The following is a 57671-nucleotide window of genomic DNA, read 5'->3' on the forward strand; positions in this document are numbered from 1 at the left end:
TGTGGGGGGGGGGGGGCAAGCATCACATATCCGCCATCGTTATTATCACCCACGCGGGTAAGCTTCAAAGATGCCGACACCATAGGGCGCACGAGTGAAAGGTAGCGTTTGGCGTTTTGGCGGGATTTGGCATCGGTAAGTGGCACGATACTATTCCACAAACTCGATAAAAACATAAGCGCCATGCCCTGCTTGCTTTTTTGCGAGATATCGAGGTATTCTAGAGCCAAAAGCGCATTTGAAAATCACATATCCGATGAAATCAAACCAGTGCCAATAAAATTCCTAAAATCTCTAATCATTTTTCTTCTTCCCATTGCCTTCTCCTTGGGTGTTTTGCAAATTTATCGCGCATTGTAGCAAGATTGATATAAGTTTGCAAATAGGCTTTTGTAGGCTTTTGGCTTGGCGCAAGTTTGGCGTAAAGGCATACATAGTGAGGGCATACATGCGGCATTTGATAAAAAACAAGGTGCGTAATGTGTGGCAAATGGGGCATTTTGCAATAAAGCGCAAGGCGCGGGAAGTATTTGTGGTATTTTAAAAATCTTGCGGATAAAAAGTCGAAATGGTGGAGTGTAGGGGGGTCGAACCCCTGACCTCGACGCTGCCAGCATCGCGCTCTACCAACTGAGCTAACACCCCAGAATCCAAAATCAAACAAAGCAAAACCAAAAACTTTGGCAAAATTGCGACTCTGTAAATCAATCTTTCGCATCGCTTAGAATCTAGCGCTAGTTTTGCTGCTTGTGATTGAAAGCGTGCATTATAGCCAAAATCCTTGAAACCACGCTGAAGCGCGCGCAAGATTCTAAGATTCTAAGATTCTAAGATTCTAAGATTCTAAGATTCTAAGATTCTAAGATTCTAAGATTCTAAGATTCTAAGATTCTAAGATTCTAAGATTCTAAGATTCTAAGATTCTAAGATTCTCGGCTGGCAGATTTTGGTAAATCCTGACAAAATAGCGGAATCCAAAAGCGCAGAATGCAAAACAAAAGCAAAAGCTGGCAAAGAAGCACAAAGCTAAGCGCGCGCAAATAAAATCAACAAAAAACAAAATCTATCCGAAGCCCGCCAAAACATATACTAGAATCCAGCAAAAGCTTATACCAGCCAAAGCTCGCAACTCTAACTAAAATCCAAATAAAGCCCACCAAAGCCCATGCAATTCTGCCAAAACCCAAAGCAAAACTAGCCAAGCCCCAAAACAAAATCCAGCCAAAGCTTATGTAGCCCCGCTAAAACCTATACGAGAATCCTATTTTGTAAATATTTTGATACGCGCTAGATTCTCCAGAGCCTATCGCGCCAGGAGCAAAAAGATTTGCCGCAGAAGGATGCGCCAGAGGCAGGCTCGCAGCGATAGGCGCGCTGCCGATGTTGATATCTAGCACGATATTATCAAGCCGCCTAGCAAAAAGATAGCTCACGCCATAGCCCAGCAGCGCCCCAGCGATGACTTGCACGCTCGTATGCCACTCGCTCACCACGCGCGACACGCCCACGCTCGTAGCCAAAATCGTCGCCGGCACGCCGAGCTTCCAGCCATAGCGCTTCTGCAAAAACCCCGCCGCGCTAAACGCCGATGAAGTATGCCCGCTCGGGAATCCATCAAACCGCGCGCTGTTGTTGGGGCGGCGGCTGATGCCAGCGGCGTTTTCGCTGGCTTGCGAGATGCCTACGAAGGTGTATTTGCTAGCATAGGTGATAGCCAGCGTCGTCCCAGCGCCAAGCGCGAGCTGCACCACGCCCTCATAATCCTGCCGCGCGAGGCTATACGCGCCCGCCATCAGCGGCAGGAAGGAAAACACATCGCCCCAAGTCTCAAACCACTCCGGTCCGCGCGCATGGCTAGGCGACAGCGCCGCCGCACTTAGCGCAAATGCTAGCAATGCCTTGCAGATGCCGCGCTTTAGCAAGCTGCGCGCGCTGGTGGGAGGCTTTGGCAACTTTTTAGATTCTGGTAATTTTCTAGATTCTAGTGGCTTTTTGGATTCTGGCGATTGTTTAGATTCTAGCGACTTTTGCCTGTCCAAAGGCGCGCGCAATCCGCCACTCGCGCCAGAATCTAAACTTCTCAAATCACAAAAACCCACCAAGCTTGAAGTGCCTAGAGCGCCTAAAAAACCGCGCAAGCCTCGCAAATCGCAGAATCCGCGCAAACCGCCAGCGCCACCAACGCCACCCCCGCCAAACCGCCAAATATTATTTCTCATCAAAAATAGCCTTTAGATTCTCTATCCGCTCTGTTGCGCGCAGCAGCAGCATATCAGCAATGATGAGTGCCAGCATACTCTCACACACCACGCTGCCGCGCACAGCAATACATGGATCATGCCGCCCCTTTAGCAAAAGCTCGCGCTCATTGCCACTCGCATCGATCGTCTCTTGCGCGACAAACACGCTAGGCGTGGGCTTGAAATACACGCGCACCACGATATCTTCACCCGTGCCTATCCCGCCCAGCATGCCCCCGCTGTGGTTACTCAAAAAGCCGCGAGAATCCATTTTGTCGTTATTCTGACTGCCGCGCCGCCTGCTAGATTCTACGCCATCGCCTATTTCTACCGCTTTGACGCCATTTAGCCCCATCATCATAGCACCTATCGCAGCATCGAGTTTATAATACAGCGGCTCGCCAAGTCCGCGCAGTATTTTCGCTTCGCCCCTAGCTCTTATGAGCGCGCATCCGCCGATACTATCGCCTGCTTTTTTGGCTTGAAGTATCGCTTGCTTTTGCGCTTCTTCTTGGTGTCTATCAAGCGCAAATATCTCGCTTTCACGCGCATGTGCGAAATCTATCTCGCTCCCTAGACACTCGCCGATATGCAAAATCCCGCTTTCACACACCACGCCAAACTCATTTAAAAGCATTTTGGCAAACGCTCCACTAGCCACTCTAGCCGCGCTTTCGCGCGCCGAGCTGCGCCCTCCGCCGCGATAGTCGCGCACACCATATTTGTGATGATAGGTAAAATCCGCATGCCCCGGGCGAAACACGCTTTGTATGTCGCTGTAATCTTTTGATTTGGTGTTGTTGTTAGCGATAAATAGCGCTATGGGTGCGCCGGTGCTTTTGCCTTCAAACACGCCGCTTAGGATTTGCACGGCATCATCTTCTTTGCGCGGGGTGGCGTATGCGGTGCGCCCTCCCCTGCGCCGCTGCATTTCAGAATCTAGGAATGCTAGGTCGATAGCCACGCCCGCGGGGAAGCCATCTATCACGCAGCCTATGCCCTCCCCATGCGACTCGCCAAAAGTGCTTACGCGCAACAATCTGCCAAAAGTATTCATCTATCGCCCTTTTTGTGTGGTGTGGTTTGTGTGCGCGTGTTTGGTGTTTTTGGTGTGCTTGGTTTTTGACGCGCTGGTTTGTATGGTGCGCGCTGGGGGCGTGGTGTTTTTGACGCGTTTGGCTCGTGCGATGCGCTTGGTGCGGGTTTTTGCGATGTGGATTTTTGCACCTCTCTTGGTTTTTGTGGCATAGATTTTTGCTTTTGTGTAAAATCACCAGAATCTATACGATGTATTTTTGGTGCGCGTTTAGGTGTGTTTGGCTTATCGGCTGGATTTTCATTTTTTAGATTCTCATTTTTTAAATTCCCATTTTTTAGATTCTCTTTTTTTAAATTCTCGCGTGTAATATTTTTACCCCTTAGATTCTCGCGCGCAGTATTCTTGGTAGCAGAATCTACTTTTGCCAGCTTAGCATTTTGCGCCTTTAGATTCTCGCCTTTTAGATTCTCGCGCGCGACATTTTCGTTTTGTGGATTCTCGCTTTTTTGCGCCTTTTGCACGCTTGGGGCTTTTAGCTTTTCATAGGCGATTTTGGCGCATGCTTGTTGCGCGGATTTTTTGGAGTTGCCCTGCCCTACCGCATACACCTCGCCATTTATGGATATTTGCATGGTAAATTGCTTTTGATGATCGGGGCCGCTTTGAGAGAGCAGCTCATATATCGGGAGCTTAGCGAAGCGCTCTTGCGTGATTTCTTGCAGCGCGGTTTTGTAGTCTATCGTGAGGTCTTGCATCTGCATATTTGGGTAGTGCTCGGCTAGAATCCTATACACGATCTCGCGCGCGCGCTCAAGGCCTGATTCTCGATATATCGCGCCTATCACAGCCTCAAAAGCGTTTGATAAAAGCGAGTCTTTTTGCCTGCCATGATTGTGCTCCTCGCTGCTTGAAAGCCGAAGCATCTCGCCTATCCCCACATCCCGCGCAAAATCGGCAAAACTTTTTTCATTCACAAGGCTTGAGCGCATTTTTGAAAGCTTGCCCTCATCATATTTGGGAAAGCGCTCAAACAAATACTCGCCCACCAGCAGATCCAGCACCGCATCGCCCAAAAACTCTAGGCGCTCGTTGTTGTAGGGTTTGATACAGCTGCGATGCGTGAGCGCCTCTACTAGCAAGGAATGGTTGGCAAATCGATATCCCAAGCGAGATTCTAGCGCTGAAAAATCAGAAAAATTCATTGTTGTCCTTTTTATTTTTTAAGTTGTTATATAAAATTTTCGTCTGCAAAATCAAGCCTCTATTCTAAGTTACCTAGACTATTTAAACCGCCAGAGGCGTTGCGCGTTTAGCACTACGCTTACACTACTTAGGCTCATCGCAAGTGCCGCAAGCATCGGGTTTAGCAGGATTCCAGCTCCATACAGCGCGCCGCACGCCAGCGGAATGCAGATGATATTATACCCAAACGCCCAAAATAGATTCTCTTTTATATTACGCAAAATCGCCCTGGAGAGCCGCAGCACATAATCGATACGCATCAAGTCATGGTTGTAAATCACCACACCCGCGCTTTTCTCGCTCACATCGCTCGCATCAGAGAAGCTCACCGAGATGTCCGCCGCCTCGAGCGCGCCTACATCATTGATGCCATCGCCCACCATCATCACCACTTCGCCGCGCTTTTGCAGCTCGCGCACAAAGGCTAACTTATCGCTCGGTTTTGCCTCGGCGCGGAAGTCATCTACACCTAGGATTTTGGCGATTTTGGCGGTATTTTTGGCGTTGTCGCCGCTTAGGATGTAGGTTTTGATATGGCGGGATTTTAGGGCTTGGATGATGTGCGTGGCGGTTGGCTTTATCGTGTCTTCTAGGGCGATGACGCCTAGAACCTCGATGTTTTTGGTGTTTTTTGGCGCTTTAGCACTTGCGCCAGCTTCATTTTCGCTCGCTTGATTTTCACCCACTTGTTTTTTGCCCGCTTGTTTTTTGTCTGCCTCAAGCCCGCCCGCCTCAATCTCGCGTCCAAGATACACGCGAAGCAATGCTTCATCGCTAGAATCTAGCGCGGACATATCCATATCACCAAACATTTCTTGATTGCCTAGCATGTAGATTTTGCTTTGATTTGCGGGCGCAGTTTGCGCTTGCGAAGCGCCAGAATCCACACACAAAGCCTCCATGCCAAACCCAGCCCGCGCTTTGAAATCGCTAAACTCGCGCGCTTTCACGCCTAGATTCTCCGCATGCTTTATGATAGCGCGCGCGATAAGATGCTCGCTGCCTTTTTCTATCCCTGCGCTAAGCGCTAATATCTCGCGCTCATCAAGCGCGCCAAAGCTTTTGATATGCGCCACTTTAAGCGAGGCTTGCGTGAGCGTGCCGGTTTTGTCAAACACTACGCTAGTGCATTTGCTAGCGCGCTCAAAATCCTGCGCCTGCTTGAAAAACACGCCTTCTTTATTGGCAAGCGCATTGCCAATCATCACCGCCATGGGCGTGGCAAGCCCCAGCGCGCAAGGGCAAGAGATGACAAGCACGCTGATAAAAATCTCAAATCCAAACGAAAAATCCTTTGCCACGCACCACGCCGCACCCGCCAAAAGCGCGATAAAAATCACGCTAGGCACGAAAAACGCCGAAACCCTATCTGCCAGCGAGGCGAGCGCTGGTTTGGAGGATATTGCCTCTTGGATTAGCGAGGCGAGCGCGCTTAGCGTGCTTTTTTCTGCGGTGCTTTGCGCGCGGATAAATAGCGCTCTATCGGTATTCACACTGCCGGCAAACACGCGCGCGCCGCTGCTTTTATACACAGGGATCACCTCGCCGCTAAGCATGGACTCATCCACGCCGCCTTCCCCGCTAGACACGACGCCATCGACTGGTATGGTGCTTCCGGGCAGGATTTTGATGATGTCGCCTATGCGTATGGATTTGACAGGGATTTGCGACTCTGCGCCACTAGAATCCACTCGCACCGCTTGCTTGTCTGTGCGTGAAAGCAGCGCGTTTATCACTTCGTTGGCGTGGTCTTTGGCGCTGTTTTCGATGAGTTTGCCAAAAAGCACAAATGTCAAAATCACGCAAATGCTTTCAAAATACCAATGCCCCAAATCTCCATGCAAGCCCCCAAAATACGCGCTATAGAGGCTATAAATAAGTGCTGCGCTCGTGCTAATAGCGATTAGCGTATCCATCGTGGGCGTGCGCGCGAGCAGGGTTTTGAAGCCTTTGAAATAAAAATCGCGCCCCATATGCATGACGATGAGCGCCAAACAAAGCTGCGTGGCGAAGTTTATCGCGTGATTATCAAAGGGATAGATGAGTGTGTGCGTGCTAGAAAACATTGGAAGTGTGGGGAGCATGGGAAACATCGCTAGATACATGATAAATACACTGCAAAAAGCGCTAATGATAAGCCTAAGCTTTGGCGGGAAAATCCATTTATCAAGTGCCGAGAATCCGCCTTTGGCATAGATCGCGCGGGCGGATTGCAAGAGGGTTTTGGGGGTTTTGGCGTTTTGTTTGTTTGGCGCGGGGGTGGTGGCAGATTCTGTGGCGGTGCTTTTTGTGCTAGTGGATTCTGCGCTTGTAGAATCCATTTTTGGCGCGTCGCAAGCAGAATCTACTTTTTTAGAATCCAAATCGTGCGTGCTAGAATCCATATTTTTATAATCCGCGTTTTCAAAATCCCCAGAATCCGCGCTTGCAGAATCCGCAGCATCCGCCGGATTTTCTAGGCTTGGCTCATAGCCCATTTTTTTGATAAACGCGCAAATCGCCTCGAGGCTGCTAGATTCTGGGTCGTATTCCACGAGCGCGACTTTGGCGATGAGCTGCACTTGGATATTTTCCACCAAGCCCTTGCACTTTAGGCTTCGCTCGATGCCAGATGAGCAAGCCGAGCAAGTGATACCATCGATGTAGATTCTGGCTTTTTGCATTTGTTTGTCCTTGAAAAGTTGCGCGATTTTGGCGGATTTATAGCATTGAGTGGCTAATAAAAGTTTAACGCTTGGCGCGCGGATTCTAGCTATTGCGCTCGATAAGGCTTGGTGGCAGGCCAAGCGCGGTTATGATTTCGCGCTCTTTGGTGCGGTGCTCGCCACTATCGCACTCATGATCAAAGCCCAGCAAATGCAGCAGGGCATGCACGAAAAGTATGCCAATCTCGGATTCTATGCTATGCCCTAGATTCTCGCTCATCTCTCTTGCAAGATCGAGATTTATGATGATGCTTCCAAGCGGTGTCGTTGGCGCGCTGGCGAGTTTGGCAGAATCTAAAAAGCTAGAATCTAAATTTGCAGATTCTGCCTCGCCAAGCATATCCTCCAGCGGAAAGCTAAGCACATCTGTGGCATAATCTTTCCCCATATACTCCGCATTTAGTGCGCGCATATCAGCGCTATCTACCAGCACCACCTCCACGACACGCGCGCCAATATTTGATTTTGCCAAAACCTCCGCACTCTTTTCTAGCGCATGATTTAGCATAGATTCTAGCGCTTGCGTATCGATTGGCGCGCTTGCTTGTGTGGTTGCTTGATTATCTGTTTGATTTATGATTTCTATCATCTTTTGCCTTTTTGCATTTTTCGCATTTTTTGCCTTTTTGCATTTTTGCCAAATTTGCGCCACACAAAAGCGCGCAAAACTTAAGCCTAAACTTAAGCCAAAAGTATATCTAAAAGCACAATATTTATGTATAATAGCGCGCGATTTACATTTTCCAAGTTCGCAATCCCAAATTCGCATTCTTCAAAAGGAACGATTATGCGAAAAATGACTATACACTACACTATACAAGGAGCGATTATGCAAGTTTCATCTTTTTTGTCTAGGGCGCTGCCAGCCCTTATGCTTTGTGGCGCGATAGCGAGTGCTGATACCAAGTCCGCTTCACTAAAAGATGCGATGGTATCAAGCATGAATGCGGTGATATCAGTATTTTCGCCAGAATCTGATATGGCAGACCCTGTATGCAGCGGCGATGATGATGATTTCACATGCAAGATAGAGCAAATAAATATCGATCGCGGGCTAGACATCAAAGATGTGGAATACAAAGTCAAAGCATCTAGCAGGGCTGTCAAGACGAAGTTTGAAGGCGGCGTGCAAATAGACTGCAAAAATATAGAGCTAGATGAGCAGACCTGCCGCGCCCTGCCAAAAAAGATAGAGGGCGAAGAAGTCGATGAAAAGCAAAAAGATAAAGATATGGCAGAATCCAAAGGCGAGTTTAACGCGAAAGCGCCAGATGGCACAGAGATTAGCATCAAATACGACATCGCCTACGCGCACAATAGCCTAAAAGGCAAGGATATAAAGCAAGTGGTGATAGATATGATGGCTTTTAACCAAGATATGAGCGAAGAGGAGCTCATGCAGATCCTGCAAGAAACGCGCCTGCATATCAAGAAGCTAGAAATCGTGCTAGAATCCAAAACGCTAAGCGATGTATTCTACAAAAATGCCAGCAAATACCAACCAATGAGTAAAAAAGAGTATGACGCGCAAACAAGGCGCGCCGCACAAGATGCCAAAGACAACCTAGCGCAAATGAATGGAATGCTGCCTAGCGAGATGATAGAGACACTCACGCGCTTTGTCAATAGCGCGCAAAATTTTGCCATAGATAGCAAAAAGCATAAGCGCATAGGGCTTGAGTTTCAAGGAAACAACGAGCAGGGAATCCAGCCAGCACTCATAATGTCAAACCCACTTTTGCTCCTAGCGATAATCTCTAATGGCAAGCTGAAGGTGATTGACTAGTAAGTAATTTTTGGTGGATTCTGCCAGTACCAAAATCCACCAAATTAAAACTATAAGTTTTCTTTAGACTTTCAAAATTTTTAAATTCTTTAGATTTTATCTCAAAAAACAAATCGCAAATGAAAAACGGGTTCAATGTGTTGCTGAAGGCCGAAATTGGCAATTAGCAAATATAGGCCGAGCTTGGGCATCAGCCCCCGAGGCTGCTGCCACTGCTTCGATTGGTGCTTGAAGTGCCAGCACTGCCGGCTTTTTGATTCCCGCCGAAAAATCCGCCTTTGGCATTGCTTGGCGTGCCACCGCGCGTGGCAGAGGAAGTGCCTGATTTGTTGAAGTTATTTGCGCTTCTTTCATAGGCTTGTGGCGATTTGTAGCTTCTTTGCTGGTTTTTTTGGAAGTTTGGATTGTTGAAAAGTTTATTTCCGATGTAGCTTCCTATCAGCGCACCCGCAGCGCTCGCTAGTATCGCGCCGCCTAGGCTCATCCCGCCACTACTCATGCTAGCGCCACTGCCTTGTTCTGCGGTGAGCTCGCTTGTGCCATTGTCGATTTTGCGCTCCTCTTCTTTTAGCAGCTCTTGCACCTCCTCATCGCTCAATATGCGCTCTTGCCCATCCAGCCCGCGCACCACGATGCGCGTTTTGTCGCTTGGGTATTCCTCTAGCACTTTGTAGCCGCCTTGCGCTTGCTCTTCTAGGATGACAAATGCGCCATTTTTCACCGCCTGCGCTGTTGCTTGCGCGTTTTGCTGCTCTTGCGTGTTGGTATCGCCACAGCCTGCTAGCACGCCCACGACTATCGCGGAGAGCCCGCCTATCATAGCATAGTCAGAGATTTTGCGAAAATGTTTATTCATTGTTTGCTCCTTTTTTGAGATTGCCTTGTCTTGATTAAACTCGCTTGAGGCGAGAATCTAATTTTAGATTCTATTTTGGATTCTGCTAGATTCCACCAGAATCTACTTCACCGCCTCATAGATAAAAGGCACCGCTTCTATGAGATTTGAGGATTGTATTTTGTTGGTGACATTGATAACTTTTGCGCTGTATTCTTGGCTTTGCGCGCTTGGGCTGTGCGTCCTAGCATAGATTTCGCGCAGGACTTGGATTTGCTCTTTTGGAGTTTTGGCACCTTTTATCTTGGCTTGTATTTCAGCGGCTTTATCCATAGATGCCTGCCCTAGAAGCCCTACTGGTATCATCACTATCGTGCTTTTTTCAAGCCTAGATTCTATATTTGCCAGCTCATCTTGGCAATGCGGGCACATGGGGTCAGAGACGATGTAGGTGATTTTGTCGCTCGCGCCTTGTATGGTTATCGCGTAGTCTTTGGGTATGGAGGCGAAAAGCTCGTTTAGCTTGGCGGAGTTTTGCACGCGGAAATTGTAGGATTCTATGTCGGCGATTTCTTTGTTGATGCGCTCTGCATTTGTTTTGTCGCTACTAAAAAACATCGGCACGACAGCGACATTTTTCTGCTTATCATCAGTCAGCAAAAGCGTGCGATAGCCATTTGACTTATCTTGCACGACTGCTAGAAACATTTTGGTATCATTTAGCTGCTCAAACTTCACAAGCGAAAATGTGCGGTTTAGCTTGGATTCTAGCAGTTTGATGACATCATCGCCAGCAGCGGCGCTAAGGCTTGTCGCGCCAAAAAATAGCGCAAAAATGCTTGATGATAAAAATGCTCCAAAGAGTTTTTGCAATGAGGGCTTTTTCGATGAAAGTTTTTGCCATGAAAACTTTTTTAATGAAGGCTTTTTTGCTAAAAGCTTTTGTGGTAGAAACTTTTTCATGGATTCTCCTTTTGCTGATGTTTGGTGCTGGTGTTTGGCTTTTTGCGTGATTTTGCCCGCGCCAAAATGCCTTAAATTTTGGCATCTGGTTTTAGACAAATCCAAAAGCCTAAAATAATCCGCGAAATATACCAAAAATCTACAAACTTCGCATAAATTCACACAAAAATAATGTAGATTCTAGTGTTTTTGTATCTTATTTCAGCTCTTTGCGCTTTTGCTCTGATGCAAGTTTGGATTCATCACGCTCCATCCCCAAAATCTTGCATGATTGTAAATTGCCTCTATAGCATGCCAAAAAACAGATTCTAGCTAAAATCATTTAAGCGGGTGGAGTTTGCTCTATCTATACTGCTGGCTTGCGTGTCATCTTGCGCGCTGTTTTCTGTATCATCCGCTGTGTCATTTTGCGCGCCGCCTTCTATGTTATCTTGCCCGGGGGTTTTGGGCTTTGGTGCTGCTTTTTTCTCGCTTTTGTATGGCGGACCTTTGGCGATGATTTTGGTAAGCTCCGCGGCGCGTTTGGCATCCATTTTGGCTAGAATCTTAGCCATTTCAGAAGATGAAAGCGAGGAGAGAATCTCGGCAGCCTCCGCGTCATCTAGCTCAGCGATGATAGGTGCTGCTTTGGAGTCTTTCATACCAGCAAATGTTTTGGCGACTTTGGAGTTTGATGCTATTTGTATCTCATCTAGCAGGGCTTGATTTTTGGCGATGAGCTCTTTTATCTCGTTTTTTTCTTGCTCGATTCTAGCGAGTTCTTTTTTCTGCGCTTCTTGGGCTTGGGCGATTTTTTCTTTGAGCGAGGCTTCTTGCTCGTTTAGCTTGGCTTCGCGCGCAGAGAGGAGATTTTGCGTGGCGTTTTTGTAGGCTTCTAGGCTTTGGGTGCGCTCATTTAGCGCGCGCAGTGATTGTGTGATTTCATCTTTGCGCGCTTCAAAGATAGCGTTGCATTGGATGATTTGATCGGTGTTTGGCTCTTTTTTATCGACATTTGCGGCGTGTAGCATTTGCGCTAGGCTAAGCGCGATGAGTGCGAAAAGCGCTTTTGTATTTTTCATGCTCGCTCCTTTTTGTGTAGCAAGATAGCGATTTCATCAAGTTCTTTGCTTTCGCGTTTTTTAAAGGCTTTGATGATGTTTTCTCGCTCTTTTTCTTGGATATGTTTTAGCTTCTCATACTCAAGATACAGCGTCCTATACAGCGCTTCGAGCTTAGAAATTTCGGCTTTATGCGCGGATATGCGTGCTTGATGAGAATCTATATCAGATACCAGCACCCTTTTTCTAGCATTTGCTTGCAAAAATACATCAAACGAGCCACCCTTTGGAATCTGCATTTTTGAGATTTGATCGATGAGTGCGCTTATTTGGCTTTGCAATGCGGCTATTTCGTTGTTATGCCGCACGATTTGCATCTCACACATATCAAGCTTGCGCTTTTGGGCGTTGATGAGCTGGTCAAACTTCGTTTTCATTGCCCGCGCTTAGCTCATATATATCGTATCTTCTCTATCAGCGCCTGTGGAGATGATAGCGATTTTGGTGTGTGTGTAGTCTTGGAGGGCTTGGATGTAGAGTTTGGCGTTTTGTGGCAGATTCTCATATTTTCGCACGCCTGCACTTCCTTCAAAGCCAGCTAGATTCTCATATATCGGCGCTACACTCTCTAAATCTGCTGGGATGAAATCTATCTCTTCGCCATTATATTCATAGGCTTTGCAGATTTTTATGCACTCAAATCCATCGAGCACATCTAGCTTCATAAGCGCGATTTTATCACAACCATTTAGGCGGCTAGCATATCTTGCAGCTACTGCGTCAAACCACCCACAGCGGCGCGCGCGCCCCGTCGTCGTGCCAAACTCATGCCCATTTTGCTGCAATATCTTGCCCTCATCGCCAAAGTCTTCAGTAGGAAAAGGACCATTTCCCACGCGCGTGCAATACGCCTTCATAATGCCTAGCACGCCTTTAATATCTCTAGGCGAGATACCACTGCCACTGCTCGCCCCTGAAGCTATGGTAGTAGAGCTAGTGACAAAAGGATAAGTGCCATGATCGATATCTAGCATGCTTCCCTGCGCGCCTTCTAGCAGAATCTTCTCGCCCCTATCCATCGCCTGCCACAAAAGCTGCGTGGTGTTGGTGGCATATCGCAGAATCTTTGGCGCGATAGCAGCGATGTCGCTTATAATCTTTTCAGCCATAATTTTTTCAGTGATGTTTTTTTCAGAATCCATCTCGCTAGTCTCGCTATTTGGCAAAGCCTGCTTGATGCGCGCTAGATTCTCCTCTATCCTAGCATTTAGCTTTTCTAGGTCATAGAGATCGCACACGCGGATTCCGCGCCTAGCGATTTTATCACTATAGCTTGGGCCGATGCCTTTGCCTGTCGTGCCTATGGCGTTTTTGGCAGCTTTTTCATTGAGTCTATCTAGCAGGCTATGATAAGGCAGAATCAAATGCGCCCTATCACTCACAAAAAGCCTGCCTTCCAAATCCCCGCTAGCGCTTTCAAACTGCTTTATCTCTTCAAGCAGCGCGTGCGGCTCGATGACTACGCCATTTCCGATGATGTTTTTGCAATGCGGATACAAAATGCCAGAAGGGATGAGATGCAGCGCGTATTTTTTGCCATCCACCACTATGGTATGCCCGGCGTTGTGCCCGCCCTGATAGCGCACGATATAGGTATAATCCTTTGCCAGCGCATCTACGATTTTGCCTTTGCCCTCATCGCCCCATTGGATTCCCACTATCAAATCCGCCATTTGCTTCCTTTTTGTTGGTTTATTGGTTTGTGTTTGCTTGCTAGTTTGGCGCGCAATTTAGATTCTAGTAAGCCTAGAAGATTCTAGTGAGCCCAGATTCTAAGCAAGCCCAGAATCTAATGCCAAAAAGCCCAGCGCCTTTTAGCTTTTAGATTCTAGCAGCAAATTTATAACGCTATCTGTATATATGCCAAAGCCGCAGCATAGGCATTCTTGGATTTGGTATTTGCCACCTAGCATTAGAATCTGATTGCCGCTAAAAACCTTAAACACCATATCATCATAATAATCCACTAGCGCTGATTCTAGCGGCGAAATGAGGATATTTTTGTGATTGCAAGATTTTGCCTTTTGTGCGAGCCGCTCTAGCTCAAATCGCAAAAACATAGGCGCACTAGGCAAATACGCATCCAAATCATCTATGGTATTTAAGCGTAATATATCTTGCATAAAGCTTGCTTTTTTGGTGATTTGCTCGATTGAAAGCGAGCTATAAGCCTCTTTGCTAATGCCTAGCTCATCTATGCAAAGATCCAAAATCTTTAGATTCCCAAGCTGCAAAAACGACTCCATCTCGCCACAATAATCCAAAATCTCTAGCCCCATGGTGATGAGCTCATCAAGATTTTGCGCGCGCAAGGATTCTGCGCCGATTTGATAAATCTCATTGGTGGGATAGCTAAAAACAGGCTGGATATAAAACCACTTTTGATGGCTCGTCGTGCGCTCTAGACGCTTTTTTATCGTGCGTATGGTATCTGTCGTAGAATCATAGCGCAGGGATATTTGATGATTGTTCTGACTGCTTAGGCGGATAAGGTGGCGATTGGAGAAGTTTTGCTGATGCTCAAGATATGAAAAATAAGGCGTGACAATCTCTTCAAAGCCATATTTATAAAACACATTGCAGGCGTGATTTTCCAGCTCGCGCTTGATTTTTGCGCTTTTGCCAAAATAAAGCTTCGTCCCTTCTGGTGTCTCATGCTCAAAAATCATTTATATCCTTCGTTTGTCGCGCTTTTGCATCCGCTTAGATTTCTAGGTAAATAGCGAATTTACGCTTTCATTGCGATAGATTCTGCGCACCACTTCTGCAAAAAGCGGGACGACATTTAGCGTGGTGATTTTAGCGCATTCTTTGCGCGTGGGGATGGAGTTACTCACCACCACTTCATCTAGCACAGATTCTTCTATGCGCGAGATTGCTGGTCCGCTTAGTATCGCATGTGTGCCTAGCGCCATCACAGACACCGCGCCGCGCTCTTTTAGCGCGCTGGCGGCTTTACACATCGTGCCTGCGGTGTCTATCATATCATCTACCAAAATCACATTTTTACCATCGACATCGCCGATGATATTCATCACCTCGCTTTCATTTGCTCTCTCGCGCCTTTTATCTACGATGACTAGATCAAGTCCCAGCTGCTTGGCAAAATACCGCGCGCGCGACACGCCGCCGATATCGGGGCTTGCGATGATTGGGTCTTTGAATTTTTTTGATCGTATATAGTCGCGGAAAATGATAGAACCATAAAGATTATCCACCGGAATGTCAAAAAAGCCTTGAATCTGTCCGGCGTGCAAATCCATAGTGATGACGCGATCAATCCCGGCGTATTGTATGAGATTGGCTACTAGTTTGGCAGTGATTGGCACTCGCGGCGCTGCTTTGCGATCTTGCCTAGCGTAGCCAAAATAGGGGATGATAGCCGTGATTGAGTTTGCCGAGCTTCTTTTGAAAGCATCAGTCATCACGAGTAATTCCATGAGATTGTCATTGGTAGGCGCGCAGGTGGGCTGGACGATGAAAACATCTTTGCCGCGCACAGATTCGTTTATCTGCACGCCGATTTCGCCATCGCTGAAGCGATTTACAGTGATGTGAGAAAGCATCACATCAAGGTGCTTTGCTAGCTCTTTGCCAAACTCTAAATGCGCGTTGCCGCTAAAGATTTTAAAACCTCTCATATATCGCCTTCATCGCCTTATTTTCGCTACTTTTGCTTAAGCGCGCGTTAAAGCGCAATTATAGATAAAAATGCTTAAAGTAAATCTTAGAGACTGATATTTTCTAAATAAGTGATGTGGCAGGAATCTAGTGGGGATTTTGGTGGCGCGGTGGGTGCGGGTGGATTCTCGTTTGGATTCTGCGATTTTGTGCGAGGTGGATTTTGGTGTGGATTCTGGGACAGAATCTGATTTGGATTCTGGGGCGTGGATTTTGTGCTGGTTTTGGGCTGTATCAAAAGCGCATCGATACAATAAGGCATATCACTATGCGCTTTGGCAATGCGCGCGATTTGTGAAGTTGGTGAAGTTTGTGCGCTTTGTGGATTTGGCAAATTTTTGGCGTTTTGCAGATTCTCGCCAAAATCTTGCGTATAAGCAGAATCTAGCGCATAGGAGAAAAACACCTCGATGCTTTTTTGGATTTTGCTAAGCTTTGCTGGCGTGATGTTGTAGGCTGGATTTGTGTTTTTCGCACTTTTTACTTCGATGAAATGCAGCACGCCCGCGCGCGTGGCGATGATGTCTATCTCGCCCATTTTGGCATAGAAATTTCGCAAAAGGATAGTAAAGCCATTGTTTTCTAGCCACTTGCAAGCGAGATCCTCCGCTTCTAAGCCTTTTTGGCGCGCACGACGCCTAGAATCCGCAAATTTAGATTCTGCATTTTTGGTTGCTCGCAAATTAGATTCTGCTTTTTTGGCTGCTTTCAAATTAGATTCCATGTTTTTAGATTCCACTTTTTTAGATTCTAGCGTAGAATCCAGCGCGGCTTTTTGCTCCATGCTCTTAAGCTTATTCATCATCGATGCGGATGATGATAGGCGCTTGCTTGATGATAGGCAGGGTTTTTAGCTCATTTATGGCTTTTTGTATGGATTGTTCGCTTGTGGTGTGCGTTGTCAAAAACATTCGCGCAGTGGCTTCTGTAGTCGCGCCAGCCACACGAGAATTTGCGCCAGCCACACGAGAATCCGCGCACGCCGCGCTAGAATCCACACCAGAATCTAGATTCTCGCTCGTCTTGCTATTTGCCTTGCTATTATTTACCTTGTCATTTTCTTGCGTGCGCTGCAAAAATGTATCCACAGAGATATTATTTTGGCTAAGCACTTTGGCAATTTGCTCCAAGACTCCGGGCTTATCGCACACGAGAATCCTCATATAATACCGACTTTTGATAAGCTCTTTTGGCGCGAGTTTGCGCTCTTGCGAAGTCTCAAAGCCTAGCATCGACTCGCTCGCCTTGCCGCGCGCTATCTCGATAAGATCGCTTATCACAGAGCTTGCCGTGGCATTGCCCCCAGCGCCCGCGCCATAATACACGCTTTCCCCCACGCAGTCGCCTATCACGCTCACCGCATTCATCACGCCATCTACTTTTGCGATGAGTTTGTGTGTGGGGATCATTGTTGGGTGGATTCTAAGCTCGATAGAGCCCTCAATCGTGATTTTTGCGATGCCAAGCAGTTTGATACAGAAATCAAACTCGCTGGCAAAAGCGATATCATCAGCGCTAATATGCTCTATCCCTTCTATCAAAATCTCCTCTGGCAGCGCATTGATACCATACGCCAAAGAAGCAAGTATCAAAAGTTTGTGCGCGGCGTCCTTGCCATTTATATCAAGGCTTGGATTTGCTTCGGCATATCCAAGGGCTTGCGCGCTTTTTAGCGCCTCATCAAATTCCCGGCCCTCTTGTGTCATCTTGCTTAAAATATAATTGCTAGTGCCGTTCAATATCGCGCGAAGCTCTAGGATGTGATTGGCACTTAGCCCATCTTTCAATGCCTTTATGATAGGTATGCCACCACATACGCTTGCTTCAAACCCTATAGGCGTGCTCGCTAGCTTTTCTAGCTCATAGCGATGATAGGCAAGCATCGCTTTATTTGCTGTCACAAAGGCTTTGTGCTGATTTAGCGCGATAGTGGCTATTTTGTAGGCCTCATCGATGCCGCCCATAAGCTCGACTATCACATCGATTTCATTATCATAGAGCACTTCATCCGCGTTTGTCGTGAGTGGTATATTGACATTGCGCGCTTTGCTTATATTGCGCACTACGCCCTTTTTTACGATGATTTCAACCCCTGTGCGCGCGGTGATGATCTCTCTATTTTTTTCCAAAATCTGCGCTACACTGCTGCCTACTACGCCTACGCCTATGAGCGCTACTTTTAGTTGTTTATGCATGTTGCTCCCTTGATTCTAGTTGATTCTAGCGCAAAGTTTGATTCTAATATAAAGTATTCCATGACAGCCATTCTCACCGCCACGCCATTACGCACTTGCTGCAACACTTTGCATCTTTTATCTTTCAATAGCTCATCTTCTATGTCTATGTTGTGATGCACGGGTCCGGGGTGCATAATGATGATATCTCTATCGCCGATTATTGATTTTGTGAGGCAAAAATTATGCGCGTAATCTTTCAAAGAGCCATAGATTTGCTGTGAATGCCGCTCGGTCTGTGTGCGTAGCGAGATGAGCGCATCTAGATTGCCTATCGCTTCTTTGATGCTGTGCGCGCATTTTAGCTTCGTGTCTGCTGGCAGAAAATGCGGCGGGGCGATGAGCGTGATATCCACACCATAGCGCGATAAAAGCTCGATATTGCTATTTGCCACGCGCGAAGATTTGATATCGCCGATGATTCCTATGCGCTTGCCTTTTAGATTCTGCCCTAGGCATTGTTTGAGTGTCAAAAGATCAAGCAATGCTTGCGTGGGATGTGCGTGCGCGCCATCACCGCCATTTATGATAGGGCATGATACGGATTTGGTGAGATGCACGGGCGCGCCGCTGCTTTGGTGGCGGATGATGATGGCATGCGGATTCATAGCGTTTAGATTCGCAGCGGTGTCGCTTATCGTCTCGCCTTTGGAAGTGGAGGAGCGCGAAACATCTAGGCGCGTGACACTTGCGCCTAAGTTTTTTAGCGCGCATTCAAAGCTACTTAGCGTGCGCGTGGAGTTTTCAAAAAATATGGTGATGACATTTTTGCCAGCCAAGCTTTGCGGGAAAGTTTGGGGAAAGCTTTGGGGCGTGTTTTGCGGAAAATTTTGTGGTGTGTTTGGCGTGCTAGATTCTGCATTTATCGCACCAGAATCCAAAACAAAATCCGCGCCACGACTAGAATCTAGTGCTGGCAAAAACCCCGATGCTTTTTGTAAAATATACTCTACTTCTTCAATGCTAAGGTCGCTTGTCTGTATGAGGTGGCGCATTTGTTTGCCTTGTTTGATAAAGTGAAGTTATAATAATATCATTTTTTGTCGCCAAATCATCAATAAGGATTTTCTTGCGTATTTTTTGTGTGTCTGTGGCAAGTGTATTTGCAAGCGTGTTGGCGTGTGCTTTTGTAGGCGGTATAGCGGGCTGCACGAGCTATTTTGAAAAAGGCTATCACCCAGCTGTTTTGGAGGAGAAAAAAATCCAATCCACGCGCAAAGTCCAAATAATCAAAGATGACAAAATCGATTTGGTGATTTTTGCAACCTATCTAAACGACATTGAAAAAAGCTTTTATAAAAATCAAGAATACTTTTTTGTCGAGTTTTACGCGCCTTCTCAAGAGCCACTAAACTTGAAGCGCATCCAGCTAGAAATCGCCGCGCAAGATAATAGCTGGCACACTCCGCTTTATATGCGAAAAATCCCTCCAAGCGAGTATGACAATATTTTTATGCCGCTCAATAAATGGTCTAGCTGCTATCTCGTGGCGTTTGAGAAGTCTGAAAATATCGATGATGAAAAGGTGCGGCTGCGCGTCAGGGTCGATGAGAAGGCGGATATTTTTGATTTTAGCTTCCAAGTTATACCATTTCAGGTTATTTGAGAGCGCGATGCGGCTGGATAGGTATCTGGTAGAGTGTGGGTATTTCGACTCGCGCCAAAAAGCCAAAGAAGCCCTGCAAGCAGGCAGTGTGCTCATAAATGGCAAAAAGATTTGTAAGGCGTCGTTTGAAGTGGATTCTCATGCGGCGGTGGCTGGTGATTTGGGCGCTGACGCAGAATCTAGTTTTGTGGATTCTAGCGATTTGGATTCTCGTATTTTGGATTCTAAGGGGTTGGATTCTGGCGCAGAATCTATACGCGTAGAGATACTATCTAGCGGCTATGTGTCGCGCGCGGGGCTTAAGCTTGAGGCATTTTTGCAAGCGCATGGAAATATTTTTGATGAAGCCGCGTTTGCTAGGTGGAAACGCGTCGTTGATGTGGGTGCGGCGCGTGGCGGGTTTAGCGAGGTGCTGCTAGCGCGAGGTGTGGAGCATGTGAGCTGCGTGGATGTGGGAAGCGCGCAACTGCATCCAAAAATCGCCAATGATGTGCGCGTAGTGGTGCATGAAAAATGTGATATCCGCGACTTTGCGCGTTTGTATGTGGATTTTGGCGCAGAATCTAAAAACCCAGAATCCAAATATGCCGCCCAAGTCCAAGCCGCCCAAACCAAAACCCAAGCTATAGCCACAGCCCAGCGCCCCTTTGACCTGCTTGTGTGCGATGTGAGCTTTATCCCGCTAGAGAAGGTGTTTGATGCGCTAGAGATTTTGAGCGATGAGATGATTTTGCTTTTTAAGCCACAATTTGAAGTCGGCAAAAGCGCTAAGCGCAATAAAAAAGGCGTGGTGCAAGACAAGGCTATCATCAGCCAAAAATTAGATGAATTTAGCGCGTTTGTGGGCGCGCGAGGCTATGGCGTGCGCGTGCTGGCAGAATCTAGCGTAAAAGGAAAAGAAGGAAATGCAGAATATTTTATCTACATTGGGCGCGCAGTGCGATAGTATCGCGATAGGCAAGTTTGATGGCTTGCATATCGGGCATCAAAAGCTGCTTTCACATCTCACGCCAAATGGCGCGGTGCTTATTATCGATATGCCAAATGGCGAGTTTCTGACCTCGCTAGAGGAGCGCGCGCGGCGGCTGCCAAATGCGCGCATGATAGAGTTTGAGATGATAAAGGATATCGAGGGGGAAGCTTTTATCGCGCTTTTGAAGCAGGCGCTGCCAAATCTTAGGCGCATCGTCGTGGGATATGATTTTCGCTTCGGGCGCGATAGAGGCTGTGGCGCGGAGGATATTGGCGGGATGTTTGATAGAGAAGTCATAGTCGTGCCGCAAGTGCGCTACAATGGTATCCCACTGCACTCAAGCGCGATAAAGGATTTTGTGCGGCATGGCGATATCGGCGTGGCAAATGCGATGCTGGGCTGGCGCTATCGTATCGCTGGCAAGGTGGTGCGCGGGCAGGGGATCGCTAGCAAGGAGCTATTCCCTACGATAAATGCGCGCGCTAGCGGCTTCGTTCTGCCCTCAAATGGCGTGTATGCCACGATGGTGGAGGGCATGTGGGTGGTGAGCTTCCTAGGGCAGCGCATAAGCACGGATGGCAAATACGCGATAGAGAGTCATATCATAGGCGGGGATTTTGGCGCGGGGGATTTTGGAGTGGCGGATTCTGGCGCAGAATCTAAAAATCTAGAATCCAAACTGCGCGCGCTTGGCGAAGTGGATGCTGACATAAACATAGAGTTTTGCCAAAAAATCCGAGAAAACAGGCGCTTTGAGAATCTGCAAGATTTAAAAGCGCAAATCGCCCTAGATATACAACAAGCGCGCCAAATCCTAGCGCGAGAATCCAATGCAAGAATCTAGCGCACGCTAGCGCAAATCAAGCATCAAAAGCTAGCAAATAAGCAGAATCTAAAAATTGTAAATAGCGCGATTGGCGCGAAACAACGCCAAAAATCAAAGTAGAGAAAAAAATCAAAGAAAGAAATTGCAAAAATTGTTTATGGGCGTGATGCATATTTAAGTGGCAGAATCCAAAAGGACTCGCGATTTTGCGCCAAAACAAAGCAAAAATCAAGACTAAAACAAAACCAAAGCGCGCTAAATCAGCGCATTTACTTCCTGCGCGCCATTATAGAGGGCTTTATATCGCTCTATGAAGTCTTTTTGTGCTATAAAGTAGGGATTTTTGGGATTTATTACAGGCTTATTTGTGCGGCCTGTATAATTTGCGCTGGGTGATATTTCATCGTTTTGCGCGCTATTGTTTTGCATATTATTATTTGGTGCGCTATCATTTGGCGCGTCACCATTTTGCTGGCTTTTATCTTGCGCGCTGGCAGCTTTTGCCTGATAGGATTCTGTGAAAACATAAAGCGTCTGCGCGGCCGCCATTTTCTCCACTTCGCTCATCCCAGCACTCGCGCGCTCGAAAATCTCATATTCCTCATCGCTCATCTGCTCCAAAATCCCAAGCCCAAAGGTTTGGCGCGTTTTAGGCGCTAGCGTGGCGGATTCTGTGCTTTCTTGTGATTTTTTGGTGCTGGTGATTTGCTCTATTTTGGCTGCTTTTTTGGTGCTTTTGGATTCTAGATTTTGGCTGGCATTAGTGCTAGAATTTTTGGCACTAGAATCTTTAGCATCTTGCGCTTCATCCTCGCTAGTTGCGCGCTTGGTGGATTCTTGTTTGATATCTAAAATAGATGAAAGAGAAGTAGTAGAAAGACCATAATCAATACGCAACGCACACGCTCCCACAGGATTCTAAAGACCAGAGATTTTAAAGACCAGAATTCTAAAGCCAAGACATAAGCAAAAACCACTCCAAAGCGTTTGGAGTTTAAGACGCATAAAGGCTGGGTTTGTTACAATCGCCTTATGAAAAGTTTAGAATCTATGTTTTCAAAACAACGATTGGATAGCTATGCGAGCGCGCAAGAGCATTTTGCAAATCTAGAGCTCATTGGCAGAATCGCACCGATGCTATTGATGATAGAGATATGTCTAAGAAATAGCATTGATAATAGGCTTGGCGGAGTGGCTAGCAATTGGCTTTATGATTCACAAGAGGATTTCATACAAGAAGCCATAAAAAAAGAAAACGATAATTTGCCAAAACATCTAAGAGGGCACGCAACACTAAGCCATCATCAGCTTATATCAAAATTTAGCTTTGGGTTTTGGCTAAAGGTGCTAGATAGAGTGCAAAATATTGGTGTATTTGTTGATGTGAGCGCGATTGATTTGCAAAAATACTATGCCAAAAATAATGAGATTGTGAATAATCGCAAAATAAGCGACTACGCAAAAATCAAGGCTATTTTCTCTTTGGTTTGCAAAATAAGAAATCGCGCCTTTCATGCAGAAAATCTAAAAAAGCTCGATGATAGGGATATGCCTGTGATTCGGGCTAAGTTTGGTAAAAATGTTTTTAGGGTAGAGGGTTCAAAGATTGAGGAATTTTTGCAGGATGTATTTAAGCTATTTGAAATGCAAGATTCAAGAGTGGGGAACTCAAAAATCCCCACGACCAATGCGATTATAAAATCTATAGACTTATAATGTGCTTAAGATTCTGCAAGTCTGCTTTTACTTCTTATTGGCAGAATCTTCGCTGGTAAAATCTCCGCTACCAGAATCTCCGCCAGCGGAATATTCACCAGAACGACCACCACCAGAATCCCAGCCACCAGAATCCCAGCCACCAGAATACCCACCAGCAGAATCTTGCGGATTTGCGAGGCGCTCGATGTTTGATTGGATGCTTATTATATTGTAGCGCGCTTGGTTGATGTTGGTTTGCATGGTGGTAAGCAGCAGCTGCGCGTTGATGAGCTCGGTGTAGGTGGAGAGATTTTGCAAGTAGCGGTTGTTTATGATAGTGTAGTTTTCTTTGGCTTGATTGAGCGAGATTTGTGAGATGTTGAGCTGGGATTTGGCGTTTTCATAGTCGCGCAGGAGCGCATCGATCTGTAGCGCGGCGTTGCGCTCGTATTGCGCTAGATTGTGTTTGAGCGCGAAAACATCATAGCGCTTCGTCTGATACGCAAAGCCATCTTTCAAGCCATTGAAAAGATTTAGCGTGACATTGAGGCGCACCTGACTTTGCAAGCCATAGTAGGTGTTTGCCGCGCCCGCGCCATCGATATACCAATACTTCGTCCCCACCAAATCCACCTGTGGCAAAAACTGCCCCTTAGTCGTTTTAAACGCGATTTGCGCGGATTCTAGCTGGGATTTTAGCAGGAGATAATCCGGGTTGTTTGCCAAAATCTGCCTCACAAGCTCAAGCCTATCATACGCATAAAGCTTCACATCTTCTATCTCTTCGATGCTTTTTTCATCGACTTCTTCGCCGATAAGATTGCTTAGCTCATTTAGCGCGTATTTGAGATTCATCTGCGCGTTTTCTAGCGAGATTTTGGCGGTGGAGAGCTGTAGCTGCATCGTTAGCACTTCGTTTTTGGCGCGCAGTCCTTGCTGATAAAAAGAGTTTGCCTTTTTTAGCTGTTCGTTTAGCAGTTTGGCGGATTCTTGCGCGGTGATAAGCAGCGCTTTGCTTTGCAGGATTCTGATGAAAGCTAGCTTTGTGCTAAGCACGACATTTGCCTTGTTGCTGTGAAGTGTCAGCTTTTGGCGCGCTAGATTCTGGTTTGATTCGCTGTATTTTAGATAGTCGATAAATCCGCGGAAAAGGTTCATACTAGCGCTTACATTGAAGCTATTTAGCGAATAATCCGGTGAGATGCTAGGCGAGTTGAAGCTATAAGAATAGCCCGCATTTACCACCGGCAAAAAGTTGGCGTAGGTGGTGTATTTGTTGTAGGTGGCGGCACTTACATAGCTTTGGCGCGATTTGATTTGTGCGGAGTAATCGAGCGCTTTTTGTATGGCTTCTTGCATGTTTAGCGCCTCTGCGCGCGGCGCGCCAAATGTGGCAAAGCTAAAAATGCCAAAAAATAAAGGCGTCAAAAAAAGCTGTGAAAATAGCTTTGGTTTTTGGCGTATTTTTGGCATGTTTTTTAGGCGCGCAATGAGGCTTTGCTTTGCTTTGGCAACTTTGGCAGTTTTTGCAAACTTTGCCCCAAGATTCTGGCATATTTTTATAACACTTTTTAGATTCTGCTTTATACTAAGCGGCTTGCGAGAATCTTTAGAGTTTGTAGAATCTTTGGAATCTTTGGAGTTTGTAAAATCTTTAGAATCTTTTGGTGGCACGCTTAGCAAAAGTGCCGGAATGATAAACACGCTAATAATCGTCGAAAACGCGATCCCGCCGCTGATGACAGCGCCAAGCCCGCGATAAATCTCACTGCCATCGCCTGCAAACACCGCCAAAGGCAGAAGTGCTAGCACGCTAGTAAGCATACTCATATATATGGGCGAAAGCCTCGTGCGTGTAGAATCCAGCACGCTCGCGCGCCACTCCATTTTATAGGATTCATAGTTGATTCTAGCTTGATAGATGATGAGAATCGCGTTATTCACGACACTTCCTACAAGTATGATAAATCCTAGCATGGTGATTACATCAAGGTTTTGTGGCGCGACAAAGCGATTTACCAAAAACAGCCCCATAAGCCCGCCAGCCGTAGCCAGCGGCACGCTAGCGATGATAAAAAGCGGATAGAAAAAGCTCCCATAAAGCGCGCACAAAATGAGATATGTAATAGCCACCGCCAGCAAAAATCCGCCCATAAGCTCGCCCTTTAGCGCGCTAAGTTTATCAGCATTGCCATTTAGCGTGATTTGCAGATCTTTATACGCGCTAGCCACAGGCGGGATGATGCGCACTCTTAGCGTGGTGATGATCTCTTCTAGCGGTTTATTGCCACTAGGATTTAGGATGAGAAGCGTGTTGCGCTTTTGCTCGAAATGTCGTATCGTAGAGACGCCAAGCGTGTTTTGCACTTCACTTAGCGCGCCCAGCATCACGATGCGCCCGCTTGGCGCATAAATCTGCGCGTAGAGTATGTCTTCTGGCGAGCGCCTGTCGTCTTTGGATTTTAGCACCAAATCGATGTAGTTATCATCGATTTTGATATTTCCTAGCGTTTTCCCGCCCAAAATCACATCCACGATATTCCCAAAGCTCGCCACATCAAGCTTGTTTTCTAGCAGCGCAAAGCTGTTTGGATAGAGGTTTATCTCGCGGTTATTAGACTGCAGGGCTGGCACGGCGCGTATGTTTATGTTGGTGAAATTTTCATTTATAGAATCTTTTAGCTTTGAAGCGGCTTCATAGATGTTTTCTAGGTTTGCGCCACTGATATTTACATCCACGCTAGAGCTTCCTGCCCCGCTAAATATTTCTTGGCGTAGCACCACGCCGCTTATGCTAGGGATTTGCGCGATGACTTCTCGGGCAAACTCCACCACCCTGCCAGCCTGCGCGCTGTCATCTGCTACGAGATAAAAATATATCGAGCTTCCCACACTTAGGAAAAAATCTTTTATCTCTGGCGTTGCGTCTGCGCTTGTTTGCTTGTAGCCATTCTCGCTTAGAAATGGCGAGATTTTGTCAATGATAGATTTTGCGATGTATCGCTTCTCATCTAGCGAGAATCCCGGCGGTGTGGAGACATAGGAGATGATGAAGTTTTGCTCGCCTTTTGGCATATAGTCTGTCTTAGGGAAAGCCAAAATGCTAAACGCCGCGCAAAAGCCCAAAAATCCAAAAATCGTGATAGCGCGCGCAAGCGGTGTGTGCGTGCATTTTACCACGCCTTTCATGATGAGGCTTGAAAGCTTTGCGCCAAAGCTTCCGATAGAATCGCTTAGCTTTGAGTGCTTTGGCGTGTGGCGCGTGCGGAGCAAAAATGAAGGTATCACAAAAATACACACGATAAATGCGATGACTATCGCGCTACTTGCTGCGATGCCGATGTCTGCAAAAAGCTGTCCTACTTCATCTTTCAAATAAATGATAGGGATAAAAATCGCGATAGTTGTGATGCTTGAGGCAAAGAGCGCGCCGATGACTTCTTTTAGCCCTTTGATACTAGAATCTATGGGTGTATTTGGCGCTTGGCGGTTGTTTCTGATGATGGATTCTAGCACGACGATAGCAGAATCTATAACCATAGAGATTGCAAAAGAAATGCCCGCAAGCGAGATGATGTTTAGCGTCCTGCCAAAAATATGCAATACCACAAAAGTGCCGATGATGCTAAGCGGGATGACGAGTGCGACGACAAAAAGCGAGGTAAGATTCCGCAAAAATAGCAGCAAAACAGCGATTGCTAGCACCATACCAATGATAATGCTTTGCTTGACTTGATCTATCGCATTTAGGATAAATCCCCTCTGGTCGCGCCCCCAGTCAATCTTCAAGCCGCGCTGCTCTAGCACTTCAGCGTTTAGCTTGTTGGTTAGATTCTCGATTTTATCGGTTAGCTCTAGGATGTTGGCATCAGCGGTTGGGCGGATTTGGATAGAGATGACTTTGTCGTTGTTGTGGATGTTGAAGCTTGTTTTTTTGGCATAGCCGATTTGCACGCTGGCGACATCTTTTAGGCGGGTGATTTTGCCATTTTGCACTTTTAGGATGGTCTCTAGCACTTCATTTATCGAGCGGTAGGCGCCTATGGTTTGGATTCTGTAGTTGCGCTGGTCAAAATCGATATTGCCAGCAGAGATATTGTGATTGCGCGCGCTTATGGCATTGATGATTTCTTGTATGGTTATGTTGTTGTAAGCGAGCTGCGCGGCGTTTAGCGTGATTTGGACTTGCTTAGATGTCCCACCAGAGATAAACACCTCTCCCACGCCCTCCACGCGCTCATAATACTGCAAAATGTCGTTGTTTATGATGTCTTTGTAGATGTCTATGTCACTGGCGGTTTTTATGGTATTTTGCAAGTTTTGCGCGGTGTTTGCTTTATTTAGCGCGGTGTTTGCTTTGCTTGGCGTGGCATTGCGCGCTGTTTTTTGTTGCTTTGGTGTTTTTGGCTTATTTTTTGTTTGCGCGCCAGAATCTGCTTTGCCAGAATCTGCTTTGGCGGATTCTGCATTTTTAGATTCTGCTTTGGCAGATTCTGCAAGCGCCTCTTGTGAATCCGCCTCTTGCAAATCATCTGGCATATCAGAATCCAGCGTCTTGACAAACAGATAAATCGCCACCGGGATCGTCTCGCCAGTGGTTTTGATAAGCGGCTTTTCCACGCCATCAGGATAGCCGCCCACCTCCTCAAGCTTGGAACTCACCTCTATAAACGCGCTTTTCAAATCCGTCTCTAGCCCAAACTCAAGGTTGATAATCGCCATGCCATCGCGCGAAGTGGAGGTGAGGCTTTGGAGATTTTTGAGATTTTTTAGGTATTTTTCTTGGTTTTGCGTGATTTCTTTCTCGATCTCATAGGGCGACGCGCCCGCCCACTCGGTGTAGATGCTAATTGTTGGATGCGTGATTTGTGGCAGAAGCTGGTAGGGGATCTGGCGCAGCGAGATGATGCCAAAAAGCACAATAAAAATCGCGATAACGCTAGCAAAAACCGGCCGAGTCAAACAAAATCGCACCAAACCCATATCTATCTCATCGATACTAATATATGCGCTTTTGTCGCGCTAGAATCTAAAAAAGCGGATTTTAGAGATGCAGATTCTAGAGATGCGGATTCTAGGGATTTTGCAAATGCTTTGGATGTCGCAGAATCTAAACGCGCGGATTCTAAAAACGCTCTAGATTCTAGTCGCGCCAAATCCGCGATAATACCAGAATCTAATTTCGCAACCTCCGCTTTTGCAGAATCCACTTTCGCAACTTCCACTTTCGCCAAATCCGCATTTTCAGATTCTACGCCAGAATCCACCTTGGATTCCGCATCTATCACCATCGCGCTTTGATTGGTGATTTTTACTTCCATTTCATCAGCTAGGCTATCTTGCCCGCGCGAGACGATAGGCTCGCCACTTTTTAGCTCGCCAAGCACGAGCGCGAGAGAATCCTGCGTAGCGACGACTTCTATCGGCACGCGCACCGCCTTTTTGTCGCGCACAATGAAGACAAACGCGCGATTTTGCCGATACACGATGCTATCGCGCGGGATGATGAAGCCCTTTTGATTGGCAGAAATATCAAGCAACGCCTGCGCCACCATGCCGTCCAAAAAGCTGCCATCATTTCGCACAGCGATATGCACTGGGAAGGTGCGCGAAAGCGTGTCAGCTTTTGGGATGAGGGCGGAGATGCTGCCTTGGTATTTTTTGCCAGCGATGATGAGCGGCACTTTTTGCTTGAGCTTGAGCGCGCGCACCACGGAGCTAGAGACATCGACTACCACTTCCGTGTCGCGCGAGTTTAGTATCTGACAGATAGCATTTCCCACCTCTACCCACTCGCCGATATGCACGCGCTGCTCGACGATGATGCCATCAAATGGCGCGTATATCGTTTTTTGCGCCACTTGCGCTTTGGATATGGCTAGCTCGCCTTCAAGCGCTTGGATTCTGGCTTCTTGGGATTTGATTTCATATTCTAGATTCTCATACTGCTGGATGGATATGGATTGGGATTGCAAGAGGTTTTTGTAGCGCTCTAGCTCGTTTTTTTGCCGCTCGAGCGTGTAGCGCGCGTCTGCGATTTTGGCTTGTTTTATCTTGATATCTTCTAGCAATAGCGCAGAATCTAGGCTCAAAAGCTTTTGGTTTTTTCGCACGCTATCGCCGATGTTGAAAAACACCTTTTGCACGATGCCTTGCGCGGGCGCGGCGATTGAGCTTATTTCTTTGAATCGCACGCTTCCTACAAAGGACTCTATTTTGTTTAGATTCCCGTATTTTATGGGCGTGATTTCCACAGGCACAGGCTTTGCGCCAAGCAGCGCGCAGGCAAAAAGCATATAGCAAAGAGTGACGATTTTTGGCGCGATGTGGATTCTGGGCGCTTGGGCGCTGGCTGTTTTGGCATAAATTTTGCCACCAGTTATTTTAAATGACGCGCTCACTGCACGACCTTTATGATTTTTATCAAAATATTTCGCAAAGCCGCCAGCTCCGCAGAATCCAGCGTATCATCAAAAAGCGCATCTACATCTTGCGCAAAAAACGACAATTCCTCGATTTTGTCCTTGCCTTTTTTGGTGATGCGAATATGCGTGATGCGCTTGTCTTTGGAGTCTTTGGTTTTGGTGACAAGCCCCTTGCTTTCTAGCGAAGAGATGAGGCGCGAAGTAGTCGTCATATCTTTTAGCAAAAACGCCGAGAGCTCGCCTATGCTTATGGCATTGTCCGCGCACGCAAGATAGTGCAATATCCCCAGCTGCTCGAGCCCCATGCCATAGGGGCGTAGCTTGTTTAGCACATAGTTATGCATCAGCCGCGACGCATGCCCGAAAACATGGCTGATATTTTCCTGCTCCAAATCCTTATCTTCACAAATCGCCATCAAATCTCACTTATTGTTTAATACTTGCTATTGTATCGAAACTTTGGGTAAAACAAAAGACTCTTTTAGTAAATGAATATTTATAAACTTAAAGTATGTTTTATTGCGGTTTTATTGCAAAATTCAAGCTTTTTTCTAATAGTAAAAATATTTAGGACTTGTTAGTTCATATGGCAAAAAGTATATTTTTGACATTTTTATATTTTTGAAAAATGGCTGCTGTGATAAAATCAAAAAAACGGGGTGTTTCCTAAACTTTAAAAAACTAAAACCCAGCAACATGCAACATAAACATATATGACTATAAAAAACAAAAGATGCGCAACAATATTTATCAAGCGCTCCGGGTTTGCTATGGCATTAGGTATTTGCCACTAGTTGCGACAAATGCCACATAAAAGTAAAAAAATGTTTGAATTTACAGCGATATTTTTGGATATTTTGCTATACTGCAATGATTTAACAACCCCCACAAAGGACACACGATGAAAATCACATACACCCTCACTGATGAATCCCCAGCGCTTGCCACATACTCGTTTTTGCCGATTTTGGAGACATTTGTAAAGCATGCAGGCATAGAAGTAGCGACTTCTGATATTTCGCTCTCCGCTAGAGTCATCGCGCAGTTTAGGGATATTTTGCCAGAATCTAAACGCATCGATGATGAGCTAAAAAAGCTAGGCGAGCTCGTGCAAGACCCGCAGGCAAACCTCATCAAAACGCCAAATATCTCCGCATCTATCCCGCAGCTAAAAGCGACTATCAAAGAGTTGCAAGAAAAGGGCTTTGCTATCCCTGATTTCCCGGATGAGCCGGCAAATGATGAGCAAAAAGCTATCAAAGAAAAATACCAAAAAGTGCTAGGCTCCGCGGTAAATCCGGTGCTGCGCGCTGGAAACTCTGATAGACGATGCACCAAAGCCGTCAAAGACTATGCCAAAAAGCACCCTTATAAAGTAGCGCCATTCTCCAAAGACTCCAAAACGCGCGTGTCATACATGGCTAAGGGCGATTTTTTCGATAATGAAAAAGCCGTGCTTATCGATACGCCAACGACTGCTAGCATAATTTTCAAGCCAAAAAATGGCGGGGAAAATGGCAAAACAAAAATAATGAAAGAAGGCATCAAGCTTGAGAAAAATGAGATTTTGGATGCGACATTTATGAGCGCGCGCGAGCTAGATAAGTTCTACGAGGAGCAAATCGCGGTGTGTAAAAAAGAAGACATTCTTTTTTCGCTGCACTTGAAAGCTACGATGATGAAAGTGAGCGATCCGGTGATTTTTGGGCATGGTGTGAAGGTGTTTTTCAAAGAGCTTTTTGAGGAGTTTGGCGATGAGCTAAATAGGCTTGGTGTCAATGCAAACAACGGCGTATCCGAGCTTCTAGCAAAAATAGAATCCTCTCCCAAAAAAGAAGCGATACAGAAAAAATACGCGCAAATCCTAGAAACAAGGGCAAAAATCTCGATGGTAGATTCTGCCAAAGGGAGGACAAATCTGCATGTCCCAAGCGATGTGATAGTCGATGCCTCCATGCCTGCGATGCTGAAAAATGGCGCGAAACTTTGGGATAAAGATGGCAACACTTGCGATACCAACGCATTGATACCAGATAAAACATACGCGACTATTTATGAAGCAGTGATAGAAGATCTGCATAAAAATGGCGTGCTAAATCCAGCGACGCTTGGCAGCGTGTCAAATGTCGGGCTAATGGCGCGCAAGGCGCAAGAATACGGCTCTCATGACAAAACTTTTATAGCGCCAAGTGATGGGGTGTTTGAGATAGTGGATTCTAGTGGCAAGGTGCTTTTGTCGCATGAGGTGCAAAAGGGCGATATCTATCGCGCCAATGAAGCCAAATATGACGCGGTGGAAAACTGGATAGACCTAGGCATCGAGCGCGCGGATATCACTGGGAGTGAGGCGATTTTCTGGCTTGATGAAAAAAGGGCAAGCAACAAAATCATGGCAGAGCTCGTGCGCGCACGCCTCGCAAAAGCTGGCAAATCGCTACCCATACTAGCGCCAAAAGAAGCCTGCCAAAAATCGCTAGAAATCATCCGCGCTGGCAAAGATGTGATATCTATCAGCGGAAATGTATTGCGCGACTATTTGACTGATCTTTTCCCGATCTTAGAGCTTGGCACAAGCGCGAAAATGCTCTCCGTCGTGCCTATGCTAAATGGCGGGGCGATGTTTGAAACAGGCGCTGGCGGAAGCGCGCCAAAGCAAGTAGAACAGCTAGTGGATGAGAATCACTTGCGCTGGGATAGCTTGGGCGAGTTTTTGGCATTGCAAGCGAGTTTAGAGTTTTACGCGCAAAAAACCAAAAACAAGCAGGCAAAAACGCTGGCAAACGCGCTAGATTCTGCTATTGGCAAGTGGCTTGACAATGACAAAGCGCCTTCGCGCAAAGTCGGCGAGGATGATAACCGCACGAGTCATTTTTATCTAGCGATGTATTTTGCGCGCGCGCTGGCAGACCAAAGCGAGGATGGCACTATGGCTGGCTTTTTCGCGCCTATCGCTAGCGAGCTAGAATCTAATGAAAGCGCGATAAGAGCGGAGTTTAACGGCGCACAAGGCGTGAAAGTCGATCTTGGCGGATACTATAAACTCGATGATACAAAAGCGCAAGATATCATGCGCCCAAGCAAGACATTTAACGCGATAATAGAAAAAATCGCCGGAAAATAACTAGGAAATAATTAAATAAATAAGCGTGGTGTCTTATGGATGTCGCGCTTATTTAAATAGATTTGCCACGCATAACCACACATAAATTGCTTTTATGCGTTTATCTCTAAGCCAACGCACTTTCTATGCTCCAAACTTACTGCAAAACACACGAGAAAGCCCTGCAAACAACACAAAATTATAAACAACGCAAATTGTAAGGCGACACAAAAATGCCACTTTACCCTATTATCTCCCTGTTTCCTTTGGCGTTTGGTGCGGAGAGGAAGCCTTGCGCTTCTAGCTCTTCTACGATACTAGCGGCTTTGTTATACCCGATGTTTAGGCGGCGCTGCAGGTTGCTTATGGAGGTTTTGCCATCAAGCAGCATCATTTTTTTGGCTTCATCGATTAGCGCGCCGCCCTCTTGTGCGATCTCCTCCTCGCTTATCGCGCGCGGCAGGCTCGCATCCGCCAAAAAGCTAGAGTCATACTCCACCTCGCGTTGCGCGCGGATAAACTCGACTATCTTTTCTATCTCCTCTTCGCTAGTCCATGGCGCATGAAGTCGCAGCACGCCACTGCCCCCGCCACGCGAAAATAGCATATCCCCGCGCCCTAGTAGATTCTGCGCGCCTTCAGTATCCAAGATGACGCGAGAATCCATCCTAGAGCCGACTTTGAAAGCGATTTTGGCAGGCAGGTTTGTCTTGATGAGCCCTGTCACGACATCCACGCTTGGGCGCTGCGTGGCGACTATCAGATGCAAGCCGGATGCGCGCCCCATTTGCGCGATGCGGATGATCGAGGCTTCTGCTTCCTTGCCGCCTGTCATCATAAGATCAGCTAGCTCATCGATGATTATCACGATAAAAGGCATGACTTCCTTGCCTTCTTTGCGCGCTTTTTCGTTGTAGTTATCGATGGTTTTAGTCTTCATCTCTTTCATCGCCTCATAGCGCCGCTCCATCTCGCGCGCGACATTTCCAAGCGCGATTATCGCCTTTTTAGAATCCGTGATTATAGGCGTCAGAAGGTGTGGTATCTCCTCATAGAGGCTAAACTCGACCTTTTTGGGATCTATCATGATGAGCTTTAGATTATCAGGCGAGTTGCGATAGAGGAGCGATAATATCATCGCATTTACGCCCACACTTTTCCCGCTGCCCGTCGTCCCGGCTATCAGCAAATGCGGCAGCGTTTTTAGATCTGTCACAAATGGATCGCCCACTATGTCCTTGCCAAGCCCCAAAGCAAGCGGCGAAGCGGTGTTTTTAAACACTTCAGATTCCAAAATCTCGCGCAGATAAATCGTCTGTGTCTCAGCATTTGGCACCTCGATACCCACAGCGTCTTTGCCCGGGATTGGCGCTTGGATGCGGATAGAGCGCGCGCTTAGCGCCATCGCTAGATCATCGCTTAGCCCTGCTATGCGGCTTACTTTGACATTTGGCGCTGGGCGAAACTCAAATGTCGTCACCACCGGTCCCGGATAAAAGCGCACCACATCGCCATCGATTTTAAACACTTTTAGCTTGGAGAGCAGATTTTGCGTTTTGGTGTCTATCTCGCCATCCTCAAAGCTAGGGCGCTGGTTGCCGGGGTTTTGCAAAAGCGCGGTGGAGGGCAGATTATAATCTTTTGGCAGTTCTAGCGCGCCCTTTTCAAGCGTGTTTAGCTGCGCTCTGCTGGCTTCATAAACGCTGCTTGCTTTTGGGCTTGGCTTTGGCGGCTGGGGTTGCTGGGGTTGCAAAATTTGCTGGTGTTGCTGGGGTTGCGCGCTGTCAGTGCTTGGCGTGGCTTGTGGATTCTGCGCGCTTTGTGTTATTGGCGCAGGTTGTGCGCTAGGATTTGGCGTGCTCATGGTTTTTGGCGCTATTGGTGCGCTAGATTCTGGCGCTTGAGAATCTAGCAGCATAGAATCTGCCAAACTAGAATCTAGAAGAGCAGAATCTAAAAGCGCAGAATCCGCGAGTTTAGATTCTGGTGCATTTGGCATCGCGCTGGCAAAAGTTGGTTGAGTCGCTTGGGTTGTTTGTGTCGCTTGAGTCGCTGCGTGCGCTTGATGTGTCGCAAAATTGCCAGAATCCATTTGTGGCGCGAAGTTTGCATCATTTGCCACAAAGCCAGCATTAGATTCTGCGCTTTGGTGCGCGCTATATCCCATGCTAGAATCCACACCAAACGCCGCGCCACTAGAATCTGCGCTTATCGCCGGATTTACTATTTTTGTGTAATGCGGCGTGAGCGGCTCTTGATAAGGCATCGCCTCCTGCTCGCGCGCTTTGGCTCGCGAAAACACCTCTTGGGGGTTGATTTTCAGCAGCTCGCCCTCTTCTTTGGTATCCACGAGGCGCACCATTTTTTTGTATTTTTCCTCATCTTGGTGCTTTTGCTTGGACTCCAAATCATCATCGCGATACATCACAAACACATCTTTTTCATCAAACTCCGCCTCTTGGCTGGCGTTTGGCACCAGCGCATTTAGTGTATTGGCTAGATTCTGGGCTGGCGCGCCTATATTATTTGCGCTATTTGCACCTGCACCCTTTTGGCTGGGCGCAAAAATATCTGGCGTAAATGCCGGCGCGCTAGAATCTAGTGCATTATTTACATAAGGATTTGGATTCTGTAAAACTGGATTCTGCGCAAAATGTTGCAAAGGATTCTGCCCGCGAGAATCAAAAGTACGAGAATCCAAAGCACCAGAATCTACAGCGGCGCGAGAATCCAAAGCGCGAGAATCCAGCGCACTAGGCGCACCACCAGCGCCCAAATCAAACACTCCGCCACCAAGCGCCCCACTATCAAACGCCTTGCTGCCAAACCCATCGCCACTAGAATCTTTTCTGTCAAACTCTTTAATAGAGGGGCTGTAGAAAAACGCCGCTATTTTGCTAGACACACTAGAGTAGATTCTGCGCGCACCGCGCATGCAAAGTGGCGCGAGATACGCGTATGCTTCTTTGAAATTGTGCGCTAGATATTTGGCTATGCCGACAATTGCGGATTTTGCGCGAGTGTAGAGCCATATCACTTGCTTTGGCGCGATGAGCATCGCCCCGCCAAGCAAGCACAGCACCACAAATATCCCCACACCTATGGGACCAAAAATGGGCAGCAGCTTTGAGATAAGAATCTCGCCAAGCTTCCCCTCGCCAAAAAGCAAAAACTGCCCTACAAGCACCACAAGGCTAAGCAAAATCGTAGCCGTGATGATTTTTAGCCGCTTTGGCGTGAGTGTAGAATCTTTATAAAGTGCGTAGGCAGGGTAGAGAAAAAATAGCAAATACACATATCCCAGATACCCAAACCACGAGAGATTGAGCATTGCAAACGCGCGCCCATACTCGCCCATCTGCCCGCTAGCCCCAAAGATGGTCGCCAAACTCAAAATGATAAAAAGCGCGCACCACGCGCACAAAACATATATTTTCTTAATGTAAGTCCCTTTAAGCAAAGTTTTTCTAAAGATATTATAGCATATCGCGCTAGAAACAAAGGAGATTCTGCATACAGATTCTATGCAAAACTTAGATTATTATCAACATTAGGGGGCGCAGAGATGCACGGAAGGATTAGTCGCTACTCGATGGCTACGGGCTCTGGAGTCATCACCAATTATTCCAAAAAGATTTTTGAGCTACGAAAAGAGCATTGGCATGATAGGAAGCTTTTGCCTGCTGCTGGCGTGTATGTCGAGTTTCGCGTGAATGAAAGCGGCATCATCGTGGATGCGCATAGCTCTGCGTATCAAGTTTTTGGTCCAGATTCTCTTATCAAAGAGATAGATTTCTGGAAAACAGACACTGATGAAGAGCTTCGCACCAAAGAGACAGACCTTCGCAACCAAATCGCAGAAAATATATTTAAACAAACAAACTACCTCGAGATGAAAAGCATCGAGGTTACCATATCCACAGAAAACTGCCTAGAAGAGTATTTCACCCCAGAATCCAATGCCATAAAACTAGCGCTAGAAGACACCGAAGAAATCCCGCCAGAAAAGCAGCTAAACTACCTCATCGTGCGCCGCTTTTTGTCAAAGGCTATAGATTATTTGGTGTATTGCGACAAAAATATTACGCCTGATGTTTTTGCCAATGATTTGCAAAAGGTAAATAACCTCGAATACTCCTACAAAGCGCTGGTTCAGAGCGCAAACCTCAAACCAGAGACGATTTATACAGAGGTGTTTTTGGATAAGCAGCTGCATTACAAAGGCGCTATCAAGGCGATTTTGGGGATAAAAGAAAAAGTCATACAGCTTAGAAACAAAGCGAAATTTTGCATGAATGAAGTGCGTAAGCTTCGCAACCAAATAGAAACCAACAAAAAAGACTCCACGCTGCCCCAAAAGCTAGAGACGCAAAAAAACATCATGGCAAAGGCGGAGGAGGAGATAAAGATTCTCGTCGAATGCCAAACAAGACTAGAATCTATCACCAAAGATTTTAGAGAAAATCATCTCAATATGTTTAGCGAGACATATCGCAAGATGCATGATGAGCTGCTAGACAAAACGCGCGAGGCGCTAAATATCGTCGCCACCGCACTAGATAATAAGATGTGGAAAACAGGCATGGCATCAACCTCGGTGCATAATAACTTTTTCAAACACGATATCAATAACCCCTACTGCACGATGACATTTTACGCGCAATACCTAAAAAGGCTAGATAAAAACAAGCTAGCAGACAATGAAAAAACCGGCTACAACTACTTCCAAAAATATAAAAAGCAGCATGAGAAGCTATTTTTGATATACACGACAAACCAAAAGCTAGAAATGTATCTGAAGCTTCAAATTATGTCTGCGTCCAAAGATTATAGCGTGGTGGTTGCCAAAACCGATGGCGAGTTTTTGTCAAACATCAACTCGCAAAGCTTTGAGCTAGGCTATATCGATCCTTTCATACGCGGGAATCCAAAGCAGCTCGTCGAAGATGCCAAAACCTCCAAACACAACAAAAACACGCGCTTTGTCATCATCTCACCAAAACAAGCCACAAGCCTAGCAAATCGCTAGAATCCAAAATCTAACCGGCAAATTTGCATAAGCCGGTTTTAGATGGAACCGGTTCTGATATATGCAGAAGCTAGCAAACATTGACTGGACGTTGATTGTACTTTTGGAAATGTTGGCGCATGTCAGGAGCGGTAGAATCTAAACTCCAAAGCGAGATTTAGATATTTGCTGAATTGAAAAAATACCCCAATATTTGAGCAATAACCACTAATACTAAAATACACTTAGAAAATACTATTAGATATTACTTCATCAATACTAGTTTATCTGGTTTATAAAACTGCTATAAAGACCACTTATCTAAATATTGTTTAAAAATTTAAAATGATCCGCCTACTCAAAATATCGCAAGATGTTATAGCCATTTTCTTGTAGGAATTTCTCTTTTTGCATGAGTTTCACATCGCTTTGCATCATATCTTTGACAAGCGCGGCTAAGTCATAGCGCGGCTTCCAGCCTAGGGTTTTTTGCGCTTTTGTCGGATCACCTAGAAGCAAATCCACTTCAGTAGGGCGGAAATACCTAGAATCCACCACCACGACCTCCTTGCCTATAGGCAGCTTGTATTCGCCACGACACGCAGCCACTTTGCCAACCTCCTGCGCGCCCTCGCCCTCAAACGCCACCTCGATGCCAACCTCTTCAAACGCCAATCGCACAAAATCGCGCACCTCTGTCGTCACGCCAGTAGCGATGACAAAATCATCTGCTTTCTCTTGCTGCAAAATAAGATACATCGCCTCGATATAATCTTTGGCATGCCCCCAGTCGCGCTTGGCACTTAGATTCCCAAGATAGAGTTTATCTTGCAAGCCAAGCGCTATTTTGCTAACCCCTCGCGTGATTTTGCGCGTCACAAATGTCTCGCCGCGTATGGGGCTTTCGTGGTTAAACAAAATCCCATTGCTCGCAAAAATATTATACGCCTCGCGATAATTCACCGTAATCCAATACGCATAAAGCTTCGCGCACGCATAAGGCGAGCGCGGATAAAAGGGCGTTTTCTCATTTTGCGGCACAGCTTGCACGAGTCCATAAAGCTCGCTTGTGGAGGCTTGGTAGATTCTGGTTTTTTCTACCATATCTAATAGGCGCACAGCTTCTAGGATTCTAAGCGTGCCTATGCCATCGGCATTTGCGGTGTATTCTGGCGTCTCAAAGCTCACTTGCACATGGCTCATCGCGGCAAGATTATAAATCTCATCAGGCTGTGTGTCAGCGATAATGCGCGTAAGATTCATAGAATCTGTCAAATCGCCATAATGCAAGAAAAAGTTGCGATTATCGATGTGTGGGTCTTGGTAGAGATGATCGATTCTATCGGTGTTAAATAGCGAGCTTCTGCGCTTGATGCCATGCACTTCATAGCCCTTTTTTAGCAAAAATTCTGCCAAATACGCGCCATCTTGCCCGGTGATGCCTGTGATGAGTGCTTTTTTCATTGCTTTGCCTTTGTGTTGGTGTCGTGGTGTTGCGCGTTTGTGGTGCTTTCTCGATTAAGCGCAAACGCGATAAAAGCTGGTATTATAGCAAATATTCTAGGCATTCTAACCCAAATTTAAACGAACAAGGCTTATAATAACGCGCCTGGATAACTCGTGTTTCTTTTTTGTCGAGTCCGTTAATTTTAAGTATTTTAGGCACGGTAGTGGTTTTTGTGTGTCGGTATTTTCGCTTGCAGCCAGAGAATGGTGAGAATCTGCCGCCTAATAAAATCCTCCAAACCTTGTTTGTAGCTTATCCATTGGGCTGCACAATTTTAAGTAGCGGTTATCTGGGTAAATAGATTTTAAGGAATATGATGCATCAATCTCTATCATCGCAAAATGATTCTAAACAAGATCTGCAAAACGCATCGCAAAAAATTTCAAAAAACGCGTTGCAAAAAGTGTTGATTATCGGAAGTGGCGGGCGCGAGTATGCGCTGGGTGCAAATCTGCGTCGCGATAAGCGCGTGGGCGCGGTGTTTTTCGCCCCGGGAAACGCTGGCACAAAGGCGCTTGGCATCAATGTCGCCATTTCCAAAAATCAAGACATACTAGATTTTTGCGTGAAAGAGGCGATTGACTGGGTGATTATGGGTAGTGAGGCGCCGCTGGTGGATGGGCTAAGCGATTTTTTGCGCGCAAATGGTGTGAAGGTGTTTGGTCCTAGCAAAGATGCTGCGCGGCTTGAGGGCTCAAAGGCGTTTATGAAAGATTTTGTCGCAAGTGTGGGAATCCCCACAGCGCGCTATATTCAGACAGACGACAAAGACAAAGCAAAAGAATTCGCGCGCGCGCTTCCTCTGCCAGTAGTCGTGAAAGCTAGCGGGCTGTGCGCTGGCAAAGGCGTCATCATCGCGCAAAGCTATGAAGAAGCAGAATCTACTATAGAAAATATGCTTAGTGGTGAGAGCTTTGGTGAGGCTGGGAAATGCGTCGTGATAGAGGAGTTTTTGAGTGGATTTGAGCTCTCTGTCTTTGGGATCTGTGATGGCGAAAACTTCGTGCTTTTGCCCGCCTGCCAAGATCACAAGCAGCTTTATGATAATGACAAAGGACCAAACACCGGCGGTATGGGCGCATACACGCCAAGCCCGCTGTGCGATGAGACGCTAAAGCAAAAAATCGCTACGCGCATTTTTGCCCCCACGCTAAAGGGGATGAAAGAGAGGGGCACGCCCTTTAGCGGTGTGCTATTTGCGGGTATCATGGTGGTGGATGGTGAGCCGTTTTTGCTGGAGTTTAATGTGCGCTTTGGCGATCCAGAATGCGAGGTGCTGATGCCTTTGCTAAAAACTTCGCTTATAGATATTTGCGAGGCGGTGGATTCTGCTAGCATAGATCGCTTGAAAGTCGAGTTTAGCGATGATTATTGTGTAGGCGTGGTGCTTGCTAGTCATAATTATCCCTTTGGCGCATCGACACCTTATCCGCTTAGCATAGCGCCTTTTGATAAGAATCTAGGCGAAACTTTGGGCGCAGTGTATTTTGCTGGAGTGAGTGAAGATAAAAATGGAGCAATGCTAGCAAGTGGCGGGCGCGTAGCAGTAGCAGTAGGGCTAGGCAAAACGCTTCAAAAAGCCAAAGAAAATGCCTATAAAATCGCAGAATCTGTGCAGTTTGAAGGCAAAATATATCGCAAAGACATATCCAATAAGGCATTGTGATGAATGATGAAACTATACAAGATACGCTAGATAGGGAGAATCTATACATAGCGCCGCTTGATAGGCGGTTTTGGGCGTATGTGATAGATAGTGTGCTTATAAGTTTTTTGATATTTGTGATAAATTTTAACACCTTTGCCGCGCTTAGCACGCAAGGCATCGAAGAATCCACTAAGGCGCTACAAGAGATGCCGCTGCTTGCGCTTGAAGTGTATGTGCTAGGCTTTATTTATCAAGGGCTTTTTACCTTTCTTTATGGTGCGAGTCTGGGCAAAATGGCGCTAAAAATCCGCGTGATAAGCGTGGATTTGCTAGATTCTCCAAACGCGCTGTATAGCTTTTGGCGCGCGTTTTTGCGCGAGGTGTCGCAGGTGGTGTATTTTATACCTTTCTTTTTTGCGTTTGGCGATAGGTTTAAGCGCACGCTTTATGATAGAGCATCGCGCACCATTGTCATTTATCAGAATCGTTAATGGCGGTCAGCTGTGCTAGCGCGCCTTTTGCGCGACTTTTGATGGTAATGCTACTTTTTGCAGGCATTTGCTATGCAGATGCTGCTAGCCAAAAATCTAATAATCAAGCCGTTAACACAGAATCTACCGACAAAGAGAAAATAGATTCTGCCAAATCAAACTCCGCCAAAGCAAACTCCACCAAAACAGATTCTGCCAAATCAGATTCCGCCAAATCAGATTCTACTAGCGTCACCAAATACGACAAAGACAACCAAAAAGTCTTCGAGCTTCTAGCAGATAATGTCTATAGCGCGGATAATACCATCTATGCAGTAGGACATGCGATCCTTATAAATCATGACATCTACACGCTTGCAGATCTCATCCAATACGACATGGAAAAGCGCGAAGTGCAAGCAAGCGGCGATGTGCGGATATATCGCGATGAGAATCTGCTCGTGCGCACGCAAAGCACTTTTTTTAAGCTAGATGAGCATTATGGAGTCATTGAGCCTTTGTATTTGCAAGACACCAAAACAGGCATGTGGGTGAGCTCCAAAAGCGGCTTGTCAAACAATGGAATCTACTCATTCAAAAAAGCCACCATTTCAGGCTGTTCTATCCAAAAGCCCATATGGCGTATGGAGGCGACTTCTGGCTCGTATTCAGATGAGTCCAAAAATATCTCTATGTGGAATCCGCGCGTGTATATCGGCGATGTGCCGATTTTGTATTTTCCATATTTTAGAGTTTCTACAGATATGTCGCGCAAAAGCGGGCTGCTTATGCCAGATTTTGTCCAATCTGCCACAGATGGCTTTATTTATATGCAGCCTTATTATCTAGCGCCCAAAAGCAATTGGGATATGACCTTTACGCCACAGGTGCGCACCCAGCGCGGCGTGGGCGGGATGATAGAGTTTCGCGCACTAGATTCTAAGCTAGATCGCACCTACGCAGAGTTTGGATATTTTTATAATTTTAGAGAATATTCACAGCAATATAATGTCAAAAATAGGCGCGTTTTTGGCGGGAGATTGTATCATCTAAGCAACAAACCTTTGCAAAAATTTTTCAAACTAAAAAGCGATTTAGACAATGGATTTTATATCAATTTTGCTTATATGAATGACTTAGATTATTATCGCTTAAGGCAGGTGTATAGGAGAGTTTATGACAATTTTTATACTTCAAAAGCAAATGCCTTCATCCAGACAGACAAGCACTACTTTGGGCTAAATCTCAAATATTTTCTAAATCTCTCTGCTATCAACAACTCAACCACGCTCCAATCACTGCCAAATATGCAGTATCACAAATATATGGATTCTCTATTTTTCCGCCAGCTTTTATACTCTATCGACTATCAGTTTAGAAATACCACTAGAGATCTTGGCTATGGCTATGTGGAAAATAGCCTTAGAATCCCCATAGGCTTGCAGTTTTCACTGCTCAAAAAATACATCTCTCTAGGTGTGTGGAGTGAGTTTTATGCTGAAAATCTAGCTATCACGCAGACAAAAAATAGCTACATCCCAACTGCTGACAAAAATGGCAATATTTTTTCTGCAAATTATTCCATATCGCTAAATTCTGATCTCTCAAAAAGCCATGATAAATTTTTCCATTCTGTGCAGTTTGAAGCGCTTTTGAGCGGTCCTTATTTGTTTTATCACAATGGCTTGCTAAGTCAGGGCGTAGGCGATATTTCCGCGCAAGTGCGCCAAGCAAGCATCGCTTTGCGCGGTAGCAATCCAGCCTATTCAAGCGCAGCATATCTCAATAAATTCCCGATGTATGATAGCAATGGCGTGCTAAATTTTTATGATGATATTTGGGATCCCTCCGGCATAAGTGCGTATTCTATTATCAACCAAACGCTTGATTTAAAACTCACGCAATACTTCATCACAAACGCCGGGCGCAGCATCTTTGACTGGCGCATTTATCAGCGGCTAAATTTTGATGAGCTAAGCAACACCACGCTAAATGCCGACGCACAAGGCAGAATCGACCCAAGCGTGATAGCCAAACGCCCGCTAGAGAGTAAATTTAACTTCACACCAATAAATAATCTTTCCATCACCACAAGCTTTTTTTATTCATTTTATACGCGCAAGATGTCAGAACTCGCTATCACTGCGAGCTACAACCAAGGCGCGTTTCGCTCATCCGCGTCATATTATTACAAAGACAAGGAGGCGTATGACTTTTTGGCAAACACGCTTTTTAGGCAGACAGGCGCGCATTATCTAAGAGGGACGATGTCGCATGATTTTCGTGTATTTGCGTTTTCAGCTTCGGCTGGGTATGATATAGAAAAAAATACGCTGCTAGATTGGGATATCGGGCTATACAAAAATATCCGCTGTTTTGGCGTGGGGCTGAAGTTTGTCAATCGTCGCCTTCCGATTTTGACAAACAACACCGCAAATCCTTACTACATACAGCAGGATTATTATGTGCGACTGATATTAAATTTTGTGCCGCTAAATAGCGTGGGCTTTACGACTAGATTCTATAGATAAGCCAAATAGCTAGAATCTAGATTCTAGAATCTAGAATCCAAAACAGGCGCGCAAAGCATCACAAAAAACAAAAAGGGCGACAAATGCAAAAGGGCAATAAAAGCAAAAAGGGCGTAAATGCAAAGAGGCAATAAATGCAAAAGGTAGCAATATGCAAAAAGGTAATAAATGATAGAAACACCACAATTTGAAGACCGCGACGAAGCATTTCTAAAGCTCTATGATGAGTTGCTAAATCATCATATTGATAGCGAAAATAGCATCGTGCTATCTACTAGCTTTGATGGGCTATTTTTCGCACAAAAGCTAGCACAAAAGCTAGAATCTAGCCTTGATTTGCTTTTTTGTGCGCCTATTTTAGCGCCTATAAATAGCGAATGTGAGATCGCCACGGTTAGCGAAAATATGGATATTATCATGCATGAGCCACTCATCGATGCGTTTGGTATCTCGCTAGATTATGTGTATGGCGAGGCAAAGCGCGAGTATGAAGAAGTCATACTTCCTAGAATCTACAAATTCCGCAAAGGCGCGACGCTAAGCCCCATCAAGCAAAAATGCGTATTCCTAGTGGATCAAGGCGTAGAAACAGGCACCACCATGAGCCTAGCGATAAAAACCTGCATCCAAAAAAAGGCAAAAAGCATCTATGTATTGACGCCTGTCATCCCCACTGATATTGCCCAGATTCTAAGCGAGACAAGCGATGCGCTCATCGCTGTAAATAAGCTTGATTATTTTGTGGCGACAGAGCAGTATTATAAAAATCTGCCAAGCATAAGCGAGGAAGAAATCCTTGCGATAATGGATGAATACACCACCAAAACCAATCTCATTCCAAAGGAAAAAAATGCACTCCATTGATGTGACGCTAGAGAATCTAGAAGAAAATTATAAGCTAAACTATGTTGGCAAGCAGGCTTGCAGTAGTGTGTGGTATCAGACAGGCGGCAGCGTGATACTAGCAAGTGTCGCGATAGAAGAAGAGGCGGTGGAGGGCGATTTTTTGCCTCTAAGCGTGCAGTATATACAAAAATCCTATGCTATTAGAAAGATTCCGGGCGGATTTATCAAGCGCGAGGGCAAGCCTAGCGAGTTTGAGATTCTAACCTCTCGCATTATCGACCGCACACTGCGCCCGCTTTTCCCAGCAGGCTATTATTATCCCACACAAATCACTATCATGGTGCTAAGCTATGATGGCAAAAGCGATTTGCAAGTGTGCGCGCTACATACCGCGGCAAATGCGCTGCTGACTTCTGGGCTTAGCTTCATCCCGCCAGTAAGTAGCGTGCGTATAGGCAAAATAGGCGCTGATTTTATCATCAATCCAAACGCCAGCGAGCGCAAAGATTCTAGCCTAGATCTTTATGTATCTGGCAGCGGCGAAGATATACTTATGATAGAGATGAAAGGCAGTGATGAAGGGCTAGATGAGGATGAGCTTTGCAGGGCTATCGCACTAGCGCAAAAAGCGATAGCAAAAGATTGCGCGGCGTATGATAGCGCGCTTTTGCCACTCAAATCCGCGCCCAAAACACTCCCACTAAAAGATATGCAAACCCACCCAGAAATCTACCAATACATCGCGCAAAACCACGCACAAAGCGTGCAAGAAGCACTACTTGCAATGAGTAAAAGCGAGCGCAGCAGCGAGCTAGATAATATCGCCAAAACTATTGCTGAAACAAATCAGCAATGGGAAATCGCGCATATAAAAAGCATGCTAGATTTGTATAAAAAGCATCAATTGCGCGCGATGATTTTGAAAACGCACAAAAGAGCCGATGGCAGGGGCTTAGAGGATGTGCGCCCTATAAGTATCGAGACAAATGTGCTGCCTTGCGCGCATTCTAGCGCGCTTTTCACGCGCGGGCAGACGCAAGCGCTTGTGGTATGCACGCTAGGCGGGGATAATGACGCGCAGAGTCAAGATGATTTTGGCGGGAGTGTGAAAGAGCGCTTTATGTTTCATTACAATTTTCCGGGATTTTGCGTAGGTGAGGCTAGCATGATAAATGGCGTGGGAAGGCGCGAGCTAGGGCATGGGAATCTAGCTAGAAAAGCGCTAGAATCTAGTGTAAAAAACGCGCCACGCACCATACGCCTCGTGTCTGAAATCCTAGAATCCAATGGCTCAAGCTCCATGGCTAGCGTGTGTGGCGGCTCGCTTGCCTTGCGCGCTTGTGGTTTGGGCGATGAGCTGATAGCGGGCGTGGCGATGGGGCTCGTGATAGATGGCGATGAATACGCAATACTAACCGATATCATGGGGCTAGAAGACCATGATGGCGATATGGATTTCAAAGTAGCCGGCACGCGCCAATACATAACTGCTATGCAAATGGATATAAAACTAGGCGGCATAGATTCTGCTATTTTGAGAGACGCACTCTATCAAGCCAAACGCGCGCGCGGGCAGATACTTCGCATCATGGAAGACGCTGCCAAAAACATCATCCCAAATGAAAAATACCTCCCAAAAAGCGAGCGCTTCAGCATCCCAAGCCACAAAATCCCAGACATCATCGGGCAGGGTGGCAAAACGATACGCGAGATAATCGAGCGCTTTGGTGTAAGCATTGACATAGATAGAGAATCTAGCAGCTTGCAGATAAACGCGGATTCTAAAGAATCTTTGCAAGGCGCAAAAGATTTCATCCTAAATCTCATCGCCCCACAAGCGCCTTATGAAGCGGGCGAGATGTTTGAAGGCGTCATCAAAAAGGTGGCAGATTTTGGACTATTTATCCAGCTGCCGCGCGGTGGCGATGGGCTTTTGCATATTAGCAAGATTCCAAGCAGTAGCCAGCCTTTGCGCGATTTTTTCAAAGAGGGCGAGGTGCTAAGATGCGAGATTTTGGGGAATTTCAAAGGCAAAATAGAGCTTGCTTTAGCTTCTTTTTAGTTAGATTCTGACATAATCACAGCTTGTTTAGCCACGCTAGTAGGGGAATAATCCGAAAGGTGGCAGACTAATATTCTTCAAGGAGATCCCATGAAAGCATTACTTGTTTTGTGTTTTGGATTTGTGGCGTTTGCGTTTGCAGGCGAAAGCGTTTTTAGTGGCAGTGATTTATCACTTTTGTTGGCACTTTCTGTAGCTGGCGGTGTTGTAGGTCTTGGTATAGCAGCTCTTGGTGGTGCTATCGGTATGGGAAATGCAGCAGCAGCGACTATCGCAGGCACAGCCAGAAACCCGGGCATCGGCGGCAAGCTACTAGGGACTATGTTTATCGCTCTAGCGCTTATTGAAGCACAAGTTATCTATACACTTGTATTTGCGATCATTGCTATTTATGGGAATCCATTCCTTCCAGAATCAGAATTGATAGTAAATGCGTTCAAAGCGCTTCTAGGCTAATTTGGCTTTAAGCTGATTCTGCCCTGCATTGCGGGGCGGGCGCGCTGGTGGTGGAATTGGTAGACACACCATCTTGAGGGGGTGGCGGGGCGACCCGTGCGAGTTCAAATCTCGCTCAGCGCACCATTAAGCCGAAGTGGTGAAACTGGCAGACGCGCTAGACTCAAAATCTAGTAAGGGCAACCTTGTGTCGGTTCGAGTCCGACCTTCGGCACCATACTTCTTATACTTCTTTTTATACATTTTTATACGCAAAGTTTTTATATGAAGCTAGCATTTTTGGATATTTTAAAGGGCGTTGATAGCGCGCGTGGCTTGCAGGGTTTGGGAAAATCACAAAGCGCACGAAATACGCAGGATTTGCGTGGCTTGCAAAACACGCAAAATTTATTTGACTCGCAAAACTCGCAAGATTTGCGCGACTCGCAGAATATATACGACTTGCAAAATATACAATCTCCACAGAATATACGCGATTCGCAAAACACGCAAAATTTGCACGATGCCAAACGCCACCTAGCCAGCCCAAAGCATCTGCTTGGATTCTCGGGCGGGACGGATTCTGTCGCGCTTTTTTATGCGCTTGTGGAGCATGGCATAGCGTTTGACATAGCAATTGTAGATTATGGTTTGCGCGCGCAAAGCAAGGAGGAAGTCGCCTACGCGCATAAGCTCGCCGCCTCACATGATAAGCGCTGCTTTAGCATACAAGCCCCCGCGTTTAAAAGTAACTTCGAAGCCAATGCGCGCGCGTTTAGATACCGCTTTTTTGCCTCGCTTATAGCCACTATCGGCTATGATTCGCTGCTTTTGGCGCATCATTTTAATGATAGATTTGAGTGGTTTTTGCTACAGCTTAGCAAGGGCGCTGGCATTTCTAATCTGCTTGGTTTTGAGCCTATTTCATGGGTTTATCCGGACTCTTTTGGCGCGTTTGATGAGGTGGATTTGGCGGATTCTCTAGATTCTGTGACTTTAGATTCTGCGACTTTGGATTCTACAATTTTAGATTCTGGGACTTTCCAAAAATTAGATTCTGCCACTTTGCCAAAACAGCCAGCGCCAGAATCCACCGCGCAAAATAGCGCGCCTTTTCGCATCATCCGCCCCTTGTTTCAGACGCCAAAAGATGAGATTCTAGCATTTTGCAAGCAAAAGGGCGCGGTGTTTTTCGAGGATTCTACCAATGATGATGAGCGCTATGCGAGAAATTTTATGCGCAAACACTTCTCAAACAAATTTATCGAGCATTTTGGCAGCGGGCTTATGCGAAGCTTTGAGATTCTGGCACTCGAGAAGGCTACGCTTTATCAAGGGCGGATCGAGAATCTAGGTGCCCTCACGCTAATCATCGCGCCAAATGAGCTAAGCGCGCTATATCACATCGCGCGCGTGCTAAAAACGCAAGGCTATGTGCTTTCACAAAAACAGCGCGAAGAGATATGCAAATCAAATTTTTCTTGCGAGATAGGCGGCGGACGCGCAAATAATACTTCAGCGCGCCACGCCAGCACAAGCGCGCGAGTAGGATTTTTTATCGAGCGCATGGAGTTAGATAAAATTTATGCCAAGCGTAAAAATAGCGCCGATGACAAACATAATGCAGATGATGCAAACGCAAGCAGCGCAGTTTTAAATACAAGCAACGCGACCACAAACGCCAGCAATGCGCTAGATTCTGCTAGTTTTGGCGCAACTTCACTGCGAGACACCTTTGCGCTAATCATTGCCAAAAATACTTTATCACTAGAATCTAAAAAATTAGAATCCGCACTAGAATCTAAAAAACTAGAATCCAAAAAACAAGATTCTAGCGCATCGCAAAATTTGCCGGAATCTAGCACGCCACAAAACAGCGCAGAATCCACGCCACAAATCATCGCGCCACACACCGCCAAATCTAGCCAAACCAAAAGCCCAGCCAAACTCCAAAAATCCGCCAAAAACCTAGCGAGAATCTATAGCATCCCCCCGCGCATCCGCCCTGTTTGCATCGCAGAAGCAAATACAAAAGGCTTAGATATAGAAGCATTTTTTAATCTTTTGCATGCGCGCATTTGGGCGCTGTATCAGCAGCTCTAAGCGCGCTTTCGCTCACAACCGCCCGCATATAAAAATTTCTCCAAAACAATTTCTCCAAAACAATTTTGCCAAAAATCGCAAGCATTGCTTCAAACTCTTGGCTTATGTCCGATTTGCTTTGTATATTTTGCGAAGGAGAATACATGCAAAAACTAACAAAAACGCGTGCAAGCGGCGCAAACACGAAAAGCGCAAACACAGCAAAAATCAGCAAATCAAAAGCTAGCAAAATGCTTTGTGGTGCGATGCTTTGCGCGACATTTTGCGGCGCGCTTGTAGCAGAGGAGCTACCCGGAGTCAGCACGCAGATAAACGAAGGCTACGCCACGCAAGCCTCGCTAGATACGCAATACCAAGCGCCAAGCGAGGCTAGCATCATCGAAATCGAGGCAGTTGGCATAGGCGTCGCGCCCGATGGCTCATGCACGCCCGCGCAAGCTGTGGCACTCGCCAAGCGCGCAGCGATCATTGATGCATATCGCCAGCTGGGCGAGCAGATGTATGGCATCCACCTAAACTCAAACGACACCGTGCGCAATATGGTGCTAAAAGACTCAAGTGTGAAAACGCGGGTAAATGCGCTCATACGCGGCGCGCAAGTGCGTGAGAGTGCGTGCGAGCAGGGCATCTGCCAAGTGACAATGGAGCTAAAACTCGATGGCAGAGTGTGGTCAAAGGTGCTTGGGATATAGGTTTAGATTCTAGCTTTTTGGCTTAGTGGCTTGGATTTTTGATTTAGATTCTGGCGATTTGACAGACTCGCATTTGGCCGCGCTTTGAATCTAAAGCATCAGAATCTTTGATGCGCGGGATTTTCTAGGATTTTTTAAGATTTTAGATTCTGGCGATTTTATCGCGCGCTTAAATAGGCGCGATAGGCGATTTTGCAGACTTTTAGATTCTTGCTAGATTCTGCTCCGCTCCCTCTGCTTTGCGCCTAGCCAATCTCATTTCTAATCCATTTAAAAAGCGCGCTAGAATCCAAGCGATTTTGCAAAAATGCAGAATCTAGCCTACCCAAAATCGCACAAGGAGACCCAATGATACCCTCTACAGATTTTAGCAAAGACATAGCCTCTGGCGTCTGCGTCGTCGATGTGAGCGCGCCTTGGTGCCCAGACTGCCGCAAGATAGAGCCGATGATGAAAGCACTCGAGGAAGAGTATAAGCAGGTGAAATTTCTGCTGGTGGATTTTGATAGCAATGAGGAGCTGCGAAGCGACCTTGGCATCCGCAGAATCCCCACGCTGATATTTTACAAAGATGGCGTAGAGGTGGGCGAGCGACTCATCGAGCCTAGCAACAAGCTAGATATCGAAAACGCACTAAAAGCCACGCTATAGGCAAATGGGCGCTTGCAAAAGTGCTCAAAAAGCACCTAGAGTGCTTGCCTAAATACTAAAAGCTAAATACACCAGATGCCCGCACTTACGCGGGCTTATAGCCAAAAATCGCAAAGCCTAGAATCCATATTTTAAATTTTCAAAAAGCGTCATAAACTTACATATTTTCTGCGAATCCTAAAATCTCATTCCAAAATCCTTGCAATTTTCTACAAATCTTTGAACCCTTGCGATAAATCCCTCTCTATATCGTCCCATATCGCGAGTGCTAGAAACTAGCTTTTGATTGATGGCATTTGTTTGCTATGGTGGAGTATGATTGAAGCGCAAAAAGTAGCCAGAAGTTAGATTCTAGAATCTAAAACGAGTCAGAATCTAAAGCGGACAAAGATTTAAAATAATAAATCTAAAAGCAAGCAAGGCAAGCACCGTTTAAATAAGCCCGCTTTGTAAAACGAGCCACTAAAAAGCGACGCAAAAAGCAGCAAGAAAATAACAAAAAAGCAGCAAACAAACTAGCAAAAAAGTAGTAACAAAAAACAAGCAACCCACCAAAAGGCAGATATTGGATAGACGAAAAGCAGCGAGATTTTTGCTCATAGGTTATGCAGGGATTGCGCTATTTAGTGCGCTTTTGCTTATGCTGCCTATCATGCATCATGGCGAGCTAGACTTAATAGACGCGCTTTTTACTGCAAGCTCCGCGGTTAGCATGACAGGGCTTATCGTCAAAAACACGCCGCTAGATTTTAGTATCTGGGGGCAGATTCTCATACTTTTTTTGATACAAATCGGCGGGCTTGGTTATATGGTGATCGTGAGCCTTGTGTATATTATTTTTCGCATCAAGCTTGATTACAAAAGCAAAATGATCTTAAAAGAATCCATATCCCACCCCACCATAAAAGGTGTGATGCGCTTTGTGAAGCGCGTGGTGGTGTTTGTGCTGGTGTTTGAAGCGATAGGCGCGGTTGCGTTGAGTTTGCGATTTATGCTAGATATGCCCTTTTTGGAGGCGCTTTGGAGTGGGATTTTTCACTCGATTTCTGCGTTTAACAATGCTGGATTTAGCATCTTTGAAAATAGCCTTATCTCTTATCGCAAAGATTTGTTTGTAAATCTCATCATCTGCGCGCTCATCATCATCGGCGGGCTTGGGTATTTTGTGCTGCTAGAGTGCTATTTTTCCACAAAAAGCGCTTTTTCTACCTCTCTATCCACACCAAAATCGTGCTAATCACCACCATCACACTCATCGTGCTTGGCAGTGTTATGGTGTTTTTGTTTGAACATAGAGGCAGTATCAAAACTTTAAGCCTTTATGAGCAGATTCTAAGCGCGTTTTTCACCTCGGTAAATTTCCGCACAGCAGGCTTTAACACGCTAGATATAGGCGCGTTTAAAGATGGCACGCTGCTTTTTGGCTCTATTTTTATGGTGATTGGCGGTGCGCCCGGAGGCACGGCTGGCGGGATAAAAGTCACTACCATTGCGGTTTTGCTGGTGCATGCGTATTGTGTGTTGCGCGAGAAGCGCGATGTCATCGTGTTTAACAAAAAAATCCCAAAACGCACGCTTGATGATTCTTTTCTCATCATCATTGTTGCCGCATCTTATATCGCGATTTGCGTGACGCTTTTGTCGTTTATGGAGGAAGGCGGGGCGCATGGATTTATCGCGCTTGTGTTTGAGGTGTGCTCGGCGTTTGGGACGGTTGGCGTATCTATCGGCGATGGCGGCGCGCTTAGCCTATCTGGCAGCTTTGGTGCGGGCGGAAAAATGCTTATCATCTTGCTTATGCTTAGCGGGCGCGTGGGCGTGCTGGCGTTTTCTTTTGCGATATTTACCAAAGAAAAGCCGCAAAAATTCCAATATCCAGAAGGGAGAATAATGATATGAAAAAACGCGCAACTTATGGCGTGATAGGGCTTGGCAAGTTTGGATTCCATGTAGCAAAGGGGCTTATCGAGCAGGGGCAAAGCGTGATAATCGCTGATCAAGAAGAAGAAAAGGTGAAAGAATTTGCCTCGCTCATTAGCATGGCGTATATTTTGGATTCTACGGATAAAGACGCGCTTGAAGAAAGCGGCTTTGCTAGGATTGATTATGCTATCGTGTCTATCGGCGAGGATATAGAATCTAGCATTTTGACAGTCATGGCGCTAAAAGAGCTAGAGATAAAGCAAATCATCGCCAAAGCGATAACGCCTGTGCATGGCAAAATCCTAGCCAAACTTGGCGCAAACAAAATAATCTACCCCGAGCGAGAATCCGCTGCCAACCTCATCAAAGGCTTTTTATCACATCCTGATTTTGAGATAACAGACATCTCAAACACCATCTCCATAGCGCGCATAAAAATCAGCCAAAAATCATCCGGACAGCTCATCAGCGACATCGCCAAGCGCGCGAAAGCGATAGGCATCAAGCGCGTGGATAGCGGCTGGAATCTAGAGCCAAACAGCTAAGATATGCTGCATAAAGATGATGTGGTGATGATTATAGGCGAGAGTGCGGCGATTAGGGATTTTGATCTGTAGGCTTTTGCGCGCTAGAATCTGCCGCTAGATTCTGCTATAATGTCGCGCTGGTCTAGTGGCGGCTGCTTGTGCTTGCGCGATTTGCGCCAAAAGCACCAATTAAGAATACACTATTCAAAAATTGCCGACTTTGCAAATTTAATTTTGTCTATAATATTCACTTAACTATAGCAAGGTTTGTATGCCATGGCATTGCTTTGTGTCATTGCGATGTCATATCTATATTTCCATCAAAATCTTTTCCAAATAATTTAATAAAATGTTTTAATATATTAGATTTATACTTTTCTACATCTTTTAAGTTGCCCATAGCAATGCCACTCCATGCTAACTCGCTTTTTGATTCATGCTGACAACGCATAATTAGTATTATGGATTTTTTATAAATACTCATGGAATAAGTATTGTTTGTAGGAATAATTTGTGTTGTTGTAGTTGTCGTGCCTGGATTATAGGCATTGTTTGTAAATGCACCAGGAGTGTATGTCGTTGTAGTTTGGGTGTTATATGTTGTGTAATATCCCGTTTGACTATGCGAAAAAAATTTTGTAGAAAATGCAATATGACATCTTGCATTTTGCTTTAAATTAAATCCAGATACCATAAATCCATCATCTACCATTAATTCGCCAAGCAAAATTCCAAGCTTTTTATCTGATATGGTCGCGCTATCTGTCAAATGTATGCTAAATACATCTTGTTTGCTAAAAGTATTTTGTAGGTCAGATTCTATTTTGTAATATATATTTGCACATCCGCTAAATACACCACAGCACAATAATAACAAAAAACAGAGAAAACCTCTCAATTGGGCCACCTATATATTTAGTGCCAATACCTTATGACTCCAGCTCATATTCGATGGGTATTTTTAGCAATACGCGTTTGGGTGGCGTGGGAAATTTTTTGTGCGCTTCTTGGATGGTTTTTAGCGCTTGCTGGTTTAGGATGTCGCCGGTGTTTGAGTGATGTATTTTTAGGCGCTCGATGCTGCCATCCATATTTATGATAAACTCCACCGTCACCGTGCCTGTGAGCTCGCGGATTCTGGCGAGTCGCGGGTAGTGGTGCTTCTTTTTTATCGCCTCTTGGACTTTGCGATAAAACTCATCGCTTATGCCTTCATTGTATGCTAGCAGCTCTTGCGTGGAGCCTTGCGAGTCTTGGTTTGAAGCAGCATTGCTCTCTTCTTCAGTGGGCGCTTGTTTGGTAGTTTGCTCGACCACTTTTTCTACCACCTCTTCACTCGCTTCTTCTGGGTCATCGACGAGCTTTTCTTGCGTTGGGATGGGGTGCTTTGTTTTGTGTTTTTTCTCGTGTTTTTTATGCTTTTTCTTGGGCTTTGGCTTTTCTTGGACTGGCGTGGAGTAGGCTTTTTGGTTGGCGTTGGTATTGACACTTGCTAGGCTCATAGTGATGTTTGATGCGCCAACTTCTGCGATGCTCTCTTGCCTGCTAAAAATATCCAAAAACCACGCAGCCGCGGCAGCATGCACGATAAGCGAGCATAAAAAGCCCAAAAATAGGGGGTTTTCAATCCGATTGCGCAGCGATTGAAAAGTTTTCATGTCCCTTTTCCTTTATGATGCTTATGATTTTTACGAAGTTTTCAAACTTCGCATCCTTGTCGCTTTTGACCTCTATCATCGTAGATTCATCGGTGTTGAAAATCTTTTTGCGAAGCGCGTCTATGTCTTGTTCCACATCATCGACATAGATTTTGTTATCCGCGCTTATGAGGATGTTTAGCTTTTTGTCATCAAGCTTCTTATCGATATTATCGGCTTGTGGCAGGTTGATAGGGATTTTGCCCTGCGCGATAAATGTCGAAACACTTAGCACGATAGCCAGCAATACCAGCATAACATCGATAAATGGCACTATGTTTAAGCCATCGGCGCGCTTGATTTTCATGCCTAGCCTTTAGATTTTAGCGCTTTGTAGCGGTTGGTCAGCACTTCTGACCGGCGCAAAAGGGCGTTATACACCATAAGTGTTGGGATCGCCACGCATAGCCCAAGAGCGGTAGCTTTGAGCGCGATGGAGAGTCCCACCATTATCGCTTTGGCATCCATCCCGCCACTCATACCCATATCATAAAAAGTCACCATAATCCCGCACACCGTGCCAAGAAGCCCCACATAAGGGGCGTTGGAGTAGATGATATAAAGGGTGGTTAGGTTTTTGGTGAGTGATTCTTCTAGGTCATCAAGTGTCTGGAAAACCTCGACATTGACGCGCGTGTAGAAAAGGACGCGCTCCACGCTAAACCACAGCGCCAAAAAGCTCATAAGCCCAAGCACACCAAAAATAAAATAATCCATATGCTCGCGTAAAAATTCCATTTCCTGCCTTTGTGTTTGTATTGTCTGCTTTGCGTGGGGCGCGCGCGTGGGCGCGAAATCTTGGATTTTAGATTCCAGAATCTAGATTCTAGAATCTCGCTAGATTCTCATTTGGATTCTGCGCCAAATAGATTCTCTGATTAGATTCTCGCTTAAATACTGACTAAATCCCAAAAGCATTTGCCAGAATCCAAACCACGCAAATCCACAAAAATCTAAATTCTAAAATCTAGAATCTAAAAACCCAAGAATCCTCGAGAAACCCAAAATCTAAAATCCAAAAAACTCGCGCCAAAATCACAGCGCCCGCCCAAAGCAAAACTCAAAAATTCTCAATAATGTCAAAATTTGAGAATAGTTTTTATTCCGCTAAAAGTGAAGCGAATGTTAATACTTCTTATATAAAAGAAAGATAAAACTAAAAAACATTACAAAATAATCATGTATTTTTAGTATAATTACACCCACAAAACACCACATACACATCATCATAGCCTCGGGGATTTTATGTCAAAGCACCACAAACACAACGAAGCCTATGTCAAAGACCGGCTCAAAAACAACCTCCACGCCTTCATCAGCCACGAATCTTTTAGTGGCGTTTTGCTGTTTTTCTGCGTGGTGTTTGCGATGCTTATTGCAAATTCTAGATTCTATGAGCTATATTTTGAGTTTCAAGAGCTAGAAATCGGGCTTTTTTTGGGACCATATCATCAGGGCATGAGTGTCGTGCATTTTGTCAATGATGTGGCGATGAGCTTTTTCTTTTTGATGATTGGGCTAGAGATGAAGCGCGAGATTTTGTATGGCGAGCTGGCAGGGTTTAAAAAGATCGTTTTGCCGATGCTTGCCGCGCTTGGCGGTATCATCGTGCCTATTGGAATCTATCTGTTTTTCAACCACGACACGCCCTCCGCCGCTGGCTTTGGCGTGGCGATGAGCACGGATACTGCGTTTGCGCTGGGGGCGATATTGTTCCTTGGCAAGCGCGTGCCTTTGAGCCTTAAGGTGTTTTTGGTGACGCTTGCGGTGGTGGATGATTTGGGCGCGATTTTTGTCATCGTCGTGTTTTACACGACAAACCTAAACACCGGCTGGCTTTTGGTCGCACTCGCCATCATCGCCGCACTCATCTACATAAACCAAAAAGACACTTACAACACCTCTAGCTACCTGCTGCTAGGCGTGCTGCTTTGGATAGCGGTGTTTAATAGCGGCGTGCATGCGACTATCGCGGCGGTCATTTTGGCGTTTTGCATCCCGGGGCGCTCAAATGTCTCTGATAAATGCCTCATACGCCTGAAACAAGAGCTAGAAAACATCCGCACACTCGTGCAAAGTGGAAGCGATTTTTTCGAGACAAATATCCATAGCACGCGCTTTAGCATTAGGCGCATTATGGCGAGTTTGAAGCGATTTTTTGCTGATGATGAGCATCATGATTTGCATAAAAAGTTTAATATCGAAGAGCAAAGCAAGCGCGTGCAGATTCTAGAGGCAGTGTCGCGCTACTCACAGCACGCGCAGAATCCGCTTTTGCGCTTGCAGGCGGTTTTGCACCCGCTATGCTCGTATTTTATCGTGCCATTTTTTGCTTTTGTCAATGCGGGCGTGCGGATAGATTCTAGCATAGATTTTGATTTGGATGCGATTTTGATAGGCACGGTTTTGGGCTTGGTGGTGGGTAAGCCGCTGGGGATTTTTGTGTTTTCATACATCGGCATCAAGCTTCGCATCGCCACAAAGCCAAAAGATCTCTCCTATGGACATATTTTTGCCACTGGTTGCTTGGCTGGCATCGGCTTTACGATGTCGATTTTCGTGGCAAACTTGGCATATGACAATCAAGCAGCGATAGTGCTTTCTAAAATCTCGATTCTCTATGCTTCTTTGCTAGCGCTTATTTTTGGAATCTGCTTTTTGTATCTTTCTACAAGACCGGATAAAATCGAAGCGCAACCCACGCCAGAGATGCCAAAACTGCCAAATGCCTCTGTGGATTCTGGCATGGTTAATAGCGCTGACGCATCCAGTGCTGCCGCCGGCATTTCTAGCGCCACTAGTGCCTCTAACGCACCCGAAGTTTTTGGCGCGTCCAATGCGCCAAGCGCGCAGCAAGCGTCACTAGACTCTAGAGATTCTAGCGCGCAAAAAGCGCAATAGCGCTTAGAATCTAAACAGCTTATTAAAGTTTCGCAATATTTTTGGCAATATAAATTTATGTATGCAAAAATGGCGTGGTGGTGCGAGGCGAGATTTCTTGGGCGATAGTGTCAGCGAAGCGTTTGGCGAGGAAATCCTCTATCCCGGCGCGCCCTATCATCGCCGCATTATCCGCGCAAAACTCTAGGGGGGCAAGGTGTAGGCGCATGCCATACTT

Annotated in this window: 43 protein-coding genes, 3 tRNA genes and 3 pseudogenes (1 of these 49 running past the window's edge); 21 read left to right on the plus strand and 28 right to left on the minus strand. The window is 46.0% G+C overall.

The genetic code is table 11. The features are described 5' to 3' along the window. The 7 genes and pseudogenes from BKN38_RS03270 to ybeY all read right to left on the minus strand — a co-directional run. Window positions 1–230: pseudogene (locus BKN38_RS03270) on the minus strand (hypothetical protein); the annotation flags it as partial. Between the two features lie 339 nt (window positions 231–569). Then, a tRNA-Ala gene (locus BKN38_RS03275) sits at window positions 570–645 on the minus strand. A gap of 596 nt (window positions 646–1241) precedes the next feature. Beyond that, entirely contained in the window at window positions 1242–2219 is a 978-nt protein-coding gene (locus tag BKN38_RS03280) for a phosphatase PAP2 family protein (protein ID WP_066458231.1), read from the minus strand. Beyond that, complete coding sequence (gene aroC, locus BKN38_RS03285) at window positions 2209–3297, minus strand: chorismate synthase (RefSeq protein ID WP_066458228.1); 1089 nt, start codon at window positions 3295–3297, stop codon at window positions 2209–2211. The genes BKN38_RS03280 and aroC overlap by 11 nt, the downstream gene beginning before the upstream one ends. 512 nt (window positions 3298–3809) lie before the next feature. Further along, window positions 3810–4481: pseudogene (gene rnc / locus BKN38_RS11690) on the minus strand (ribonuclease III); the annotation flags it as partial. Window positions 4482–4559: 78 nt separating this feature from the next. Beyond that, entirely contained in the window at window positions 4560–7184 is a 2625-nt protein-coding gene (locus BKN38_RS03295) for a cation-translocating P-type ATPase (protein WP_066458216.1), read from the minus strand. A gap of 85 nt (window positions 7185–7269) precedes the next feature. Beyond that, window positions 7270–7815 carry an rRNA maturation RNase YbeY gene (ybeY, locus tag BKN38_RS03300; protein WP_066458212.1) on the minus strand — a complete coding sequence of 182 codons (546 nt, stop codon included), beginning with the start codon at window positions 7813–7815 and terminating at the stop codon, window positions 7270–7272. Window positions 7816–8055: 240 nt separating this feature from the next. Between ybeY and BKN38_RS03305 the strand changes: the two genes are divergently transcribed. Further along, a complete protein-coding gene (locus tag BKN38_RS03305) occupies window positions 8056–9012 on the plus strand; it encodes a hypothetical protein (protein WP_070957687.1) in 957 nt (318 codons plus the stop codon). A gap of 190 nt (window positions 9013–9202) precedes the next feature. Here the strand turns inward: BKN38_RS03305 and BKN38_RS03310 are convergent, their stop codons facing one another. From BKN38_RS03310 to BKN38_RS03355, 10 genes are all read right to left on the minus strand, one after another. Further along, entirely contained in the window at window positions 9203–9868 is a 666-nt protein-coding gene (locus BKN38_RS03310) for a UPF0323 family lipoprotein (protein WP_066458205.1), read from the minus strand. Window positions 9869–9970: 102 nt separating this feature from the next. Further along, complete coding sequence (locus tag BKN38_RS03315; RefSeq protein WP_143000192.1) at window positions 9971–10810, minus strand: hypothetical protein; 840 nt, start codon at window positions 10808–10810, stop codon at window positions 9971–9973. Between the two features lie 308 nt (window positions 10811–11118). Continuing rightward, window positions 11119–11871 (minus strand): MotE family protein, encoded by a 753-nt coding sequence (locus BKN38_RS03320; RefSeq protein WP_066458200.1) that lies wholly within the window; start codon window positions 11869–11871, stop codon window positions 11119–11121. Then, window positions 11868–12287 carry a flagellar export protein FliJ gene (locus tag BKN38_RS03325; protein WP_066458198.1) on the minus strand — a complete coding sequence of 140 codons (420 nt, stop codon included), beginning with the start codon at window positions 12285–12287 and terminating at the stop codon, window positions 11868–11870. The genes BKN38_RS03320 and BKN38_RS03325 overlap by 4 nt, the downstream gene beginning before the upstream one ends. 9 nt (window positions 12288–12296) lie before the next feature. After that, window positions 12297–13583: an adenylosuccinate synthase gene (locus BKN38_RS03330; RefSeq protein WP_066458196.1), complete on the minus strand. Its 1287-nt coding sequence runs from the start codon at window positions 13581–13583 to the stop codon at window positions 12297–12299. 141 nt (window positions 13584–13724) lie between these two features. Further along, on the minus strand, window positions 13725–14579 hold the full coding sequence (locus BKN38_RS03335) for an ATP phosphoribosyltransferase regulatory subunit (protein WP_066458193.1): 855 nt from the start codon (window positions 14577–14579) through the stop codon (window positions 13725–13727). A 42-nt stretch (window positions 14580–14621) separates the two neighbouring features. Continuing rightward, window positions 14622–15551, minus strand: coding sequence for a ribose-phosphate pyrophosphokinase (locus BKN38_RS03340; RefSeq protein ID WP_066458190.1), 930 nt, complete (start codon window positions 15549–15551; stop codon window positions 14622–14624). 86 nt (window positions 15552–15637) lie between these two features. Further along, on the minus strand, window positions 15638–16393 hold the full coding sequence (locus BKN38_RS03345; protein WP_066458187.1) for a YraN family protein: 756 nt from the start codon (window positions 16391–16393) through the stop codon (window positions 15638–15640). Continuing rightward, window positions 16386–17786: a homoserine dehydrogenase gene (locus BKN38_RS03350; protein WP_066458184.1), complete on the minus strand. Its 1401-nt coding sequence runs from the start codon at window positions 17784–17786 to the stop codon at window positions 16386–16388. Before BKN38_RS03350 ends, BKN38_RS03345 begins: the two co-directional genes overlap by 8 nt. Next, window positions 17771–18820: an aspartate carbamoyltransferase catalytic subunit gene (locus BKN38_RS03355; RefSeq protein ID WP_066458181.1), complete on the minus strand. Its 1050-nt coding sequence runs from the start codon at window positions 18818–18820 to the stop codon at window positions 17771–17773. Before BKN38_RS03355 ends, BKN38_RS03350 begins: the two co-directional genes overlap by 16 nt. Window positions 18821–18894: 74 nt before the next feature. Here BKN38_RS03355 and BKN38_RS10995 point away from each other — a divergent pair, with 74 nt between their 5' ends. Genes BKN38_RS10995 through BKN38_RS03370 form a run of 3 tightly spaced genes read left to right on the plus strand, consistent with a single transcriptional unit; the run spans window position 18895 to window position 21248 of the window. Continuing rightward, complete coding sequence (locus BKN38_RS10995) at window positions 18895–19431, plus strand: hypothetical protein (RefSeq protein ID WP_066458179.1); 537 nt, start codon at window positions 18895–18897, stop codon at window positions 19429–19431. Window positions 19432–19438: 7 nt separating this feature from the next. After that, complete coding sequence (locus BKN38_RS03365) at window positions 19439–20377, plus strand: TlyA family RNA methyltransferase (RefSeq protein WP_158655937.1); 939 nt, start codon at window positions 19439–19441, stop codon at window positions 20375–20377. Continuing rightward, window positions 20337–21248 carry a riboflavin kinase gene (locus BKN38_RS03370; RefSeq protein ID WP_066458177.1) on the plus strand — a complete coding sequence of 304 codons (912 nt, stop codon included), beginning with the start codon at window positions 20337–20339 and terminating at the stop codon, window positions 21246–21248. The genes BKN38_RS03365 and BKN38_RS03370 overlap by 41 nt, the downstream gene beginning before the upstream one ends. 237 nt (window positions 21249–21485) lie before the next feature. Here BKN38_RS03370 and BKN38_RS03380 read toward each other — a convergent pair whose 3' ends face one another. Further along, window positions 21486–22127: a hypothetical protein gene (locus tag BKN38_RS03380; protein ID WP_066458173.1), complete on the minus strand. Its 642-nt coding sequence runs from the start codon at window positions 22125–22127 to the stop codon at window positions 21486–21488. Between the two features lie 135 nt (window positions 22128–22262). Between BKN38_RS03380 and BKN38_RS03385 the strand changes: the two genes are divergently transcribed. Next, a complete protein-coding gene (locus BKN38_RS03385) occupies window positions 22263–22946 on the plus strand; it encodes a hypothetical protein (protein ID WP_066458171.1) in 684 nt (227 codons plus the stop codon). 27 nt (window positions 22947–22973) lie between these two features. Here the strand turns inward: BKN38_RS03385 and BKN38_RS03390 are convergent, their stop codons facing one another. The 3 genes from BKN38_RS03390 to BKN38_RS03400 are packed head-to-tail and all read right to left on the minus strand — an operon-like array spanning window position 22974 to window position 29769. Further along, the gene (locus BKN38_RS03390; RefSeq protein WP_158655938.1) at window positions 22974–27890 is read right to left on the minus strand and encodes an efflux RND transporter permease subunit; all 4917 of its coding nucleotides are present in this window, start codon (window positions 27888–27890) and stop codon (window positions 22974–22976) included. A 23-nt stretch (window positions 27891–27913) separates the two neighbouring features. Further along, window positions 27914–29329 (minus strand): efflux RND transporter periplasmic adaptor subunit, encoded by a 1416-nt coding sequence (locus BKN38_RS03395; RefSeq protein ID WP_066458161.1) that lies wholly within the window; start codon window positions 29327–29329, stop codon window positions 27914–27916. Continuing rightward, the gene (locus tag BKN38_RS03400; protein ID WP_066458159.1) at window positions 29326–29769 is read right to left on the minus strand and encodes a MarR family winged helix-turn-helix transcriptional regulator; all 444 of its coding nucleotides are present in this window, start codon (window positions 29767–29769) and stop codon (window positions 29326–29328) included. The genes BKN38_RS03395 and BKN38_RS03400 overlap by 4 nt, the downstream gene beginning before the upstream one ends. A 485-nt stretch (window positions 29770–30254) precedes the next feature. On the opposite strand from BKN38_RS03400, the gene BKN38_RS03405 reads away from it, so the two are divergent. Next, window positions 30255–32474, plus strand: coding sequence for an NADP-dependent isocitrate dehydrogenase (locus BKN38_RS03405; protein WP_066458157.1), 2220 nt, complete (start codon window positions 30255–30257; stop codon window positions 32472–32474). Between the two features lie 220 nt (window positions 32475–32694). On the opposite strand, the gene BKN38_RS03410 is transcribed toward BKN38_RS03405, so the two are convergent. Next, on the minus strand, window positions 32695–35913 hold the full coding sequence (locus tag BKN38_RS03410; RefSeq protein ID WP_233712878.1) for a DNA translocase FtsK: 3219 nt from the start codon (window positions 35911–35913) through the stop codon (window positions 32695–32697). A gap of 105 nt (window positions 35914–36018) precedes the next feature. Between BKN38_RS03410 and BKN38_RS03415 the strand changes: the two genes are divergently transcribed. Continuing rightward, window positions 36019–37482, plus strand: a complete 1464-nt coding sequence (locus BKN38_RS03415) for a hypothetical protein (RefSeq protein ID WP_066458152.1) — start codon at window positions 36019–36021, stop codon at window positions 37480–37482. 333 nt (window positions 37483–37815) lie between these two features. Here the strand turns inward: BKN38_RS03415 and gmd are convergent, their stop codons facing one another. Next, entirely contained in the window at window positions 37816–38925 is a 1110-nt protein-coding gene (gene gmd, locus BKN38_RS03420) for a GDP-mannose 4,6-dehydratase (RefSeq protein ID WP_066458149.1), read from the minus strand. A gap of 359 nt (window positions 38926–39284) precedes the next feature. On the opposite strand from gmd, the gene purD reads away from it, so the two are divergent. From purD to BKN38_RS03490, 13 genes and pseudogenes are all read left to right on the plus strand, one after another. After that, the gene (purD, locus tag BKN38_RS03425) at window positions 39285–40634 is read left to right on the plus strand and encodes a phosphoribosylamine--glycine ligase (RefSeq protein ID WP_082942680.1); all 1350 of its coding nucleotides are present in this window, start codon (window positions 39285–39287) and stop codon (window positions 40632–40634) included. After that, window positions 40634–41107 carry an RDD family protein gene (locus tag BKN38_RS03430; RefSeq protein ID WP_066458145.1) on the plus strand — a complete coding sequence of 158 codons (474 nt, stop codon included), beginning with the start codon at window positions 40634–40636 and terminating at the stop codon, window positions 41105–41107. Before purD ends, BKN38_RS03430 begins: the two co-directional genes overlap by 1 nt. 47 nt (window positions 41108–41154) lie before the next feature. Continuing rightward, window positions 41155–43617 carry an LPS-assembly protein LptD gene (locus BKN38_RS03435; protein ID WP_158655939.1) on the plus strand — a complete coding sequence of 821 codons (2463 nt, stop codon included), beginning with the start codon at window positions 41155–41157 and terminating at the stop codon, window positions 43615–43617. Between the two features lie 168 nt (window positions 43618–43785). Beyond that, window positions 43786–44481 (plus strand): phosphoribosyltransferase, encoded by a 696-nt coding sequence (locus BKN38_RS03440; RefSeq protein ID WP_066458143.1) that lies wholly within the window; start codon window positions 43786–43788, stop codon window positions 44479–44481. After that, window positions 44468–46525: a polyribonucleotide nucleotidyltransferase gene (locus BKN38_RS03445; RefSeq protein WP_066458140.1), complete on the plus strand. Its 2058-nt coding sequence runs from the start codon at window positions 44468–44470 to the stop codon at window positions 46523–46525. Before BKN38_RS03440 ends, BKN38_RS03445 begins: the two co-directional genes overlap by 14 nt. Before the next feature lie 90 nt (window positions 46526–46615). Next, the gene (locus BKN38_RS03450; RefSeq protein ID WP_066458138.1) at window positions 46616–46981 is read left to right on the plus strand and encodes a F0F1 ATP synthase subunit C; all 366 of its coding nucleotides are present in this window, start codon (window positions 46616–46618) and stop codon (window positions 46979–46981) included. A 41-nt stretch (window positions 46982–47022) separates the two neighbouring features. Next, window positions 47023–47107: transfer RNA gene (locus BKN38_RS03455), tRNA-Leu, on the plus strand. A 4-nt stretch (window positions 47108–47111) separates the two neighbouring features. Further along, a tRNA-Leu gene (locus BKN38_RS03460) sits at window positions 47112–47198 on the plus strand. Window positions 47199–47245: 47 nt separating this feature from the next. Next, window positions 47246–49063: a tRNA lysidine(34) synthetase gene (locus BKN38_RS03465; RefSeq protein WP_070957688.1), complete on the plus strand. Its 1818-nt coding sequence runs from the start codon at window positions 47246–47248 to the stop codon at window positions 49061–49063. Between the two features lie 143 nt (window positions 49064–49206). After that, window positions 49207–49755: an LPP20 family lipoprotein gene (locus BKN38_RS12245; protein ID WP_066458128.1), complete on the plus strand. Its 549-nt coding sequence runs from the start codon at window positions 49207–49209 to the stop codon at window positions 49753–49755. Between the two features lie 348 nt (window positions 49756–50103). Continuing rightward, window positions 50104–50406 (plus strand): thioredoxin family protein, encoded by a 303-nt coding sequence (locus BKN38_RS03480; RefSeq protein WP_066458126.1) that lies wholly within the window; start codon window positions 50104–50106, stop codon window positions 50404–50406. Window positions 50407–51046: 640 nt separating this feature from the next. Beyond that, window positions 51047–52305 (plus strand): annotated as a pseudogene (locus BKN38_RS03485) (TrkH family potassium uptake protein). Then, complete coding sequence (locus BKN38_RS03490) at window positions 52302–52874, plus strand: TrkA family potassium uptake protein (RefSeq protein ID WP_082942678.1); 573 nt, start codon at window positions 52302–52304, stop codon at window positions 52872–52874. Before BKN38_RS03485 ends, BKN38_RS03490 begins: the two are co-directional and overlap by 4 nt. A gap of 274 nt (window positions 52875–53148) precedes the next feature. Here BKN38_RS03490 and BKN38_RS03495 read toward each other — a convergent pair whose 3' ends face one another. The 4 genes from BKN38_RS03495 to exbB are packed head-to-tail and all read right to left on the minus strand — an operon-like array spanning window position 53149 to window position 55291. Further along, window positions 53149–53754 carry a hypothetical protein gene (locus BKN38_RS03495; RefSeq protein ID WP_143000195.1) on the minus strand — a complete coding sequence of 202 codons (606 nt, stop codon included), beginning with the start codon at window positions 53752–53754 and terminating at the stop codon, window positions 53149–53151. Window positions 53755–53785: 31 nt separating this feature from the next. Then, window positions 53786–54514, minus strand: coding sequence for an energy transducer TonB (locus BKN38_RS03500; RefSeq protein WP_066457542.1), 729 nt, complete (start codon window positions 54512–54514; stop codon window positions 53786–53788). Continuing rightward, complete coding sequence (gene exbD, locus BKN38_RS03505) at window positions 54480–54860, minus strand: TonB system transport protein ExbD (protein ID WP_066457539.1); 381 nt, start codon at window positions 54858–54860, stop codon at window positions 54480–54482. The genes BKN38_RS03500 and exbD overlap by 35 nt, the downstream gene beginning before the upstream one ends. Before the next feature lie 2 nt (window positions 54861–54862). Continuing rightward, window positions 54863–55291, minus strand: a complete 429-nt coding sequence (gene exbB / locus BKN38_RS03510) for a TonB-system energizer ExbB (protein WP_066457534.1) — start codon at window positions 55289–55291, stop codon at window positions 54863–54865. A 507-nt stretch (window positions 55292–55798) separates the two neighbouring features. Here exbB and nhaA point away from each other — a divergent pair. Continuing rightward, window positions 55799–57454 carry a Na+/H+ antiporter NhaA gene (nhaA, locus tag BKN38_RS03515; RefSeq protein WP_066457531.1) on the plus strand — a complete coding sequence of 552 codons (1656 nt, stop codon included), beginning with the start codon at window positions 55799–55801 and terminating at the stop codon, window positions 57452–57454. 55 nt (window positions 57455–57509) lie between these two features. Here the strand turns inward: nhaA and BKN38_RS11700 are convergent, their stop codons facing one another. Continuing rightward, window positions 57510–57671, minus strand: the end of a protein-coding gene (locus tag BKN38_RS11700) for a hypothetical protein (protein WP_066457529.1). The gene runs 1362 nt beyond the window's last position; 162 of the gene's 1524 nt are visible here — the last part of the coding sequence; the start codon falls outside the window, past its right edge — the gene reads right to left on this strand; the stop codon is at window positions 57510–57512.

It is taken from the genome of Helicobacter sp. CLO-3, from assembly GCF_001854545.1.
Taxonomy (GTDB): Bacteria; Campylobacterota; Campylobacteria; order Campylobacterales; family Helicobacteraceae; genus Helicobacter_B.

What these genes read in the sequence shown, in the direction of transcription:
- exbB (WP_066457534.1), bottom strand. Translation starts at nt 55,291, where the DNA reads ATGGAATTTTTACGCGAGCATATGGATTATTTTATTTTTGGTGTGCTT.
- BKN38_RS03400 (WP_066458159.1), bottom strand. Translation starts at nt 29,769, where the DNA reads ATGGCGATTTGTGAAGATAAGGATTTGGAGCAGGAAAATATCAGCCAT.
- BKN38_RS03490 (WP_082942678.1), top strand. Translation starts at nt 52,302, where the DNA reads ATGAAAAAACGCGCAACTTATGGCGTGATAGGGCTTGGCAAGTTTGGA.
- BKN38_RS03335 (WP_066458193.1), bottom strand. Translation starts at nt 14,579, where the DNA reads ATGATTTTTGAGCATGAGACACCAGAAGGGACGAAGCTTTATTTTGGC.
- BKN38_RS03430 (WP_066458145.1), top strand. Translation starts at nt 40,634, where the DNA reads ATGAATGATGAAACTATACAAGATACGCTAGATAGGGAGAATCTATAC.
- exbD (WP_066457539.1), bottom strand. Translation starts at nt 54,860, where the DNA reads ATGAAAATCAAGCGCGCCGATGGCTTAAACATAGTGCCATTTATCGAT.
- BKN38_RS12245 (WP_066458128.1), top strand. Translation starts at nt 49,207, where the DNA reads ATGCAAAAACTAACAAAAACGCGTGCAAGCGGCGCAAACACGAAAAGC.
- BKN38_RS03330 (WP_066458196.1), bottom strand. Translation starts at nt 13,583, where the DNA reads ATGGCGGATTTGATAGTGGGAATCCAATGGGGCGATGAGGGCAAAGGC.
- BKN38_RS03370 (WP_066458177.1), top strand. Translation starts at nt 20,337, where the DNA reads ATGCAGAATATTTTATCTACATTGGGCGCGCAGTGCGATAGTATCGCG.
- BKN38_RS03415 (WP_066458152.1), top strand. Translation starts at nt 36,019, where the DNA reads ATGCACGGAAGGATTAGTCGCTACTCGATGGCTACGGGCTCTGGAGTC.
- BKN38_RS03435 (WP_158655939.1), top strand. Translation starts at nt 41,155, where the DNA reads ATGCTACTTTTTGCAGGCATTTGCTATGCAGATGCTGCTAGCCAAAAA.
- ybeY (WP_066458212.1), bottom strand. Translation starts at nt 7,815, where the DNA reads ATGATAGAAATCATAAATCAAACAGATAATCAAGCAACCACACAAGCA.
- nhaA (WP_066457531.1), top strand. Translation starts at nt 55,799, where the DNA reads ATGTCAAAGCACCACAAACACAACGAAGCCTATGTCAAAGACCGGCTC.
- purD (WP_082942680.1), top strand. Translation starts at nt 39,285, where the DNA reads ATGCATCAATCTCTATCATCGCAAAATGATTCTAAACAAGATCTGCAA.
- BKN38_RS03405 (WP_066458157.1), top strand. Translation starts at nt 30,255, where the DNA reads ATGAAAATCACATACACCCTCACTGATGAATCCCCAGCGCTTGCCACA.
- aroC (WP_066458228.1), bottom strand. Translation starts at nt 3,297, where the DNA reads ATGAATACTTTTGGCAGATTGTTGCGCGTAAGCACTTTTGGCGAGTCG.
- BKN38_RS03310 (WP_066458205.1), bottom strand. Translation starts at nt 9,868, where the DNA reads ATGAATAAACATTTTCGCAAAATCTCTGACTATGCTATGATAGGCGGG.
- BKN38_RS03465 (WP_070957688.1), top strand. Translation starts at nt 47,246, where the DNA reads ATGAAGCTAGCATTTTTGGATATTTTAAAGGGCGTTGATAGCGCGCGT.
- BKN38_RS03325 (WP_066458198.1), bottom strand. Translation starts at nt 12,287, where the DNA reads ATGAAAACGAAGTTTGACCAGCTCATCAACGCCCAAAAGCGCAAGCTT.
- BKN38_RS03385 (WP_066458171.1), top strand. Translation starts at nt 22,263, where the DNA reads ATGAAAAGTTTAGAATCTATGTTTTCAAAACAACGATTGGATAGCTAT.
- BKN38_RS03320 (WP_066458200.1), bottom strand. Translation starts at nt 11,871, where the DNA reads ATGAAAAATACAAAAGCGCTTTTCGCACTCATCGCGCTTAGCCTAGCG.
- BKN38_RS03355 (WP_066458181.1), bottom strand. Translation starts at nt 18,820, where the DNA reads ATGCGCCACCTCATACAGACAAGCGACCTTAGCATTGAAGAAGTAGAG.
- BKN38_RS03480 (WP_066458126.1), top strand. Translation starts at nt 50,104, where the DNA reads ATGATACCCTCTACAGATTTTAGCAAAGACATAGCCTCTGGCGTCTGC.
- BKN38_RS03350 (WP_066458184.1), bottom strand. Translation starts at nt 17,786, where the DNA reads ATGCATAAACAACTAAAAGTAGCGCTCATAGGCGTAGGCGTAGTAGGC.
- BKN38_RS03280 (WP_066458231.1), bottom strand. Translation starts at nt 2,219, where the DNA reads ATGAGAAATAATATTTGGCGGTTTGGCGGGGGTGGCGTTGGTGGCGCT.
- gmd (WP_066458149.1), bottom strand. Translation starts at nt 38,925, where the DNA reads ATGAAAAAAGCACTCATCACAGGCATCACCGGGCAAGATGGCGCGTAT.
- BKN38_RS03345 (WP_066458187.1), bottom strand. Translation starts at nt 16,393, where the DNA reads ATGAATAAGCTTAAGAGCATGGAGCAAAAAGCCGCGCTGGATTCTACG.
- BKN38_RS03365 (WP_158655937.1), top strand. Translation starts at nt 19,439, where the DNA reads ATGCGGCTGGATAGGTATCTGGTAGAGTGTGGGTATTTCGACTCGCGC.
- BKN38_RS03500 (WP_066457542.1), bottom strand. Translation starts at nt 54,514, where the DNA reads ATGAAAACTTTTCAATCGCTGCGCAATCGGATTGAAAACCCCCTATTT.
- BKN38_RS03440 (WP_066458143.1), top strand. Translation starts at nt 43,786, where the DNA reads ATGATAGAAACACCACAATTTGAAGACCGCGACGAAGCATTTCTAAAG.
- BKN38_RS03295 (WP_066458216.1), bottom strand. Translation starts at nt 7,184, where the DNA reads ATGCAAAAAGCCAGAATCTACATCGATGGTATCACTTGCTCGGCTTGC.
- BKN38_RS03305 (WP_070957687.1), top strand. Translation starts at nt 8,056, where the DNA reads ATGCAAGTTTCATCTTTTTTGTCTAGGGCGCTGCCAGCCCTTATGCTT.
- BKN38_RS03445 (WP_066458140.1), top strand. Translation starts at nt 44,468, where the DNA reads ATGCACTCCATTGATGTGACGCTAGAGAATCTAGAAGAAAATTATAAG.
- BKN38_RS03340 (WP_066458190.1), bottom strand. Translation starts at nt 15,551, where the DNA reads ATGAGAGGTTTTAAAATCTTTAGCGGCAACGCGCATTTAGAGTTTGGC.
- BKN38_RS03315 (WP_143000192.1), bottom strand. Translation starts at nt 10,810, where the DNA reads ATGAAAAAGTTTCTACCACAAAAGCTTTTAGCAAAAAAGCCTTCATTA.
- BKN38_RS03450 (WP_066458138.1), top strand. Translation starts at nt 46,616, where the DNA reads ATGAAAGCATTACTTGTTTTGTGTTTTGGATTTGTGGCGTTTGCGTTT.